The sequence below is a fragment of the Pseudomonadota bacterium genome (assembly GCA_039193195.1).
Classification (GTDB): domain Bacteria; phylum Pseudomonadota; class Gammaproteobacteria; order Steroidobacterales; family JBCBZW01; genus JBCBZW01.
In genome coordinates, this window is record JBCCWS010000001.1 from 230,420 (window position 1) to 287,514 (window position 57,095).

At 64.7% G+C, this 57,095-nt stretch carries 54 protein-coding genes and 1 other RNA gene (2 of these 55 running past the window's edge); 33 read left to right on the top strand and 22 right to left on the bottom strand.

Going from position 1 to position 57,095, the window contains the following annotated elements:
• From AAGA68_00960 to AAGA68_00990, 7 genes are all read right to left on the bottom strand, one after another.
• Positions 1-668: the start of an RNA polymerase factor sigma-54 gene (locus tag AAGA68_00960; GenBank protein ID MEM9383603.1), read on the bottom strand. It extends 823 nt beyond the left edge of the window; the window shows 668 of its 1,491 coding nt (coding positions 1-668); the start codon lies at positions 666-668; the stop codon falls past the left edge of the window.
• A 72-nt stretch (positions 669-740) separates the two neighbouring features.
• Positions 741-1,466 carry an LPS export ABC transporter ATP-binding protein gene (gene lptB / locus AAGA68_00965; GenBank protein MEM9383604.1) on the bottom strand — a complete coding sequence of 242 codons (726 nt, stop codon included), beginning with the start codon at positions 1,464-1,466 and terminating at the stop codon, positions 741-743.
• Positions 1,463-2,206, bottom strand: coding sequence for a lipopolysaccharide transport periplasmic protein LptA (lptA, locus tag AAGA68_00970; GenBank protein MEM9383605.1), 744 nt, complete (start codon positions 2,204-2,206; stop codon positions 1,463-1,465). Before lptA ends, lptB begins: the two co-directional genes overlap by 4 nt.
• Entirely contained in the window at positions 2,203-2,775 is a 573-nt protein-coding gene (lptC, locus tag AAGA68_00975) for an LPS export ABC transporter periplasmic protein LptC (GenBank protein ID MEM9383606.1), read from the bottom strand. Before lptC ends, lptA begins: the two co-directional genes overlap by 4 nt.
• 11 nt (positions 2,776-2,786) lie before the next feature.
• Positions 2,787-3,293, bottom strand: a complete 507-nt coding sequence (locus AAGA68_00980; GenBank protein ID MEM9383607.1) for an HAD-IIIA family hydrolase — start codon at positions 3,291-3,293, stop codon at positions 2,787-2,789.
• 4 nt (positions 3,294-3,297) lie between these two features.
• Positions 3,298-4,287, bottom strand: coding sequence for a KpsF/GutQ family sugar-phosphate isomerase (locus AAGA68_00985; protein ID MEM9383608.1), 990 nt, complete (start codon positions 4,285-4,287; stop codon positions 3,298-3,300).
• Positions 4,288-4,289: 2 nt separating this feature from the next.
• Complete coding sequence (locus AAGA68_00990; GenBank protein MEM9383609.1) at positions 4,290-5,267, bottom strand: calcium/sodium antiporter; 978 nt, start codon at positions 5,265-5,267, stop codon at positions 4,290-4,292.
• 136 nt (positions 5,268-5,403) lie between these two features.
• Here AAGA68_00990 and AAGA68_00995 point away from each other — a divergent pair, with 136 nt between their 5' ends.
• Both AAGA68_00995 and murA read left to right on the top strand, forming a co-directional pair.
• Positions 5,404-5,652: a BolA/IbaG family iron-sulfur metabolism protein gene (locus tag AAGA68_00995; GenBank protein MEM9383610.1), complete on the top strand. Its 249-nt coding sequence runs from the start codon at positions 5,404-5,406 to the stop codon at positions 5,650-5,652.
• 47 nt (positions 5,653-5,699) lie between these two features.
• Positions 5,700-6,968, top strand: coding sequence for a UDP-N-acetylglucosamine 1-carboxyvinyltransferase (gene murA / locus AAGA68_01000; protein MEM9383611.1), 1,269 nt, complete (start codon positions 5,700-5,702; stop codon positions 6,966-6,968).
• 27 nt (positions 6,969-6,995) lie between these two features.
• Here murA and AAGA68_01005 read toward each other — a convergent pair whose 3' ends face one another.
• Positions 6,996-8,102 (bottom strand): trypsin-like peptidase domain-containing protein, encoded by a 1,107-nt coding sequence (locus AAGA68_01005; GenBank protein ID MEM9383612.1) that lies wholly within the window; start codon positions 8,100-8,102, stop codon positions 6,996-6,998.
• Positions 8,103-8,589: 487 nt separating this feature from the next.
• Here AAGA68_01005 and petA point away from each other — a divergent pair, with 487 nt between their 5' ends.
• The 5 genes from petA (at position 8,590) to AAGA68_01030 (ending at position 12,309) form a co-directional block, all read left to right on the top strand.
• A complete protein-coding gene (gene petA / locus AAGA68_01010; protein MEM9383613.1) occupies positions 8,590-9,186 on the top strand; it encodes a ubiquinol-cytochrome c reductase iron-sulfur subunit in 597 nt (198 codons plus the stop codon).
• On the top strand, positions 9,183-10,451 hold the full coding sequence (locus tag AAGA68_01015; protein MEM9383614.1) for a cytochrome bc complex cytochrome b subunit: 1,269 nt from the start codon (positions 9,183-9,185) through the stop codon (positions 10,449-10,451). The genes petA and AAGA68_01015 overlap by 4 nt, the downstream gene beginning before the upstream one ends.
• Complete coding sequence (locus tag AAGA68_01020; GenBank protein MEM9383615.1) at positions 10,441-11,199, top strand: cytochrome c1; 759 nt, start codon at positions 10,441-10,443, stop codon at positions 11,197-11,199. Before AAGA68_01015 ends, AAGA68_01020 begins: the two co-directional genes overlap by 11 nt.
• A 70-nt stretch (positions 11,200-11,269) precedes the next feature.
• A complete protein-coding gene (locus tag AAGA68_01025; protein MEM9383616.1) occupies positions 11,270-11,875 on the top strand; it encodes a glutathione S-transferase N-terminal domain-containing protein in 606 nt (201 codons plus the stop codon).
• On the top strand, positions 11,872-12,309 hold the full coding sequence (locus tag AAGA68_01030) for a ClpXP protease specificity-enhancing factor (protein MEM9383617.1): 438 nt from the start codon (positions 11,872-11,874) through the stop codon (positions 12,307-12,309). The genes AAGA68_01025 and AAGA68_01030 overlap by 4 nt, the downstream gene beginning before the upstream one ends.
• A 6-nt stretch (positions 12,310-12,315) precedes the next feature.
• Here the strand turns inward: AAGA68_01030 and AAGA68_01035 are convergent, their stop codons facing one another.
• Both AAGA68_01035 and AAGA68_01040 read right to left on the bottom strand, forming a co-directional pair.
• Positions 12,316-12,702, bottom strand: a complete 387-nt coding sequence (locus AAGA68_01035) for a YraN family protein (GenBank protein MEM9383618.1) — start codon at positions 12,700-12,702, stop codon at positions 12,316-12,318.
• A 12-nt stretch (positions 12,703-12,714) separates the two neighbouring features.
• Positions 12,715-14,739: a penicillin-binding protein activator gene (locus AAGA68_01040; GenBank protein ID MEM9383619.1), complete on the bottom strand. Its 2,025-nt coding sequence runs from the start codon at positions 14,737-14,739 to the stop codon at positions 12,715-12,717.
• Between the two features lie 131 nt (positions 14,740-14,870).
• Here AAGA68_01040 and rsmI point away from each other — a divergent pair, with 131 nt between their 5' ends.
• The 22 genes from rsmI (at position 14,871) to AAGA68_01150 (ending at position 40,975) form a co-directional block, all read left to right on the top strand.
• Positions 14,871-15,749, top strand: coding sequence for a 16S rRNA (cytidine(1402)-2'-O)-methyltransferase (gene rsmI, locus AAGA68_01045; protein MEM9383620.1), 879 nt, complete (start codon positions 14,871-14,873; stop codon positions 15,747-15,749).
• A gap of 40 nt (positions 15,750-15,789) precedes the next feature.
• Positions 15,790-16,157, top strand: an RNA gene (gene rnpB / locus AAGA68_01050) — RNase P RNA component class A.
• A 419-nt stretch (positions 16,158-16,576) separates the two neighbouring features.
• Positions 16,577-17,029, top strand: a complete 453-nt coding sequence (gene mraZ / locus AAGA68_01055; GenBank protein ID MEM9383621.1) for a division/cell wall cluster transcriptional repressor MraZ — start codon at positions 16,577-16,579, stop codon at positions 17,027-17,029.
• Positions 17,030-17,034: 5 nt separating this feature from the next.
• Entirely contained in the window at positions 17,035-18,003 is a 969-nt protein-coding gene (gene rsmH / locus AAGA68_01060) for a 16S rRNA (cytosine(1402)-N(4))-methyltransferase RsmH (GenBank protein ID MEM9383622.1), read from the top strand.
• Entirely contained in the window at positions 17,960-18,337 is a 378-nt protein-coding gene (gene ftsL / locus AAGA68_01065) for a cell division protein FtsL (GenBank protein ID MEM9383623.1), read from the top strand. The genes rsmH and ftsL overlap by 44 nt, the downstream gene beginning before the upstream one ends.
• Positions 18,338-18,392: 55 nt before the next feature.
• The gene (locus tag AAGA68_01070; GenBank protein MEM9383624.1) at positions 18,393-20,078 is read left to right on the top strand and encodes a penicillin-binding transpeptidase domain-containing protein; all 1,686 of its coding nucleotides are present in this window, start codon (positions 18,393-18,395) and stop codon (positions 20,076-20,078) included.
• Positions 20,075-21,601 carry a UDP-N-acetylmuramoyl-L-alanyl-D-glutamate--2,6-diaminopimelate ligase gene (locus tag AAGA68_01075; GenBank protein ID MEM9383625.1) on the top strand — a complete coding sequence of 509 codons (1,527 nt, stop codon included), beginning with the start codon at positions 20,075-20,077 and terminating at the stop codon, positions 21,599-21,601. The genes AAGA68_01070 and AAGA68_01075 overlap by 4 nt, the downstream gene beginning before the upstream one ends.
• Positions 21,598-22,980 (top strand): UDP-N-acetylmuramoyl-tripeptide--D-alanyl-D-alanine ligase, encoded by a 1,383-nt coding sequence (gene murF / locus AAGA68_01080; protein ID MEM9383626.1) that lies wholly within the window; start codon positions 21,598-21,600, stop codon positions 22,978-22,980. Before AAGA68_01075 ends, murF begins: the two co-directional genes overlap by 4 nt.
• The gene (gene mraY, locus AAGA68_01085) at positions 22,981-24,066 is read left to right on the top strand and encodes a phospho-N-acetylmuramoyl-pentapeptide-transferase (protein ID MEM9383627.1); all 1,086 of its coding nucleotides are present in this window, start codon (positions 22,981-22,983) and stop codon (positions 24,064-24,066) included.
• Positions 24,066-25,460 (top strand): UDP-N-acetylmuramoyl-L-alanine--D-glutamate ligase, encoded by a 1,395-nt coding sequence (murD, locus tag AAGA68_01090; GenBank protein ID MEM9383628.1) that lies wholly within the window; start codon positions 24,066-24,068, stop codon positions 25,458-25,460. The genes mraY and murD overlap by 1 nt, the downstream gene beginning before the upstream one ends.
• A complete protein-coding gene (gene ftsW / locus AAGA68_01095; protein ID MEM9383629.1) occupies positions 25,457-26,629 on the top strand; it encodes a putative lipid II flippase FtsW in 1,173 nt (390 codons plus the stop codon). Before murD ends, ftsW begins: the two co-directional genes overlap by 4 nt.
• Entirely contained in the window at positions 26,626-27,756 is a 1,131-nt protein-coding gene (gene murG, locus AAGA68_01100) for an undecaprenyldiphospho-muramoylpentapeptide beta-N-acetylglucosaminyltransferase (GenBank protein ID MEM9383630.1), read from the top strand. The genes ftsW and murG overlap by 4 nt, the downstream gene beginning before the upstream one ends.
• Positions 27,753-29,165: a UDP-N-acetylmuramate--L-alanine ligase gene (gene murC, locus AAGA68_01105; protein MEM9383631.1), complete on the top strand. Its 1,413-nt coding sequence runs from the start codon at positions 27,753-27,755 to the stop codon at positions 29,163-29,165. Before murG ends, murC begins: the two co-directional genes overlap by 4 nt.
• Positions 29,165-30,097, top strand: coding sequence for a UDP-N-acetylmuramate dehydrogenase (gene murB, locus AAGA68_01110; GenBank protein ID MEM9383632.1), 933 nt, complete (start codon positions 29,165-29,167; stop codon positions 30,095-30,097). Before murC ends, murB begins: the two co-directional genes overlap by 1 nt.
• Positions 30,094-31,056, top strand: coding sequence for a D-alanine--D-alanine ligase (locus tag AAGA68_01115; protein MEM9383633.1), 963 nt, complete (start codon positions 30,094-30,096; stop codon positions 31,054-31,056). The genes murB and AAGA68_01115 overlap by 4 nt, the downstream gene beginning before the upstream one ends.
• 76 nt (positions 31,057-31,132) lie before the next feature.
• On the top strand, positions 31,133-31,897 hold the full coding sequence (locus AAGA68_01120; protein ID MEM9383634.1) for a cell division protein FtsQ/DivIB: 765 nt from the start codon (positions 31,133-31,135) through the stop codon (positions 31,895-31,897).
• Positions 31,881-33,119 (top strand): cell division protein FtsA, encoded by a 1,239-nt coding sequence (gene ftsA, locus AAGA68_01125; GenBank protein ID MEM9383635.1) that lies wholly within the window; start codon positions 31,881-31,883, stop codon positions 33,117-33,119. Before AAGA68_01120 ends, ftsA begins: the two co-directional genes overlap by 17 nt.
• Positions 33,120-33,186: 67 nt before the next feature.
• Positions 33,187-34,395, top strand: a complete 1,209-nt coding sequence (gene ftsZ, locus AAGA68_01130; GenBank protein ID MEM9383636.1) for a cell division protein FtsZ — start codon at positions 33,187-33,189, stop codon at positions 34,393-34,395.
• A 288-nt stretch (positions 34,396-34,683) separates the two neighbouring features.
• A complete protein-coding gene (gene lpxC / locus AAGA68_01135) occupies positions 34,684-35,592 on the top strand; it encodes a UDP-3-O-acyl-N-acetylglucosamine deacetylase (GenBank protein MEM9383637.1) in 909 nt (302 codons plus the stop codon).
• A 470-nt stretch (positions 35,593-36,062) separates the two neighbouring features.
• Positions 36,063-37,007, top strand: coding sequence for a M23 family metallopeptidase (locus tag AAGA68_01140; protein ID MEM9383638.1), 945 nt, complete (start codon positions 36,063-36,065; stop codon positions 37,005-37,007).
• 197 nt (positions 37,008-37,204) lie between these two features.
• A complete protein-coding gene (gene secA, locus AAGA68_01145) occupies positions 37,205-39,964 on the top strand; it encodes a preprotein translocase subunit SecA (GenBank protein ID MEM9383639.1) in 2,760 nt (919 codons plus the stop codon).
• Between the two features lie 6 nt (positions 39,965-39,970).
• Positions 39,971-40,975, top strand: coding sequence for a Nudix family hydrolase (locus tag AAGA68_01150; protein MEM9383640.1), 1,005 nt, complete (start codon positions 39,971-39,973; stop codon positions 40,973-40,975).
• Positions 40,976-40,984: 9 nt separating this feature from the next.
• Here the strand turns inward: AAGA68_01150 and yacG are convergent, their stop codons facing one another.
• The 11 genes from yacG to AAGA68_01205 all read right to left on the bottom strand — a co-directional run bounded on the left by yacG (position 40,985) and on the right by AAGA68_01205 (position 51,363).
• On the bottom strand, positions 40,985-41,191 hold the full coding sequence (gene yacG / locus AAGA68_01155) for a DNA gyrase inhibitor YacG (protein ID MEM9383641.1): 207 nt from the start codon (positions 41,189-41,191) through the stop codon (positions 40,985-40,987).
• 10 nt (positions 41,192-41,201) lie between these two features.
• Positions 41,202-42,005, bottom strand: a complete 804-nt coding sequence (gene zapD, locus AAGA68_01160) for a cell division protein ZapD (protein ID MEM9383642.1) — start codon at positions 42,003-42,005, stop codon at positions 41,202-41,204.
• 53 nt (positions 42,006-42,058) lie between these two features.
• On the bottom strand, positions 42,059-42,694 hold the full coding sequence (gene coaE, locus AAGA68_01165) for a dephospho-CoA kinase (GenBank protein MEM9383643.1): 636 nt from the start codon (positions 42,692-42,694) through the stop codon (positions 42,059-42,061).
• A gap of 20 nt (positions 42,695-42,714) precedes the next feature.
• Positions 42,715-43,602 carry an A24 family peptidase gene (locus AAGA68_01170; GenBank protein ID MEM9383644.1) on the bottom strand — a complete coding sequence of 296 codons (888 nt, stop codon included), beginning with the start codon at positions 43,600-43,602 and terminating at the stop codon, positions 42,715-42,717.
• Between the two features lie 40 nt (positions 43,603-43,642).
• Positions 43,643-44,863, bottom strand: a complete 1,221-nt coding sequence (locus AAGA68_01175; GenBank protein ID MEM9383645.1) for a type II secretion system F family protein — start codon at positions 44,861-44,863, stop codon at positions 43,643-43,645.
• A 53-nt stretch (positions 44,864-44,916) separates the two neighbouring features.
• Entirely contained in the window at positions 44,917-46,650 is a 1,734-nt protein-coding gene (gene pilB, locus AAGA68_01180) for a type IV-A pilus assembly ATPase PilB (protein ID MEM9383646.1), read from the bottom strand.
• A 175-nt stretch (positions 46,651-46,825) separates the two neighbouring features.
• Positions 46,826-47,086 carry a hypothetical protein gene (locus AAGA68_01185; GenBank protein MEM9383647.1) on the bottom strand — a complete coding sequence of 87 codons (261 nt, stop codon included), beginning with the start codon at positions 47,084-47,086 and terminating at the stop codon, positions 46,826-46,828.
• Entirely contained in the window at positions 47,087-47,209 is a 123-nt protein-coding gene (locus tag AAGA68_01190) for a hypothetical protein (GenBank protein ID MEM9383648.1), read from the bottom strand.
• 325 nt (positions 47,210-47,534) lie between these two features.
• A complete protein-coding gene (locus tag AAGA68_01195) occupies positions 47,535-48,011 on the bottom strand; it encodes a pilin (GenBank protein ID MEM9383649.1) in 477 nt (158 codons plus the stop codon).
• 333 nt (positions 48,012-48,344) lie between these two features.
• Positions 48,345-49,670, bottom strand: coding sequence for a sigma-54 dependent transcriptional regulator (locus AAGA68_01200; GenBank protein ID MEM9383650.1), 1,326 nt, complete (start codon positions 49,668-49,670; stop codon positions 48,345-48,347).
• Positions 49,657-51,363 carry a HAMP domain-containing sensor histidine kinase gene (locus AAGA68_01205; GenBank protein ID MEM9383651.1) on the bottom strand — a complete coding sequence of 569 codons (1,707 nt, stop codon included), beginning with the start codon at positions 51,361-51,363 and terminating at the stop codon, positions 49,657-49,659. Before AAGA68_01205 ends, AAGA68_01200 begins: the two co-directional genes overlap by 14 nt.
• 221 nt (positions 51,364-51,584) lie before the next feature.
• On the opposite strand from AAGA68_01205, the gene sucC reads away from it, so the two are divergent.
• Genes sucC through AAGA68_01220 form a run of 3 tightly spaced genes read left to right on the top strand, consistent with a single transcriptional unit; the run spans position 51,585 to position 55,296 of the window.
• A complete protein-coding gene (gene sucC / locus AAGA68_01210; protein MEM9383652.1) occupies positions 51,585-52,757 on the top strand; it encodes an ADP-forming succinate--CoA ligase subunit beta in 1,173 nt (390 codons plus the stop codon).
• Complete coding sequence (gene sucD / locus AAGA68_01215) at positions 52,754-53,629, top strand: succinate--CoA ligase subunit alpha (GenBank protein ID MEM9383653.1); 876 nt, start codon at positions 52,754-52,756, stop codon at positions 53,627-53,629. Before sucC ends, sucD begins: the two co-directional genes overlap by 4 nt.
• Complete coding sequence (locus tag AAGA68_01220; protein ID MEM9383654.1) at positions 53,629-55,296, top strand: NAD+ synthase; 1,668 nt, start codon at positions 53,629-53,631, stop codon at positions 55,294-55,296. Before sucD ends, AAGA68_01220 begins: the two co-directional genes overlap by 1 nt.
• On the opposite strand, the gene AAGA68_01225 is transcribed toward AAGA68_01220, so the two are convergent.
• Entirely contained in the window at positions 55,263-56,195 is a 933-nt protein-coding gene (locus tag AAGA68_01225) for an outer membrane protein assembly factor BamD (protein ID MEM9383655.1), read from the bottom strand. The two genes, AAGA68_01220 and AAGA68_01225, sit on opposite strands and share 34 nt — an antisense overlap.
• A gap of 116 nt (positions 56,196-56,311) precedes the next feature.
• On the opposite strand from AAGA68_01225, the gene rluD reads away from it, so the two are divergent.
• On the top strand, positions 56,312-57,095 hold the 5' portion of the coding sequence (rluD, locus tag AAGA68_01230) for a 23S rRNA pseudouridine(1911/1915/1917) synthase RluD (GenBank protein ID MEM9383656.1). The gene runs 185 nt beyond the window's last position; 784 of the gene's 969 nt are visible here — the first part of the coding sequence; its start codon is at positions 56,312-56,314; its stop codon lies beyond the right edge, outside the window.

The following is a 57,095-nucleotide window of genomic DNA, read 5'->3' on the forward strand; positions in this document are numbered from 1 at the left end:
ATGAGCTGAATGGTGAGGGACTCGGCTAAGTCGCGCGCACCGACCCCTGTCGGGTCCATGCGCTGTATGACGTGGAGGACCACCTCCAGCGCCTTCTCGTCGATCGGCGCTTCGCCCTCGGGCAGGTCGCGGTCGACGGCCTGAGCGATCACCTCCAGAGACTCACCGATGTAACCGTCATCGTCGATCGCATCGACGATCGCCTCGCCCAGCTTGCGCTCGCGGGGCGTGAGGTCTTCGAGATTGAGCTGCCAGAGCAGGTGTTCGGTGAGCGAGCCGCCCTCCGGGTCGGCGAACTCCATCGAGCGCCCATCGTCCTGCCAACTCTGCCCGCTGCCTTCCCCAGGAGTGCCCGTGAAGGCCGGCTCCATCCAGTTCTCATCGTCCGGCGCCTCGTTCACTACCACCGGTTCATCACCGGACGCGGCGCTCGTATCGGCCTCGCGTGGGGTCTCCTCGGCGCTGCTGTCACTGCCGTTCTCAGCGCTGCTCGTCGCCCCGGTGGCGTGCTCTTCCACCTGTTCCAGCATCAGGTTGCTCTCTAGCGCCTCCTGCAACTGTGACTGCAGTTCGGCCACCGGTAGCTGCAGGAGGCGAATGGCCTGCTGCAACTGCGGCGTCATGGTCAGCTGCTGACCAATGCGGAGAGAAATCGAGGGCTTCAGCATGCGGAAACGGGAGGGACCTGCGGTGGCGAGAACACGTGGCGATGGCGCGGCGCGCGCCCCGCGGATCTGGCCCTACAGCCGGAAGTCGTCGCCGAGGTAAACCTGACGCACTTCTCGGTTGTCGAGCACCGTCTCGGGCGTGCCGGATGCGATAACCGTGCCAGCATTGAGTATATAGGCCCGCTGACAGATGCCCAGTGTTTCCCTCACATTGTGATCAGTGATCAGAACGCCGATCTCACGATCGGTAAGTTGTTGAATTATGCGTTGAATATCCAGCACGGAGATTGGGTCGACGCCGGCGAAGGGCTCATCGAGGAGGACGAAGCGCGGATTCGCCGCCAGGGCGCGCGCGATCTCAACCCGGCGCCGTTCGCCACCGGAAAGGGAGACGCCGAGACCGGTGCGGATATGCGAGATGTGCAATTCCTCGAGCAAGCTCTCCAGAGTTTCGCGACGGGCCTCAAGACTCAACTCCGCCCGGAGCTCGAGGGCGGCCATGATGTTGTCCTCCACGCTCAGGCGACGGAAGACGGAGGCCTCCTGCGGCAGGTAGCCGAGGCCGAGCTGAGCGCGTCGGTGAATCGGCAGGCGCGTTACGTCCTGCTCGTCGATCACGATGCGCCCGGCGTCGCAGGCGACCAGTCCCACCATCATGTAGAAGGCAGTAGTTTTGCCGGCACCGTTTGGGCCAAGCAGGCCGACCACCTCGCCGCTGCTGACCTCCAGGCTAACCCCCTTCACCACCTGACGGGATCGATAGCGCTTGTGCAGGTCTGTTGCTACTAGGCTGCTCATGAGGTGCCAGCACCCTCCGCGCTGCAGTCTGGCGTGTCTGTCGCGCTGGAACCAGGGGTGATCAGGATTTTGACGCGACCGTCCTCGCCCCGCCCGCCATCGGCCAGCACTTGCTCTGCCTCGATGTCGTAGACGATCACCTCGCTGGTGATCTCGTTGCCGTCCTCGCACAGCCATGCGTCGCCGGTGAGGCGAACAGATTCGTTCCCTAAGTCGTAGTCGACGCGCTGCGCTCGGCCTCTGGCGAAGCGTCCAGCCACCTTGGCGCTCTCGCGGCGAAAGGTCACGGGGCCTCCGGTCAGTTCGGCGGTCTGTAGCTTGTTGTCGCGGAAGGTGAGAACGGCCTCTTTGGCCTCGATCAGGGCGCCGTCGCTAGTCAGTTGGACATCACCGGAGAAGGACCAATCGCTGCTCTCGAAGCTAAGGCCCGTGCCGACGGCGCGGCTAGCGCGCACGCTAAGCGTGTCCTGGGTGATGATGATGTCAGTGAAGATCAGCTCGTCGGTGCGTCGGTCGATGCGCGCATCGGCCGCATCCACCAGAATGGCGGGCTCTGCTTGCGTGTCTGATGCGCTCGTCTGCTCCTCTTTGAGGGGGCCTTGCTGCGCATCGATGGCGGATTCTTGCGCGTGTACCACGGCAACCCAGGACGCCGCTGTGAGCGCCATGATGGAGAAGAAATGAGCAGCGGCGAAGCGCGCACGGCGGTTGGCTCGCGGCCAGACTCGCGACGGGGTCAAGGCAGGTCTCCTGAATCGACGGCCGCCACAAAGCGGCCACGTACATCCGTTTCTAACTCGAACCACTGGGCGGCGAGATCGGCGGTCATCCCACGCGCGGTGATAACGCCTCGTGTGCTCACTACCCGCACGTCTGATCGGGTGATCGCCTGTCGCTCGTTCACCATCACCGTGAGACTGTCCGTGTAGAGGGCGAGCGGTGCACCGTCGCGGTCCGTGCCCTCGATACGCACCTCGCCGCTGAGCTCGAGGAACTTCCAGTCAGCGCTGATGTGACCGCGATTTGCACGCAATCGCCAGGGTACCTCCTGCACGTCCGCGTAGGTGACGTCGACCCCTTCGAGGGAGACACGCGATAGTGCAGGTTCCTGCTCCGCGCGCTGGGCGCTGATCTCGAAAAGGGCATCGCCATTATCGGCGAGGCCGCGCAGGGTGCCGTCTACCACATAGTAGCCAGCCTCCTTAGGTGCATTCGGCTGTGCCCGCTGATCGGGCTGGCGCAGGACGAAGTGACTGGCCAGCGCCAAGAGAGCGAGGGTGGCGATGATGAGGGTCTGTCGAATCGTCATAGCAGGTGAGCTCAGTCGACCGCGCGTGCCGAAAGCACCGCGTCGGCCACTTCGCGTACGGCGCCGCGTCCGCCGCCCTTCGCGGTCACCCAGTGGGCCGCTGCGCGGACCTCCTCCACCGCGTCGGCCACGGCGATCGCAAGGCCCGCGCGCGCGAACATATCGAGGTCAGGTAGGTCATCACCCACCGCCGCGCAGGCGGCTTCGGGCAAACCAAGGGCATTGGCTACGTCGGTAAAGACCGGCCCCTTGTCCCCGACGCCGAGGTGGATCGGCTCCACGCCGAGCGCGCCCATTCGTGAAGCGACTGCCGGCGAGGATCGCCCGGAGATGATCGCCACGCGTACACCGCCCTGGAGCAGGCGCTGCACGCCAAGGCCGTCCTTTGCATCGAAGCGTTTGGATTCGCGACCATCGTCACTTAGGTAGAGGCCGCCGTCGGTGAATACGCCATCGACATCGAACACCACCGCGGCGACGGTGCGCATCTGTGCGCGCAGTGGTTCTGGAATCTGCATAGGCTCAGACGACTCCCGCACGCATCAGATCGTGAATACTCACTACTCCGACCAGTTGACCCGCGCCATCGTTCACCAGCAGCGCGGTGATCCGGTGGCGTTGCATCAGCAACACCGCTTCGCTGGCGAGCATGTCCTCGATGACGTGCTTGGGGGCTGTGGTCATGACTTCATCGATCGCAGTGGCGTGGGGGTCCACGCGCTTGTCCAAGGCGCGGCGGAGGTCACCGTCGGTGAACACCCCTAGCAGCGCTTCCTGAGCGTCAAGCACCGTGGTCATGCCGAGGCCCTTCTCGGTCATGACCAGCAGGGCATCGCCTAGCGCCGTGCCCGTGCGCACGCGCGGGATCGCTTGCCCCGTGTGCATGATATCCCCTACGCGCAGCAGCAGCCGCCGCCCGAGCGTGCCCGCAGGATGGGTGCGAGCGAAGTCTTCGCTGGTAAATCCACGCGCTTCGAGCAGCGTAACCGCGAGGGCATCACCCATCGCGAGGGTAGCCGTGGTGCTTGCGGTCGGGGCGAGGTTGAGGGGGCACGCTTCCTCCGCCACGCTCACATCGAGCACAGCGTCGCTGTGCTTGGCGAGGGTGCTGGCGGGCTTGCCCGTCATCACGATCGTGGGCACGCCCATGCGTTTGAACAGGGGAAGCAGCCCCAGAATCTCGCCAGTCTCGCCGGAGTTGGACAACATGATGACAACGTCATCGGGCGTCACCATACCGAGGTCGCCGTGCTGCGCTTCGGCCGGGTGCACGAAGAAGGCCGGACTCCCCGTACTGGCTAAGGTGGCGGCGATCTTGCGCGCGATGTGGCCGGATTTGCCCATGCCGATCACGATCAGCCGTCCCTTACAGGCAAGGCAAAGGCGGCAGGCGCAAACGAATTGGGCGCCGACTCCCTGGATCAACGAACAGACCGCATCGGCCTCGATCTTCAGCACCTGGCGTGCCAGCTGAAGGATTTGCTCGTCCTGAGGTTCGTTCGAGGCGTTCATGGCTAGAGCGCTGAGCGGTAAACCATGTAGTGGTAGCTAGCGAACGCCGTTAGCAACATGGCGCCCTCGATTCGGTTGATACGCCCCGGGCCTCCGCGCAGATCGTAGGACATGGCAAACAACGCTAAGGTGAGTACTACCATCGACGGGAAATGGAAGGCGAGTATCGTGGGGTCGAGGTCGATCGGACCGATCGCGCTGGCGATACCGAGCACCGCTAGCAGGTTGAACATGTTGGAGCCCATGATGTTCCCAAGCACGAGGTCGTGCTCGCGCTTGCGGGCTCCGGCCACGCTGACGGCCAGCTCCGGCAGGCTAGTGCCGATCGCCACCACGGTGACGCCGATCACCGTGTCGCTGACGCCGATCGCTTCCGCGAGTCCGCTGCCGCCCCACACCAGTGCCTGGGCCCCGGTCAGCAGCACCAGCAGGCCGACAGCGGTCCAGGCCATGGAGGCGTTCAGGGAGAGGTCGCTGCGGATTTCGGCGTCGTAGTCGGCGAGCAGGTTGTCTTCAGGCGTGTGCGACAGGCCTAGGTGCACCATCCACCCGAGGAGAGCGGCGAGGCCGGTCAGCATGATCGCCCCGTCCAGTCGACTCAGCTCGCCGTTTAGCAGCAGGCCGAGGGTCGCCAGGGTGATTAGGAGCAGGATCGGGATTTCTTGGCGCACGGTCTGCGAAGATACCGCGAGCGGCGCTACCAGCGCCGTAGCGCCGAGCACGAGGGCGATGTTGGCGATGTTCGAGCCGATCGCGTTGCCGACGGCGAGGCCGGCATTGCCCTGCAGTGATGCCATGGCCCCAACCAGCACCTCGGGGGCAGACGTGCCGAAGCCCACGATCGTCAGCCCGATCAGCATGGTGGACACGCCCAGATTGCGAGCGAAGGCGGCGGCGCCGAGCACGAAGCGGTCCGCCCCCCAGATCAGGGTGACGAACCCTGTGATCACGGCCGCGAAGTAGATCAGGATGGCTTGCAAACGGTGCTCTCGTTGCGAATGAAGTGCGCGGCGCGCCCCTGCGCGGCGCCAGCCTGGCAAGCGCGCAATGCTAGCATTCCCACGGAGAAACGCGGAACGCCGCTTCCGGCACCGCTCCACCTGCCGAGGAAAGACCGTGCATAAGGATGAAATTAAAAGACTTATCGAGACTGGCATGGAGGCCGAAGAGGTGATCGTGCAGGGCGATGATGGCGCGCACTTTGAGGCCCTCGTGGTCGCCGATGCGTTCGCCGGAAAGCGCACCCTCCAGCGGCACAAGATCGTCTACGGCACCTTGGGCGAGCGCATGGGGAGGGAAATCCATGCCCTCTCCCTGAAGACCCTTACCCGTGAGGAGTTGGAGCAGCAGCAAGGGGATGCCTGAGGTGGCACGGATGAGGAAACGCGGCAGCACCAGGCGGAGCACTGGCGTTGGATAAGCTCAGCATCGCGGGAGGAGTGCGGCTCGACGGCGAGGTGCGCGTCTCCGGTTCGAAGAACGCAGCGCTGCCGATCTTGGCGGCGACCCTCTTGGTGGACTCCGCTGTGGTCCTCGGCAACGTGCCTCACCTACGCGACGTGACTACCACGGTGGCGGTGCTGTGCCGTCTAGGCTGCCAGGTCACGGTGGACGAGCGCATGTTGGTGGAGGTTGATGCGAGCGCCGTGGCCAGCGTCGAGGCGCCCTATGAGCTCGTGCGCACGATGCGAGCGTCCATTCTTGTCCTCGGCCCCTTGCTAGCCCGCTTCGGTCGAGCAGACGTGTCCTTGCCCGGCGGCTGTGCCATCGGCGCTCGGCCTGTGGATCTACACGTATCGGGCCTACGGCGCCTGGGCGCTGAGGTCACCGTGGAGGGGGGCTACATTCGTGCGCGGGCGCCGAAGGGGCTGCTGGGCAACACCATAGTCTTCGACACGGTCACCGTGACCGGCACCGAGAACCTAATGATGGCCGCCGTCTTCGCCAAGGGCGAAACCGTGCTAGAGAACGCCGCGCGCGAACCGGAAGTCACGGCCCTGGCGGAGTTTCTAAGTTCCTTAGGTGCCGAGATCGAGGGCGCCGGGTCGGCTCGTCTAGTGATCCGCGGGGTCGACCGTTTGCGCCAGCCCGCGGCTGGCGCCTTCGATGTGCCCGCCGACCGCATCGAGTGTGGCACCTACCTGCTCGCAGCGGCGATCACTGGCGGCCGCGCACGCATGCTCCGTTCACGACCGGAGGACCTCGATGCGGTGTTGGAAAAGCTGCGCGAGGCAGGCGCCGAGGTGGCGTGCGGTGAGGATTGGATCGACGTCGACATGGGCGGACGCCGGCCCCAACCGGTGAGCATCCGGACCTCGCCCTACCCCGGCTTCCCCACGGACATGCAGGCCCAGTTCATGGCGTTGAACTGTGTCGCCGATGGGGTCGCCACGGTGGAGGAGACGGTGTTTGAGAATCGCTTCATGCACGCCCTAGAGCTGCAGCGCATGGGTGCTCGAATCGATCTACGGGGCAACACCGCAGTGATCGAAGGCGTTGAGCAGCTCGCAGCGGCTCCGGTCATGGCTACCGATCTGCGCGCGTCGGCGAGCCTGGTGCTCGCCGGGTTGGTGGCGCAGGGGGAGACCGTGGTGGATCGCATCTACCACATCGATCGCGGCTATGAGTGCATCGAGGAGAAGCTCGGTCAGCTGGGGGCCCGTATTCGTCGCGTCAGTTGAGGCTGGCGCCTCACGGCGGCGAGCGCACTAGCTGCCTCGGGGGCGTTCCTTTACGCGGGCCTGCACTTCTAGCGCCACGCCCTGGCGCTCCACCTGGACGCGGACGAGACTGCCCGGCGTGAGCCGTGCCACGTGGCCGAGGGCTTCGCGCGGCGTGAGGACCGGGCGATCGTCCATTGCGAGCACCACGTCTCCCGCGCGCAAGCCGGCGCGCGAGGCGGGCCCATGAGGCATCACGCTCGATAGGTAGATGCCCTCCTGTCCCACGTCGAGCCCCAGCTCTTGCTCCTGCCCGGGTTGGATAGGCGAGACGTGGACGCCGAGCCAGCCGCGAATCACCCGCCCGTGCTCGAGCAGCTCGCGCATCACCCCGCGGGCGAGATCGATCGGGATGGCGAAGCCAATGCCTTCCGAATCGAACCCTGTGCCGGCGGTGAACATGGCGGTGTTGACGCCGACGAGATCGCCCGCCACGTTGACTAAGGCGCCGCCAGAGTTGCCGGGGTTGATCGGTGCGTCGGTCTGCACGAAGTTCTCGAACAGGCTGAGCCCCAGCTGGCTGCGCCCGGTCGCGCTCACGATGCCCTGAGTCACTGTCTGGCCGATGCCGAAGGGATTTCCGATGGCCAGCACCACATCGCCAGTTCGCAGCCTTGAGGAGCGGCCGAGGCTGATCACCGGCACTGGACGTAGGTCGATCCGCAGCAGCGCGAGATCCGTGTCAGGGTCAGTGCCAAGCACCGTGGCGATAGTCACTCGACCGTCGGTAAGTGCCACTTTCACGGACGCGTTGCCGCGCACCAGGTGCTCGTTAGTAAGCACGTGGCCCTCGTCACTCACGATCACGCCCGACCCTAGGCTGCTCGAACTAGGCGTGACCGCTACGTCGAAGGCGGTCGTCGACTCCGGATCACCAATGCCCGTGTACACGTTGACCACCGCAGGGGCGGAACGCTCGACCGCGTCCGCGTAGGAGGCGGGTGCCGGGGCGGCGTAGATTTGGGAGCCGGTGGGTGCTAGCAAATCCGGTCGCATGGCGACGATGACAAAAGCTGCCGCTAGCCCAGCCACCACCGACTGGGGGATGAAGGCGAGCATGCTGGCCCAACGTCGACGGCGATCGGGGTCGGTCATGGGATCCAAGTCTACTGCAGCCCGGTCCGGTTGATCCTGTCATCGAAGTCTCAAGTTTCGACGCCATAGAAATCCGCCACTTGGTTGACTCCAAACGGCCCTATTCGCCGAAATCGGCACCGCAGCGCGAGCGATTCCATCAGCGCTGGTAATCGCGACTCTGGGTCCTCCTGATGGTAGGCACCTCGATAAGCGTGAGCCAGCTCCGGAATCGCCGTCTGGGCCGCACCCAACGGTGTGAGCAGTGTGTATAATCCCGCCGCTCAGCACCGGGACAGGCGGTCCCAACCACGGACTTTCTTTGGCTCGCGTCGATGCGAGCTCAGAAGGCAAGGCGCTGCGTCGATCGTGAACGAGGGCCCGGCGTTCTTCGGCTCGCGATCTTGTAGTCCGGGATGGTCGACACCGCCACCGCGGTACCCACCCGACGGCCAACATGATCACTTGTTCCTAGCGTCTAGCGGGACAGTGCGGGAGTGAATCAATCATGAGTAACGGAGGCCTGAACCTCGATCGTCGCCAGTTTTTGACTCTGGCAACGACCGTGGCAGGAGGTGCGGGCGCGGCCGCAGTCGCAGTGCCCTTCATCGCCTCATTCAATCCTAGTACCCGTGCCCAGGGTCTGGGTGCACCGGTGGAGGTCGATATCGCTCGTCTCGAAGAAGGCGAGATGCTGACGATCGAGTGGCGGGGCAAGCCCGTGTACGTGGTCAAGCGCCCCGCGGCGCTGCTCGAGTCCTTGGACCAGGTCGAGTCACGCTTGAAGGATCCGGAGTCGATCAAGCCTCAGCAGCCCGAGTACGCCGCCAACAAGTACCGCTCCATCAAGCCGGAGATACTGGTGCTCGTCGGCGTGTGCACGCACCTCGGCTGCGCCCCCCTGTTCCGCCCTGAGGTAGCACCCGCAGACCTTGGCTCCGACTGGCCGGGCGGCTTCTTCTGCCCCTGCCACGGCTCGAAGTTCGATCTCTCCGGACGCGTTTACGCCGGTGTGCCAGCTCAGGACAACCTGGCCGTGCCGCCGTACCGCTTTGAGAGCGACTCGGTTCTGACGATCGGTGAAGACCAGGAGGCCGCCGCATGAGCGCTCAACAGCCCACCGCCTCTGGCTCGAACGGTAGCGGTCCCCTCGGCGCTGCCATCGGCTGGATCGATGCCCGTATCCCCATCACGAGTGTGTGGCGCAACCACCTGTCCGAGTACTACGCGCCGAAGAATTTCAACTTCTGGTACTACTTCGGATCGCTCGCCCTAGTAGTGCTTGTCATCCAGCTGGTCAGCGGTATCTTCCTGACCATGAACTACAAGCCCGATGCCGCTTCCGCTTTCGCATCGGTCGAGTACATCATGCGCGACGTGCCGGGCGGCTGGTTTATCCGCTACCTGCATAGCACCGGCGCCTCGGCGTTCTTCATTGTCGTGTACTTGCACATGTTCCGCGGCATGATCTACGGCTCCTACCGCAAGCCGCGCGAACTGATCTGGCTGCTCGGCATGCTGATCTACCTCGCCCTCATGGCCGAGGCCTTCATGGGCTATCTCCTGCCCTGGGGTCAGATGTCCTACTGGGGTGCGCAGGTGATCGTCTCGCTGTTCGGCGCCATCCCGTTCATCGGTGAGGCGCTCGCGGAATGGTTGCGAGGGGACTACTACATCTCCGATGCCACCTTGAACCGTTTCTTCTCACTGCACGTCATCGCCATTCCCCTGGCGCTCGTGGGCTTGGTGTACCTGCACATCATCGCTCTGCACGAGGTGGGGTCGAACAACCCCGATGGCGTTGACATCAAGAAGCACAAGGATGAGAGCGGCAAGCCCCTCGATGGCATCCCCTTCCACCCTTACTACACGGTAAAGGATCTGGTGGGGCTTACCGTGTTCGCCGCGATCTTTGCTGCCGTGGTGTTCTTCGCACCGGAGGCGAACGGCCTGTTCCTCGAGCATGCCAACTTCGAACCTGCAAACCCGCTGAAGACGCCGGAACACATCGCGCCGGTGTGGTATTTCACCCCCTTCTACTCGATCCTGCGGGCCGTGCCAGATAAGTTCCTGGGCGTGGTGGCGATGGGGGCGGCTGTGTTCATGCTGTTTCTGCTGCCCTGGCTCGATCGTAGCCCGGTGCGCTCCATCCGCTACAAGGGCACGCTCGGCAAGGCCGCTATCGCCGCATTCGTGGTCGCATTCATCGGCCTGGGGTATCTCGGCCTGAAGCCGCCGACCCCCACGTACACGCTGCTAGCGCGTCTGTTCTCGGTGATCTACTTCGGTTTCTTCATCCTGATGCCGTGGTTCTCCGCGCGCGATGAGACGAAGCCGGTACCGGAGCGGGTGACCTATCATGCGCACTGACGTGTTCCGCCCTACGGTCGCTTCGCTCGCCTTCGCCGCGCTGCTCATCGGCGGCGGCGCTGCCGCGTCCGAGGGCCCGGCCATCAGCCTGAAGTCTCATGTGGACCTGGGCGATGTGCCCTCCCTGCAGCGCGGCGCGAAGTACTTCGCCAACTACTGCCTCGGCTGCCACTCGCTGGAATACGCTCGCTACCAGACCATCGCCGATGATCTGAAGATGAGCCAAGAGCAGCTGCAGGACATCATGTTCACCACTGATAAGCCCTTCGACGAGGTCAAGGTGAGCATGCCGGCGGACCAGTCCAAGGACTGGTTTGGTGTTGCGCCGCCGAATCTGAGCCTGATCGCGCGTTCCAAGGGTTCGGATTATATTTACGGCTATCTCATGACGTTCTACATTGACGAGTCTCGGCCGTGGGGGGTGAACAACCTGCTGCTGCCTGGGTCGGCGATGCCGCACGTGCTGTGGGAGCTTCAGGGATTCCAGCGCGCCCACTTCCGTGAGGAAACGGACGCCAAGGGGAACGTACGGGAGGTGTTCGATCACTTCGAGCAGATCACCGAGGGCTCGATGACGCCCAAGGAGTATGCGGAAGCCTCGAACGACATCACTAACTTCCTCACCTACGTGGCGGAGCCCGCCCGCCTAAAGCGTGGCGGAATCGGTATCGGCGTCATGGCCTTTTTGGCCTTCTTCTTCGTGCTTGCCCTGGCACTGAAGAAGGAGTATTGGAAAGACATCACGTAAAGGCGATCAGGAAGGTCGCCTCACTCAAGCGCGTCGGGGCAGCTCCCCGACGCGCCGGGAACTTCAGCTTATGATGACACTCTTCTCGCGGCCCACGGACCCGCAAAGCCATCGCGCGCGATTGGTACTGCAGGAGAAGAATATCAACGTCGAAATCGTCGACGTGGTGGGCCCGGATCTGCCGGAAGATCTGATCGATCTAAACCCGTACAACAGCGTACCGACCTTGGTAGATCGCGATCTCGTCCTCTACGACGCACGAGTGATTGTCGACTACCTGGACGAGCGCTTTCCGCATCCACCGCTGATGCCGGTAGATCCCGTTGCCCGAGCGCAGTTTCGTCTGGCCCTGTTTCGTATCGAGCGCGACTGGTACAGCCTGGTCGATGAGATCGAGAACGCGAGCGACAAGAAGGGCAGCACCGCTGCCCGCAAGATGCTGCGCGAGAGTTTAGTCTCGAGCGCGGAGGTCTTCGGCGCACGGCCGTTTTTCCTTAGCGAGGAATTCTCCCTCGTCGACTGTAGCATCGCTCCCATTCTCTGGCGCTTGAGCCACTACGAGGTGGAGCTGCCGGATGACGCTGCCGAGATTATCGAGAAGTACGCGGAGCGTGTTTTCGCCCGCCCGTCCTTCCGTCGCTCCCTGTCTGAGCACGAGCAGGAAATGCGGATGTGACTGGGTCGTCGGAAGGAGCTCTAACCTCCCGACGCCCCTACCTCTTGCGTGCCATGCGCGAGTGGATGCTCGATAACGGCCTCACGCCTCACATCGTGGTCGATGCTCGGCTCGCAGGCGTGCAGGTGCCCGACGGCTTCGTTCGTGACGGTCGCATCATCCTCAACGTCTCGGATAGCGCCACCGAAGGCCTGTACCTGGGGAACGACCGGGTGGAGTTCTCGGCTCGATTCTCGGGGACGCCCCGTCAGGTCTCCATCCCGGTAGCCGCCGTGCTCGGAATCTATGCTCGTGAGACCGAGCAGGGCATGGTTTTCAGCGCAGAACCCGACCTTGCCAACGAGTCCGGTCCCCTGCCTGAGGATGACCCCCCGGACGGCACCGATCCGGGCCGAGGTGAACGTCGCGGCAGCCATCTGAAGGTCGTGAAGTAGTCGCCTTCACCACGCGTCGGCGCGAAACGCGTCTCGCACCCAACGCGCCTGGGGCTCGTCCAGTGCCCCCGACAGGCCGATCACATCGAACCGTGCATTCTCGAAATGGAGCTGCGGGTGTTTGGCGAGATAGTGCCGGGCGGTGGTCACGACCTTGCGACGCTTGGTCGCATTCACTGTTTCTTCGGGCGCGGTGATCAGCGATCTTGCCCGGTACCGCACTTCCACGAACACCAATGTGTCCTGCCCCTCGCGCATGATCAGATCGATCTCGCCGCCGCGCCAGCGGTAGTTTCGGTCTATGGGCTGCAACCCGTGGGTGATGAGGTAGCGTTCCGCCCACGCTTCGCTCAGCGCCCCCACCTCGGGGGAGGTGCTCGAGCCTTTGCTCATCGGGCCGAGTGGCTAGCGGCGCTCGGAGAGCGCCGAGAGGGGTGTATATCCTAGCCCTGCGGGTGCGACCACCTCGACCAGCTCATCATCGCGTAACTGCAAGATGGCCAGCTCACGGGCGATGCGCCCTTGCGGATCTGCGCGCAGGTTGCCGGTCAAGCCTTCCAGCAAGACCTCGTTGCCGACCACCCCACTCCAAATGGCCGGGATCAGACCGAACGCATCCACGCCGAAAGCGTAGAGACGAGCACGGCTCACCCCGTCCGGCGCGTAGCGCTCTAGCGCATCCCAGCGCGGATCATTCGCGTGCCTGGCCGTGGCCAGCCAGGGGATGTCGGCAAAGTACACCTCATTGAGTTCTTGGTTCGCCTCGGGGTCAGGATCTAGTGCCGCGGAGGTCATGTACAAGGGCAGGTCGGCAGCGTAGTGAAAGCGGAGCTGGGGGCGAATGAGCTTTGCTTTGGCAGCGGAGGCTGCGACGAAGAGCGCGTCGACATCGTCGCGCCGCCGAGGCTCGAACTCCACTCGCTCACCGAGGATTCTCCTTAGGTCGTCGTACCTACGTTCGCTGCTGTCGAGCCGCAGGGCGCGGCGAATGGGGGCGGAGAAATCCACCGCCGAATTTGCGTAGTAGCCGTAGTCGACAAGGGCCGGTGCGCCAGGGACGAAGCCGCTCGCGGTAACCGTATCCTGCGCGGCGTCCGGCAACCGATCGGGCGCCGCTGGCTCCGGTGCCGCCACCGCCAGGGCGTTGACCGTCAGGGCATCGCGTACGCTAGCCAGCAGGCGCTCGCCCCAGTTGCTGTTGGGGATTAATGCGATGAGATTCAGGTGGCCCTCGCGCGTCGCGCGCAGCGCCGCCTGGCGCGCTTCATCTTCGGGCGCTAGGGCGTAGCGGTAGAAGTCGCTCCCCGGCAGCATTGTGAGCTCGCCTGGGTCGTTGAGGGTGATCGTCGGGACGCGGCGTTGGACTTGGCTGAGGGCGAGAACCTCGTCCTTGCGCAGGGGGCCTACCACTAACTCAGCGCCCTCTGCGAGCGCGCGCGAGTAAGCTTCCACTGCGCCAGCGGCAGCCGTGTCGTACACGGATACCTGGATTGCTCGAGACTCATGGCCTCCCTCCAGTACGGCACCGATGAAACCGTCTCGAATCGCTTGCGCTGGGCGGGCGAGGTTGCCGGACAGGGGCAGGAGCAGGGCGACCCGTTCTGGGAACTGGGTGGCCGAGCGGTACTGCGCGAGCAGCGACGGTACTACCTGCGCATTGGCAGGATGCCCCGGGTACCGCGCGCGCCACTCGATGATGTCTCCACGCAGGCGGCCGGGGCTCGTGTCAAGCCTCTGCGCCAGGCGAGCGAGGCCTAGCCAGCCGTCGACTACAGGGTCACCGCTATCAGAGCTAGGGAGGGTGAACTCGCCCTCCACTAAGGAGCGCCACAGGAGGCGGTGGTTGTCGAGGACTTGCGTGTCCGAACTCAACCAGAGTTCGCGTTCGGCAAGCGCCCTGACCGCCGCTCGCGGGTCGCCGACCACGAAGTGGGCGCGCCCTGTTTGCTCGAGAATGAGCGGCGTCAGCACCTCGGGATAGGGTCGTGCGATCCCGCTCAGCCATTGGAGCGCGATCGACGGTTGGCGTTGCGTGAGTGCCCGGGAGGCACCGATTAGTCGCGTCGCCGGATCGCCGACGTCGCTGAGGGGGCTCTGACGTTGGTCGGCGAGGCCGGCGGCACGCGCGGTGTTGCCGGCGAAGATCCACTCCCTTGCAGCATCTAGTAGAAGCGCATCGCGCAACTCCCCGCTAGTACCGGTGATCGCCGCTTCTAGTGTCTGCGCCGCCGCCGCGTGCTGCCCGTTGGCAGCTAAGGTAAGGGCTTGCTCGCGCGCCTGCGCGATGTTGGTGCCACCGCCAGTGCTCTGGCAGCCAGCCAACAGGGTCGAGGCGATGATGGCCGCCACCGCGGCGATGACTCGCCAGGGGCTCACGGCGACGGTCGCCGGCGTCGGGCCAAGTGCGCCGAGGAGACGTGTGTTGCTCATGGCTGCGAGGGTGACGGCTGGGGGCGGCGCATGCAACCGACGTTCCGCCACAACGGCGCTAGATACGCGACTTGCGCAGAGTCTCCACAACGCCCTTGGCAAGACCACTGCGCGCCTGCGACAGTAAGTGGATGACCGATCTCGGGGCCGAGCAGAGAAGCGGTCGCGGTGTGCTCCACGTCATCGCGACGCCGATCGGAAATCTGGATGACACGGCGCCTCGCGCCCGCGAGCTCCTGGCGGCCGCAGACTTCGTGGCCGCTGAAGACACGCGTCACAGCGGACGCCTGCTGCGACGTTTCGGCATCACCACGCCCCTGCTATCCCTGCACGAGCACAACGAGGCCGAGCGGGCGCCGCAGCTGATCGCCCGCCTGCGCGAGGGCGAGCGCGGTGCGCTGGTGAGCGACGCGGGTACGCCGCTGATCGCTGACCCTGGCTATCGTCTCTTGCGCTTGGCGCGTGAGGCCGGCATCGCCGTCTCGCCCGTTCCCGGGCCCTGCGCGGCGATCGCCGCCCTCAGCGTCGCCGGGTTGCCCAGCGACAGATTCGCCTTCGAGGGCTTCTTGCCGCCGAAGCAGGTCGCTCGTCGGCGTCGCCTAGAGGCGCTGGCCGAGGAACCGCGGTCGATGATCTTCTACGAGTCACCGCGACGGGTGGCAGCCACCCTGGAAGATATGGGCGCTGTGATGGGGACGCACCGGGAGGCGACCTGCGCCCGTGAGCTCACCAAGCTGCACGAGACGGTGGCCCACGGCACCTTGGCGCAGTTGCACGCCCACGCCGTGGAAGACGAGCGCTGGCGCATGGGGGAGTTCGTGCTCGTGGTGGGCGGGGCGCCCCCTGAGGCAGGCGATGAACAAGCCGGACACGAGGCACGGCGGGTGCTCAGTTTGCTGCTAGAGGATGGCATCTCGCCCAAACAGTCTGCAGCGTTAGCCGCCAAGATCACCCGAGGCTCGCGCAACCGCCTCTACCGACTCGCTTTGGAGCTCCACCGGGGCGGGTGAGCGCGGCGCAGCGCCGCCCGTTGGGCCATAATCGCCCGCGGGAGTCGGCCAGGCAGTCGCTGTTCGCTATGGCGAATGGAGGAAAGTCCGGGCTCCACAGGGCAGGGTGCCAGGTAACGCCTGGGGGGCGCGAGCCCACGGAAAGTGCCACAGAAAAGATACCGCCGCCTCCCGCGAGGGTTGGCGGTAAGGGTGAAATGGTGCGGTAAGAGCGCACCGCGCGGGTGGTAACACGCGTGGCAGGGTAAACCCCACCCGGAGCAAGACCATGTAGGGGAGCGTGCCGAGCAATCGGCGGCGTGCGGCCCGCACGTGACTCCCGGGTAGGTCGCTCGAGGTTGGCGGTGACGCCAGCCCAAGATGAATGGCTGTCCCCGACAGAACCCGGCTTATCGGCCGACTCCCCCTCCTAGTGTGACGTTCCGCAAGGAACGTGGCCTTTACGCGCGTCTCGGTTCGCCAGCGGTGTTGTGCCTCCTTCCACAGAGCCCGCCACTGAACGCCGTCGCGCCTACCCCGAGGACCAAGGCGCCGTGCGCCGAAGGCCACGTGACTTCCGGAACGCCCCACCAGCCGCTCGTCGCTTTGCGCAACGGTCGTCGCCATTCGTCGGACGGTCTCTGCTCATGTGGTTTAGAAGCTACCGCGTGCAACTGACTGATTTAGTGTTGCGTTGCCTCCCGAATTAGTCTCCGATAGTAACGATAAGTCCCTGTCCTGACAGGGATAATTCTCCTCATTTCTTGACACCCCGCAGGGTGGGCCACATAGTGCGCGCGTGGAGATTTGTGGGCTGAAGTGGGCTGAATGCCCCAGCGTGAGGCACATTGTTCAGGGGATCCAACCGACTGACCCTCGATGCGAAGGGGCGGATCGCGGTGCCGTCGAAGTACCGCGAGCGCCTGCATGAGCAGTGCGAGGGGCAGCTGGTGCTCACCGTGGACCGCGACAATTGCCTCCTGATGTACCCGATGCCCACCTGGGAGGTGATCGAGCAGCGCCTCGCATCGCTGCCGAGCCTGGACCGCCAGGCGCGGCGCCTGCAGCGCCTGATGATCGGTCATGCGACCGAGATGGAATTGGATGGTCACGGTCGGATTCGCCTGCCGGCGGAGCTGCGCGAGTTCGCGGGTCTCGATCGGGCGGTGATGCTGATCGGGCAGGGCAACAAGTTCGAGCTGTGGGACGCCGATCGGTGGGTCGACCGGCGCGAGAGCTGGCTGGATGAGGAGCGCGAGCAGGCGGCGATGCCTGCCGAGCTCAGCACGCTGTCTTTCTGACGGAGATGGCCGACGCCTACGGCGCTCATCAACCGGTGCTCCTCGAGCCGGCGTGTGCCGCGTTGCTGAGCGCCGAGGCCGGCGTCGACGGGGTGTACGTGGATGGGACCTTCGGGCGAGGTGGGCACGCTGGCGCACTGCTGGCCCGCCTGTCGTCGAAGGGAAAGTTGATTGCTATCGATCGCGACGAGCAAGCGATCGCGGCAGGCAGGGAGCGCTACGGGAACGATGAGCGGTTGACGCTGGTGCACGCTAGCTTCAGCCAGATGACGCAAGTGGTGAACGATGTGGGCTACGCACAGGTGGACGGAGTGCTGATGGATTTGGGGGTGTCCTCGCCGCAGCTCGACCAGGCCGCCCGTGGGTTCAGCTTCATGCACGACGGTCCCCTGGATATGCGCATGGACACCAGCGCCGGTGCCACGGCGGCGCAGTGGCTCGCCGAGGTAACCGAGCAAGGGTTGGCGCGAGTGCTGCGCGACTACGGCGAGGAGCCGCAGGCGCGACGTCTGGCTCGCGTGCTTTGCGAGGCGCGCGAACGGGCCCCGATCGAGACCACCGCTCAGCTCGCCGCGCTGATCTCGACCACGCTCGGGCGCAGGGATCCGAAGCGCCATCCGGCGACGCGCGCCTTTCAGGCCCTGCGCATACAGGTCAACGGGGAGCTCGATGAGCTGCGCTGCGCCCTCGCTCAATGCGAGGCCTTGTTGGCCGACGGTGCAGTGATGGCTGTCATCAGCTTTCATTCCCTCGAGGATCGCATGGTCAAGCAGTTTATTCGTGATCGTTCTCGGGTGGATCCAAAGCTAGCGCGCCTGCCGGTCGTGCCCGAGCACGCGCAGCCGCGCCTAACGCGCTTGGGGGCTGCGGTCCGCGCCGACGGGGCCGAAGTGACGGCGAACCCGCGCTCGCGCAGCGCGGTGCTGCGGTGTGCGCGACGCCTGCCTCGACGCCGGGGTCAACACCGTGGGTGAGCAGGGCAAGGGAAAGGACGTTGCGGTGTCCACCTTGGTCACGGCTGGCTCCGGCCGGCGCTGGTGGCGTGTCGCGATGGCGCTCGCCTGGATGGCTGTGCTCGCCTCTGCGTTCTCTATGGTTTGGGCGCGCCACGAGGCGCGCCAGCAGTTCCAGGAGCTGCAGGCACTGAAACGTGATCGTGACGAGCTGAACATCGAATGGAACCAGCTGCGCCTGGAGCTCGGTGCCCTTGCGGCCCACTGGCGCGTAGAGCGTCTGGCGCGCGAGCAGCTGTCGATGCGCGAGCCCGAGGCCGGCGAGATGCGCTGGGTGGACGACGATGAAGACTAGCAAGAAGCAGGAGAGATTGCGCCGCGAGCGAGCGAATCTTCGAGTTCGTTGGCTTATGGGTTTATTCGTTGCGGCGCTGGTCGGACTGCTTGGTCGCGCCGTGCAGCTGCAGCTGTTGGATCGAGACTTTCTGGTTAACCAGGGTGAGGTTCGCCACGTTCGCACGGAGACGCTCTCGGCCCATCGTGGCGCTGTCACCGACCGCAACGGAGAGCTGCTCGCGATGAGCACTCCGGTGGACTCGATTTGGGTAGACCCCTCCACGCTCAAGGGTCACCCCGAGGCCATCGTCGAGGTTGCGGCGAAGCTCCAGTCCAGCCCCGACTGGCTCCTGCGCCAAGTCTCGCGCAACGCCCAGCGCCAGTTCCTGTGGGTTCGACGCCACCAGTCTCCATCCGAGGCGGCCGCGGTGTTGGGGATCGGTGCCCCTGGGGTGCATTCGCGGCGCGAGTATCGACGCTTCTACCCGGCGGGCGAGGTCACTAGCCACGTACTCGGGTTTACCAACCTCGACGACGAGGGCCTGGAGGGTCTCGAGCTTGCCTTCGATCACTGGTTGGCAGGCACGCCGGGTAAGAAGCGCGTGTTGCGCGACAGCCATGGGCGAAGCGTCGAGGATGTGGAGAGCGTTCGGCCGGCACAGCCCGGACGCACCTTGGTGACGAGCCTAGATCTGCGCCTGCAGTACGTTGCCTATCGCGCGCTCAAGGCGGCGGTGCAAGAGCACCGGGCAGCCTCAGGCTCCGTGGTCATCCTCGACGTGGCCAGTGGCGAAGTGCTCGCGATGGTCAATCAGCCTAGCTACAACCCGAACGCGCGCAAGAAGTCCCCGGGCGCCTCCTTCCGCAATCGGGCGGTCACGGATATTTTCGAGCCGGGCTCGGTCTACAAGACCATGATCATGGCGGCTGCCCTGGAGGGTGGCCGATGGGGTCCGGACTCGATCGTCGATACATCGCCGGGACAGCTCGAGGTAGGCGGCAAGGTGATCAAGGACAGTCGTAACCTCGGCCCGATCTCCGCTACGACCGTGCTGGTGCGCTCGAGCAACGTGGGTATCGTGCGCATCGCTCAATCGTTGGAAAAGCACGAGCTTTGGCGCGTGTTGAACAGGCTGGGTTTCGGAGAGCTGACTATGAGTGGCTTTCCGGGGGAGTCCGCGGGCCTGTTGCGAGACCACCGCAACTGGCGCGATCTGGAGCAAGCCACCCTAAGCTACGGCTACGGTCTGTCCGTGACGCCTTTGCAGCTGGCGCGCGCTTACGCCGTGATCGGCAACCAGGGTGTGATGACACCCATCAGCCTGCTGCGCCAGGATGCGCCGCCAGAGGGGCGCCAGGTGTTGTCGCCTGCCACGGCGAAGGCGCTGCTCAGCATGCTGGAGGAGGTGGTTCAGCCTACGGGAACCGGTCGCCGGGCGACAGTCCCTGGCTACCGCATTGCCGGCAAGACCGGCACGGCGCGCAAGACGGCTAGCGGCGGCTACGCCACCGATCGCTACGTCTCCGTGTTCGCCGGCATCGCCCCCGTCTCTGCCCCGCAGCTGGCGGTGGTGGTAATGGTGGACGACCCTCGTGCCGGTCGCTACTACGGTGGTGAGGTGGCAGCGCCGGTATTCTCCGAGATCGTGTCGGATGCGATGCGACTGCTAGCCGTGCCCCTCGACGATCCCACGATGGTGGCGCGAGCGGCTCCCCTGGCGGACGCGCCAGGCGAGCAGCGCGTGGAGGTGGTGCCGTGAACGGTTCCTGCGCCGCGACCGCCGCACAACCGCGAGTGAGTGATCTGCTGGCCCTCGCGGTTGATCCGCAGGCGAATGTTCATGTTAGTGCAGTCGCCCTCGACAGTCGTGAAGTGCGCGAGGGTGCGTTGTTTCTCGCGTGTCGCGGGGTGTCTGGCGTGCATGGCCTCGACTACCTCGAACAGGCGCTTGCGAACGGTGCAGCGGCAGTGGCCTTTGAGCCCGATGGGGCCTCGCTGCCGGCGTCGAGCGCCGTGCCGGCGATCTGTGTTCCAGGGCTGCGCTCGCGGCTGGGGCAGATCGCCGACCGCTTCTACGCGCAGCCCTCGGCGGCGATACGCGTGGTCGGCGTGACCGGCACCAACGGTAAGTCGACGGTCGCATGGTGGCTCGCCAACGCCGCTGAGTACCTCGCCATGCCGACCGCCTTCCTCGGCACCTTAGGGGCGGGGCGGCCGCCGCAGCTCGAGGCGGGTGCGCTAACCACGCCGGACGTCTTGGCAGTGCATCAGTTCCTGGCCGCAGCTCGAGAGGAGTCGGCAGATCTCGACGGCGTTGCCATGGAAGTGTCCTCGCACGCGTTGGACCAGGGGCGGGTGGACGGCGTGCGCTTCGACGGCGCGATCTTTACCAACCTGTCGCGCGATCATCTGGACTACCACCCGGACATGCAGGCTTACGCTGCAGCCAAGGAGCGTCTGTTCGTCGAGCATCGGCCGCGTTTGGCGGTGGTCAATGTGGATGATGAGGTGGGTCGCCGCTTCGCCGCCCGCGCCGACGCTCTTGCCGAGGTGCTTTGGACCGTTGGTACCCAGGCGCCACCTGAAGAATCGCCGCCCGCGCGCCATCTGCAAATCGCCGCTGTAGAGCAGAGCTCGCAAAGCCTGCGGATATGTTTAGGTGGTCACTTAGCGGGTGCGGAGCTGACCCTATCGGCGATCGGGCGCTTCAATGCCTACAACGCGCTACAAGTGCTAGCAGTGCTGTTAGATCGGGGTGTCGATTTCGACGCGGCGGCGGCGGCCCTGGCGCGGTGCCCGCCGCCGCCGGGCCGCATGCAGCAGGTGGGCGGTGGCGCTCGTGAGCCCCTGGTTGTGGTCGACTACGCGCACACGCCCGACTCCTTGCGCGAGTCTCTGGCCACCTTACGCGAGGCGACAAGAGGGCAGCTGATCTGTGTCTTCGGTTGCGGTGGTGATCGCGATCGCGGCAAGCGGCCGCTGATGGCGCAGGCAGCCGAGGGCGGTGCAGATCGCGTGTTCGTCACCGATGACAATCCGCGCACGGAAGACCCGGCTCAGATCGTCGACGACATTCTGGCTGGGTTGCAGCGCCCGAGCGAGGTGATCGTGGCGCACGATCGGCGCGCAGCGATTCGCCAAGCCGTCGCTGTAGCGGTGGCTGGCGACGTCGTCCTCGTGGCCGGAAAGGGGCACGAGGATTACCAGATCCGTGGCACCAAGCGCAGTCGTTTCAGCGATGCGGACGAGGCCCTCGCTGCGCTGGGGGAGGGACGCCGGTGATCAACGGCGCGCTTAGCGAGTTTGCCGCCGCCATGGCGGCGGAAGTCTACGGTGGTGACACGCGCTTTCAGGGCTTGTCGACCGATACGAGAAAAGTGCAGGCCGGACAGCTTTTCGTCGCCCTACGCGGTCCGCGCTTCGATGGGCACCAATTCGTTGGTGCCGCGGTGGCCGGTGGCGCTGCGGCGGTGGTCGTGGAGCAGCCGATCACCGACCTTGGCGTGCCCCAGCTGATCGTGAGCGACGCCTATCAGGCGCTCGGCACCTTCACCCGCTTTTGGCGCCAGAAGCTGGGGACGCCCCTGGTGGCGGTCACTGGCAGTAATGGCAAGACCACGGTCAAGAACATGCTGGCGGCTATCCTTCGCCTGGACTACGACGTGATGGCAACGGACGGCAATTTCAACAACGAGGTCGGCGTGCCGTTGACCTTGGCTCGCCTCTCGTCCGAGCACCAGCAGGCGGTGGTCGAGGTCGGCTGCAGTCGCCGCGGCGACATCGCCTATCTGGCCAGTTTGGTGCGCCCGGACGTGGCGATCGTGACCAATGCGGCGGCGGCGCACCTGGAGGGTCTTGGAGATGTCGCCGGCGTCGCGCGCGAGAAGGGCGCATTGTATGAAGGGCTCTCAGAGCGTGGCTGGGCCGTGCTCAATGTGGACGATGAACAGAGCGAGTACTGGCGGCGAGTGATTCGCGAACGCCGCGTGGTCAGCTTCGGTTTCAGCGACCAGGCGGATGTGCGGGTGGTGGACTATCGTGAGTTAGAGCAAGGCGCTGGCTGCGCCTTCCAGCTGGCGAGTGCCCACGGGCAGATCGAGATCGAACTGCCGCTTGGAGGGCGCCACAACGCGATGAATGCGGCCGCCGCCGCCGCTGCGGCCCTGATATGTGGGTCGACCGCTGAGGCGCTTGGCCCGGGCCTCGCGGCGGTGGTGCCCGAGGCGGGGCGCCAGCAGCTGCGCGCCTTCGCCAACGATGTTTGCGTGATCGATGATTCCTACAATGCCAACCCCGCGTCCCTCGCCGCAGCAATCGACTACGCGGCCACCCTGCCTGGGCGTACGTGGTTGGCAGTCGGCGGCATGGGCGAGCTCGGAGAAGGGGCTGCGCAAGCTCACCATGAGGCAGGCGAGCACGCAGTGGCGGCAGGCGTTGAGCGGATCTTTGCGGTGGGGGAACTGACCCAGCCGTTGGTCGAAGGCGCTCGGGCCGCAGGGCTCGACAGCGCGGATCACTTTGTGCAGCACGTGCAGGCTCTCGCTGCGATCATCGAGCAACTCGAGTCCGGCGTTACCTTGCTCGTGAAGGGTTCGCGCAGCGCGGCCATGGAGCGCGTAGCGAGGGGGGTGATGGCCCATCTACAGCGAGGGGTTGAGTAAGTGCTGCTGTTGCTCACCGAACAACTTCGAGAGCTGTACTCAGGCTTCAACGTCTTCAGCTACCTCACCCTGCGGGCGATCCTGGCGGCGATCACTGCGCTCGCCGTTTCCCTGTTGGTTGGGCCCGCGATGATCCGTCGCTTATCTTTCCACCAGATTGGCCAGCCGATTCGAGAGAGTGGCCCCAGCACGCATTTCGACAAGGCGGGCACGCCTACGATGGGGGGCACTTTGATCCTCGTCGCAACGTTGCTCACCACCTTGCTGTGGGCCGATCCGCGCAACCGCTTCGTCTGGGTGGTCGTGGGTGTCACGGTGGCCTTCGGGGTGATCGGATTCGTCGATGACTATCGCAAGCTGGTACTGCGAGATAGCGCCGGTCTGGCGGCCCGTTGGAAGTACCTGTGGCAGTCTGTGTTCGCGCTGGTGGCGGCGTTTGCGCTGTTCTTCACAGCGCAGGAGCCGGCCGTCGAGCACGCCCTGCTAATCCCCTATCTCAAGGATATCTATCTGCCCTTGGGCGGGCTGTACATCGTGCTGGCGTACTTCGTCATCGTCGGTACCAGCAATGCGGTAAACCTCACCGACGGCCTCGACGGCTTGGCCATCATGCCGGCCGTGATGGTGGCCGGTGCCCTTGGCGTATTCGCCTATGTCACCGGGAACTTTAACTTCTCTGAGTACCTCGGCATACCCTTCGTTCGCGGCGTCGGCGAGCTCTTCGTGTTCTGCGCAGCCTTGAGCGGCGCGGGCCTTGGGTTCCTGTGGTTCAACACATACCCCGCGCAGGTTTTCATGGGGGACGTCGGCGCGTTGGCGATCGGGGCCGCGCTCGGTGCGGTGGCCGTCATGGTTCGCCAAGAGCTCATCTTGGTGATTATGGGCGGGGTTTTCGTGATGGAGGCGGTCTCCGTGATCCTCCAGGTGAGCTCCTTCCGACTTACGGGCAAGAGAATCTTCCGGATGGCGCCCATCCATCATCACTTCGAGCTGAAGGGTTGGGCAGAGCCGAAGGTTATCGTTCGCTTTTGGATCATCAACGTCGTGCTGGTGTTGGTGGGTCTGGCGAGCTTGAAGATTCGCTGATGATGGGAGTGGCAGAGGAGCGCATGGTGCAGCCGCCTGGTACACAAGCTGATCGCACCCACGTCCTGGTGCTAGGCCTAGGCGTGACCGGCGTGTCTTGCGTGCGCCATCTGCTTGAGGCGGGTCAGCAGGTAACGGCGATGGACAGTCGTCGGGAGCCGCCTGGGCGGGCGCAGGTGCAGGCCCTTGAACGGGAGAGCGCGCCCGGCGAGCTGACCGTCGTTCTTGGAGCCTTTGATCAACGTTACCTGCAGGATGTCGATCAGCTGGTGGTCTCGCCAGGAATTGCCCTCGCGGAGTCCATCGTGCAGGGCGCGATCGCCAGGGGCATAGAGGTGGTCGGTGACATCGAGCTGTTCGCACGAGCGGCGGGCAGGCGCGAGCTGGTGGCGATCACCGGCACTAACGGCAAGAGCACCACCACGATGCTAGTGGACGAAATGCTTCGCGGCAGCGGTCGCAGCAGCGTGGCAGCTGGCAACATCGGCCTGCCGGCGCTGGAGGTGTTAAAGGCACCGGAAGGCCGAACAGTCGTGCTGGAACTGTCCAGCTTTCAGCTCGAGCGAACGCGTTCCCTAACGCCACGAGTCGCTGCGTTGCTGAATGTGAGTGAGGATCACCTTGACCAGCACCTGAGCTTCACGGACTACGCGGCTGCGAAGGCGCGCGTGTTCCGTGGGGCTGATGTGGCGGTAGTCAACGCCGATACGGGCCAGCTCGGCGGCGTGTTGCCTCCCTCCGACTTGACCCGCCTGACCTTTAGTGTCGATGTGCCGACGGCCGACTTCGGCGTTATCGAGTGCGCCGGTCGCCGGTGGCTTGCGCGTGGTGGTACGCCCCTGCTGCAGGTCGATGACATGCGCCTGGTGGGGCGCCACAACCTGGCCAACGCCCTAGCAGCCCTGGCGTGTGTTGAGGCGTTGCTTGGAGAACTACCGGCCGGTGCCCTAGAAGCGCTCGCCGGCTACGCGGGACTGCCCCATCGTATGCAGCACGTGCGCGATCGCGCCGGCGTGCGTTGGATTGACGACTCAAAGGCGACCAACCCTGGTGCCACGATCGCTGCCGTAGCGGGGCTGGATGCGCCGCTGGTGCTGATCGCGGGTGGCCTGGGCAAGGGGGCGGACTTCGCGCCTTTGGCGATCGCCTTGCGAGCGCGCGCGCGGGCAGTCGTGGTGATCGGCCAAGATGCCCCTCGCCTGAGCGCAGCGCTGGCGGAAGATGTAGATGTACACGAGGCGCAGGGCCTAGCGGACGCGGTGCGCAAGGCAGATTCGCTCGCCGAGGTCGGCGATGTCGTACTGCTGTCGCCGGCGTGTGCCAGCCAGGACATGTTTCGCAACTACCAGCATCGCGGTGAGGTGTTTACCCGCTGTGTGGAGGCCCTCGAATGAGCCGCGTCATCACTCAGCAACATCATCAGTCACAGCTGATGGTGCTCGATCCGACCCTGCTCGCCGCCACCGCGGCCTTGCTGTTGATCGGGCTTACCATCGTGGCGAGCGCCTCCGTAGCACTCTCAGAGGAGCAGCGCGGGTGGCCCGCCTACTTCCTGATGCGCCAGTCTGCTTACGTGGTGATGGGCTTGGCACTGGCAGCCGTCGCATTTCGCGTGCCTACACAGCTGTGGCAACGCTTCGGCTTTCTGCTGGCGCTGGCGGCGCTCGGTTTACTCGTGGCGGTGTTGCTCGAAGGCGTCGGCACATCGGTAAACGGCAGCTCACGCTGGATCGACTTTGGGCCCGCACGCATGCAAGTGTCCGAGCCTGCCCGGCTGGCTTTGTTGATGTATCTCGCCGGCTATGCGGTGCGCCATCGAGACGCGCTAGAGGCCAACATGGCGGCCTTCATTCGACCTCTGCTCGTCGTGTGTCTGGCCTGCGCGTTGCTCTTGATGGAGCCAGACTTCGGGGCGGCCAGCGTGCTGTTGGCGAGCAGCCTCGGGCTGCTGTTCGTGAGCGGCGTCTGCCTGCGCAACTTCTCCGTGGTGGCCGTGGTGGCCACCGGCGTGCTGGCTGCGCTCGCTGTCTCCTCGCCCTATCGTCTGCGCCGCATCATCTCTTACCTCAATCCATGGGATGATCCCTACGACTCCGACTTTCAGCTAATACAATCGCTGATCGCCGTGGGTCGCGGGGAGTGGTTCGGCGTGGGCCTTGGTAACGGCGTGCAGAAGCTGTTCTACCTGCCCGAGGCCCACACGGACTTCGTCTTCGCCGTACTTGCCGAGGAGTTAGGTTTGGCGGGGGTGGCAGTCACCTTGACCCTGTACGGCGCACTGATCGTTCGAGGGTTGGAAATCGGACGCCGCGCTGCGCAGAAGAACCTCGACTACCAGGCCATGTTGGCGAGCGGGATCACCATCTGGCTTGGGCTGCAGTGCGTGATCAACGTGGGCGTAACCCTCGGCGTCTTGCCGACTAAGGGGCTGACCTTGCCGCTGCTCAGCTACGGCGGCAGTAGCTTGCTCATGACGATGATTGCTCTGGGCATCCTGCAGCGCGTGCACCACGAGACTAGCCTTACCAAGGTGTCGTCGAAGAAGGGCGGTGGCCGCTCATGACCGACCTCACCCACCGTGATGGCGGCAGCACGAGCGGACGTCGCGTGATGATCATGGCCGGCGGCACGGGTGGACACGTCTACCCGGCCCTCGCTGTCGCCAAGTGGTTGCGCGAGCGCCGCCACGAGGTGGTGTGGTTGGGGACGCGGGCGGGGATCGAGGCTCGCGTGGTGCCCGCTGCCGGGTTCCCTGTGGAGTGGGTCAACGTCAGCGGACTGCGCGGCAAGTCACTGACCACCTGGCTAACCGCCCCCGTGCGATTGGTGCGCGCCTTGATAGAGGCGTGGTCCGCCGTTCGCCGACAGCGTCCGCACGTGATGCTCGGCATGGGAGGGTTCGTGACCGGGCCCGGGGGCATGGCAGCGTGGCTATCCCGCGTGCCCCTGCTGGTGCACGAGCAGAACGCCATCGCCGGCTTGAGCAATCGCCTGCTGGCCCATTTGGCATCGAAGGCCTTCGAGGCCTTCCCGGGGAGCTTTAAACCCGCCCACGCCGCGCAACTTCTGGGCAATCCGGTGCGAGAGGATATCGAAGCGCTAGCGCCACCCGCAGCGCGTTTCGCCGGGCGCACCTTGCCGCGGCGCCTGCTTGTGCTCGGCGGCAGCCTGGGCGCTCGCACGCTCAATCTGATGGTTCCGGCTGCGCTCGGCCTGCTGGCGCCGGAGCAACGCCCCGATGTGCGCCATCAGAGCGGGCCGCGCGGTCTGGAGCAAACGCAAGCGGCTTATGCGGCGCACGGCGTCGAAGGCGAAGTGACACCCTTCATCGAAGACATGGCGCAGGCTTACGCCTGGGCAGATCTGGTCCTGTGCCGCGCCGGCGCCCTGACTATCGCTGAGGTCACGGCAACTGGCCTTGCCGCGATCCTAGTGCCGTACCCCTTCGCCGTCGACGATCACCAGGCGCACAATGGGCGCGCCATGGTCGATGCGGGCGCTGCCCTCATGGTGCGCGACGATGCGGTTGATGGGCCTTCTCTGGCCCAGCTCCTAGGGGAGTTGTTGGCAGACTCCTCGCGCTTGGAGCAGATGGCTGAACGCTCACGCGCGCTGGCTTACCGCGGCGCGACGCGGGCGCTGGCGATGGCTTGCCTCGATGCCGCCGAGTCGGGCGGGGTGGCCGCATGAACGCTGATCGCATGCGCCGCATCGAGCGCATTCACTTTGTGGGCCTCGGCGGTGCCGGTATGAGTGGGATTGCCGAAGTGCTGCTCAACCTCGGGTATCAGGTGCAGGGCAGCGACCTGCGCGAGAGTGCCAATACGCAGCGCTTGCGCGCCTTGGGGGCTACCGTACAGATCGGTGAGCACCAGGCCCAGCACGTGCGTGATGCGGACGTGGTAGTGGTGTCGAGCGCCGTGAGCACCGAGAACGTTGAGGTGATGGCGGCGCAGGCGGCGCGTGTGCCCGTGGTGCCGCGGGCCGAGATGCTCGCCGAGCTCATGCGTTTCCGTCACGGCATCGCCGTCGCGGGTACTCACGGCAAGACCACGACCACGAGCTTGATCGCCAGCGTGCTCGCCGAGGGAGAGCTCGACCCCACCTTTGTCATCGGTGGTCGTCTGAACAGCTCCGGGACCCACGCGCGCCTCGGCGGCGGTCGCTATCTGGTGGCGGAAGCGGACGAGAGCGACGGGTCGTTCCTCATGTTGCAGCCGATGGTCAGCGTCATTACCAACATCGATAATGACCACCTCGATACCTACGGTGGCGACATGTCGCGCGTACACCGCGCCTTTCGCGACTTCGCTCACAACTTACCCTTCTACGGCCTCGTAGTGGCTTGCGCCGATGACCCCGGTGTGCGCGCGTTGCTTGGCGATCTAAATCGACCCATGCTCACCTATGGGATCCATAAGGAAGCTGATCTGCGCGCCAGCGACGTACAGGCCGACGGCATGATGAGCCGCTTTCGAGCGCACAGCGGCGCAGGCGATGCGTCCTTCGAAGTCGCCCTCCCGGGACTGCACAACGTGCGCAACGCCCTGGCAGCAATCGCCGTGGGACGCGAGTTGGGTTGTAACGACGAGGCGATTCGCCGTGCCCTAGGCAGCTTCGCGGGCATCGGTCGGCGTTTCCAGCGGCGCGGCGAGGTGCGCACGCAGGCTGGGCGGGTGGAATTGGTCGACGACTATGGACATCACCCCACGGAGGTGGAGGCGACCCTGCAGGCGGCGCGCTCGGTATTCCCTGGACGCCGCCTCGTGGCTTGTTTCCAGCCCCATCGCTACACGCGCACGCGCGATCTAATGGATGACTTTGCGCGAGTACTGTCATCCACCGACGTGCTGCTGGTTCTTGAGGTCTACGCCGCAGGCGAGACACCGATCGCCGGCGCCGACGGTCGTGCCATCGCGCGTGCCGTGCGTCAGCGCGGTCGCGTGGAGCCGGTGTTCGTCGAACGCGTGAAGGACCTTGCAACGACCTTGTTGGGTGTCGTGAAAGACGGTGACGTGGTCATGACCCTCGGCGCGGGCACGGTGGGCGCCGTGGCTGAGGATCTGGCCCAACGACTTGCCAGTGGGGAGGACGCATGATGGCGCCCCGAAGCACGCCTCCCGCGGAATCGCTGCCCGCCTGGGCAAAGGGGATCCGTGGCGAGCTGCTACCGCATGAGCCGATGGCGCGCCACACGAGCTGGCGCGTGGGGGGGCCGGCAGACTGGCTCTTCCAACCGCGTGATCTGCCGGACTTGGCCGCCCTTTTGGGGCAGCTGCCGAGCACACTTCCAGTGACCTGGGTAGGGTTCGGCAGCAACTTGCTGGTGCGCGATGGTGGTGTGCGTGGCGTGGTGATTTCGCCGCGCCCGGCGCTCACCACCTTTGAGGAGCAAACCGATGGCAGCTTACGCGTAGGCGCCGGCATCGCGTGCTCGCGAATCGCGCGCCACGCAGCGCGAGCGCGCCTAGCGCCGGCCGCCTTCTTCGCCGGCATTCCCGGCACCCTCGGTGGTGCCCTCGCTATGAATGCGGGCGCCTGGGGCGGTGAGACCTGGGAGGTGGTCACCGCCGTGGAGACCGTGGACCGCCAAGGGGTGCTGCGTCGGCGTGCGGCGTCGGAGTACGAGATCGCTTATCGGCATGTCACCCTCCACGCTCACGACATGGGTCTGGAGTGGTTTACGGCCGCTCACCTTACCTTCCCCGACACTAGCGAGAGTGAAGACATTCGATCGCTGCTCGCGCGGCGTAAGGAAACGCAGCCCCTGGGCCAACCGAGCTGTGGCTCCGTTTTTCGCAACCCGCCCGAGGATCATGCAGCGCGACTTATCGAGGCTTGCGATCTGAAGGGTCGGCGACTTGGGGGCGCAGAGGTTTCGACCAAGCACGCTAATTTTATCGTCAACACGGGCGATGCCCTTGCGGCGGACATCGAAGCGCTCATCGAGGAGGTGCGTCGCACCGTGGCCGAGCGAACGGGGGTCTCCCTGATCGCCGAGGTGCGCATAGTTGGGGAGGCCGCCGCATGAGCCGCCGACGGGCAGTGGAGAGCAGCGATCACTTCGGCAAGGTGGCGGTGCTGCTCGGAGGCGAGTCCTCCGAGCGCGAGATCTCCCTGATCACCGGCAAGGCGGTGCACGAGGCCCTGTTGACCCGCGGTGTCGATGCCAAGGCGCTCGATGTGCCCAGTCGCGAGCTCGTCGGTCGGCTTCGAGAGGGCGGCTTCGACCGCGTATGGAACGCCCTGCATGGGGGCGTTGGCGAGAACGGTGCTCTACAGGGTTTGCTCGACTGCGCCGGCATCCCCTACACGGGCAGCGGCGTTCTCGCGTCCGCCGTGGGCATGGACAAGGTGCGATCGAAGCAGTTGTTCGAAGCGGTGGGTATTGCCACGCCGATGAGTGTCGTGCTGCGCGGCGAAGCGGACCTAGCGCCTGCCCTCGAGCGGTTAGGGTTGCCGCTAGCGGTGAAGCCCAATGCCGAGGGTTCGAGTGTCGGCGTGGCCAAGGTGTCTCAGGAGGGCGATTTGCTCATGGCCTTTCGTGCTGCTCAGCGCTTTGATGAGGTGGTGCTCGCCGAGCAGTGGATCGAGGCCGGAGGCGAGTTCACCGCCGGCGTGCTGCAGGGAGCGGTGCTGCCGATCATTCGTATAGAGGCAGCGTCGGGCTTCTACGACTACCAAGCGAAGTACTTTAGCGACGATACGCGCTACCTACTCCCGAGCGGGTTGGCGCCAGCGCAGGAGCAGGTCTGTGCCGATGTTGCGCTACGCGCGTTCCAGGCGCTCGGATGCGCCGGCTGGGGTCGGGTTGACCTGCTGCTCGACGAGCAAGGCCAGCCGCGGGTGTTAGAGGTGAACACCGTCCCCGGCATGACCCATCACAGTCTTGTGCCGATGGCTGCAGCGCATGCGGGAATCGACTTCCCAGAGCTGGTGTGGCGCGTCCTGGAGACCAGCATGGAGCGCGAGGGTAGAGGAGATGGCTAGGGCACCTGTGAAAGCCCAGCGACGCACCCGGCGGCGAACGCGCGAAAGGGCACCGGGCAGGCGTGAGTCGCCACTGATGGGGTGGCTGTCACAGCTGCAGCCCCTGGCGTTTTTGCGCGGCGCCTTCCTAACGGCAGTGTTTGTTGCGCTCGGTATTGCGGCCTATCGTCTGCTCGATGTGCCCGTGACCCAGGTCACGATGGAAGGCGTGTTTCGGCGGGTTTCCTACGGCCAAATCGAAGCGGTGTTGCGCGATGAGCTGCCGGCTGGCTTCTTGAGTGCCGACCTTGGCGCGCTTCGCGAGCGCATCGAGACCGTGGATTGGGTCGACGTGGCGCGGGTCAGGCGCCTGTGGCCGGAAGGCATTTTGGTGACGGTGACCGAGCATGTCGCGGTCGCACGCTGGGGGGAGGACGGTCTGCTCAACGCGCGGGGTGAGGTGTTTATCGACGAAGCACGGCATCTGCCGGTGGAGCTGCCGCTTCTGAGCGGCCCACCGGGGAGCGAGGGCGAGGTGTCCCAGCATCACCTCGATTACAGCCGCCAACTCGATGCGCTGGGCCTTCAGGTACTGGCGTTGTCGGTGGATGCTCGGGGGGCGTGGACCGTTCGCGTTCGCGGGGCCAGCGGCACGCCCGTTGAGGTTCGTCTAGGCAACAGCGATCCCGACACGCGCCTGCGCCGCTTCGTCGAGTCCGCCAGCGGCCTCGTGCGACGTCGTGGCGAACAGATCGAATACATAGACATGCGCTACGGCAACGGATTTGCCGTTGGCTGGCACGCATCCAACGTAGCGGAGAGCGATGGTGGCCAGAGAGGTAACAATGGGACGGAAAGCTGATCAGAACACCATCGTCGGCCTGGATATAGGCACCTCTAAGGTGGTGGCGATCGTCGCCGAGTGCCTGCCGGACGGCGCTGGTATCGAGGTGATCGGTATCGGCTCGCATCCCTCACGGGGCTTGAAGAAGGGCGTGGTGGTGAACATCGAGTCGACGGTGCAGTCGATTCAGCGAGCCATCGAGGAGGCGGAGCTCATGGCGGGCTGCGAGATCACCTCGGTGTACGCCGGCATCGCGGGTAGCCACGTGCGCAGCCTCAACTCCCACGGCATCGTGGCGATCCGTGACAAGGAGGTGACGGCGAGCGATGTGGATCGGGTGATCGACGCTGCTCGTGCCGTCGCCATTCCTGCCGACCAGCGCATCCTGCACATCCTGCCGCAGGAGTTCGTGATCGATCAGCAGGAGGGAATCCGCGAGCCAATAGGCATGTCTGGCGTGCGCCTTGAGTCGAAGGTTCACATCGTGAGCGGTGCCGAGAGCGCGGCGCAGAACATCATCAAGTGCGTGCAGCGTTGCGGCCTGGCCGTGGACGACATCGTGCTCGAGCAGTTGGCGTCAAGCTACTCGGTGCTGACGGAGGACGAGAAGGACCTCGGCGTTTGCATGATCGACATCGGTGGTGGCACCACTGACATCGCCGTGTTCGCCGGCGGCGCCATCCAGCACACGGCGGTGATACCAATCGCCGGCGACCAGGTCACCAACGACATCGCCGTGTCCATGCGCACGCCCACGCACTCGGCTGAAGAGATCAAGATTCGTTACGCCTGCGCCCTCTCCCAGCTTGCCAACCCGGACGAGACCATCGAGGTGCCGAGCGTAGGCGAGCGCCCACCGCGTCGCCTGGCCCGGCAGACGCTGGCGGAGATCGTAGAGCCGCGCTACGAGGAGCTCTACCTGTTGATTCGCGATGAGCTGCGACGCAGCGGCTTCGAAGAGTTGATCGCCGCGGGCATCGTCGTTACCGGCGGCACTTCGAAGATGGAGGGAGCGGTGGAGTTGGCCGAAGAGGTGTTTCACATGCCAGTGCGTTTGGGTGTGCCGCAAAACGTGGAAGGACTTGCCGACGTGGTACGCAATCCCATCCACGCCACCGGCGTGGGGCTACTGCTATACGGCTATGAAAATCGTTTACGTGCGGTGGAGCGGCCGCCCATGAGCGGTGGACTTGGGGAAATCTGGGAGCGCATGAAAGCGTGGTTTCAGGGCAACCTTTAAATTCGAGCGGTCCGCCTGACGGGGCAGGGCGCAATCGCTCAGGTAGAGAAGACCAGGAGGTCTAGCGATGTTCGAGTTAGTAGATGGCGTCAACCACGGCGCGGTAATAAAGGTGATCGGCGTGGGCGGCTGCGGCGGCAACGCGGTCGATCACATGGTGGAGCGGGGCATCGAAGGTGTCGACTTCATCTCCATCAACACGGATGCGCAGGCGCTCAAGGGCAACAGCGCACGGACCACGATTCAGGTGGGCTCCAGCATCACCAAAGGCCTAGGCGCTGGAGCCAACCCCGATGCCGGTAAGGAGGCCGCCTTGGAGGATCGCGACCGCCTGCAGGATGTGATTGAAGGCAGCGACATGCTGTTCATTACCGCAGGCATGGGCGGTGGTACAGGCACCGGAGCAGCGCCTGTGGTAGCGCAGGTGGCGCGAGAGCTCGGCGTGCTCACCGTCGCCGTGGTCACCAAGCCCTTCGGCCTGGAGGGCTCGAAGCGCACGCGTGTTGCTGAACAGGGTATTCTCGAGCTGGGCAAATATTGCGACTCGCTGATCACTGTACCCAACGAGAAGCTGCTCGCGGTGCTCGGTGCTCAAACTAGCCTAAAGGATGCATTCGCCGCGGCGAACCAGGTGCTGCAGGGCGCTGTGCAGGGTATCGCCGAGCTGATCACCCGTCCGGGGGTGATCAACGTCGACTTCGCAGACGTGCGTACGGTCATGCACGAGACTGGCCAGGCGATGATGGGCACGGGGGAGGCCACCGGCGAGCATCGCGCCCGGGAGGCGGCTGAAACGGCAATCTCTAGCCCGCTACTCGAGGATGTGGATCTGGCGGGGGCCAACGGCATTCTGGTGAACATCACCGCCAGCGATTCCCTCGCCCTCGGTGAATTCCAGGAAGTGGGCGATGCAGTGAAGGACATCGCTGCGGACGAGGCCACGGTGGTGGTCGGTACTGCCTTCGACCCTGACCTCGAGGACAAGATCCGTGTCACGGTGGTGGCCACGGGTATCGGCCGTAGCCAGGCCCCCGAACTGGTCAAGCAGCCGAAGCTGACCACCGTGCATCGCCGTGTGAGCGGTGAGATCGACTACGGGCGGTACGATCAGCCTACGGCGCATCGTGGTCGCGATCGTGGTCGCGACGAAGAGGATGCCTCCCCAGCGCCCTCTGGGGCTGTTGCGTCACCGCGACGAGGGGCCGGCGGCGGTGCCAGTGGTGAACTCCCGGACACGCTAAACGTGCCGGCGTTTCTGCGGCGACAGGCCGACTAATCGTGGCTTGGCGCCGCCCTGCAGCGGTGTTGCGAGGGGACCATTCAGTCCCCGTTAAGGTGCTGAATGAGAGGCTATTTGACGTTGAATCAATAGCTTGTGACGCCGCCTTGGCGTGTGCTAGGCTCCGCGACGTCTTTCAGGCCGGCTAAGGCGCCTACCGCTGCGCCTCGCGGACGTCGAGCTCCCGCCCACGAGCGGTGGAGCATTCCGCGCGCTGGCGGGTCTAGTCCCAAGGGCCTGACCCGACCGCCCCGACCTGCCCTAACGACGAAGGCTGGGAGTCCCATGCTCAGGCAACGTACGCTCAACAACTCGATCCGCGCGACAGGCGTGGGCTTGCACTGCGGCAAGCAGGTGCTGATGACTTTGCGTCCCGCGCCGCAAAACACGGGCATTCTATTCCGACGCGTCGACCTCGAGCCTGTAGTCGAGATTCCGGCGCGCGCCGAGTACGTCACCCGCACAGACCTCAACACGACGCTTACCCTGGGCGAGGCCAGCGTTCACACTGTGGAGCACTTGCTCTCCGCCTTCGCCGGCCTCGGCATTGATAACGCTTATGTCGACCTTACCGAGGAAGAGGTCCCCATCATGGACGGCAGTGCAGGTCCATTCGTGTTCCTGCTCCAGTCCGCAGGCATCGTCGAGCAAGCCACGGTGAAGCGTTTCATGCGCATCCTGCGCACGGTACGCGTCGAGGACGGTGACCGCTGGGCCCAGTTCGAGCCCTACGATGGCTTTCGGGTCGACTTTGAAATCGGCTTTGAGCACCCATCCTTCAAGCGCCGCTCGCAAAAGGCCTCCATCGACTTCTCAACGAGTTCTTACCTGCGTGAAATCAGTCGGGCGCGCACCTTCGGTTTCATGCGCGACATCGAGATGCTGCGCAAGCGCAACCTCACCTTGGGTGGGACGATGGACAATGCCATCGTGCTCGACGAGCACCGGGTGTTGAACGAGGACGGGTTGCGCTACGAAGACGAGTTCGTAAAACACAAGATCTTGGACGCTATCGGCGACCTTTACCTCCTTGGGCGCAGCCCCATCGGCGCCTTCCGCGGGCACAAATCCGGCCACTATTTGAACAGTTGCCTGACGCAGGCGCTGCTAGCGCAGCCGGATGCCTGGGAAGAGGTGAGCTTCGAAGATGAGGCAGCCGCTCCGCCCGCCTTCGCGCGGGCGGCGGCAGTTTAAGGCAAAGGAAGCTAGCTAGGGAGGCGCGTCAGGGGGCGTCGCGCCGGGCCTGACACGTATCTGGAGACGCTTGACGGTTTTTCCGCACGCGCTGCTCAATTGAGGCGTCAATGCCGGGGCCGCGAGGCGTAGGTGAGACGCCCAGGCTGAAGATTGCAGTACCAGTGTCAACGTTTCCTCGCTATAACTTACGGCCTGCACGGCGCTTGCCACGGGTGCACCAAGACACTCGCGGACGGTGTGCAGCAGCTGCCCTTGCTGCTGAGCCTTCGCCTTGAGCGCGGCCAGAGCCGATGACTGGGGAGCGGCAGCAAACACGTCGCCGAGGGCTCGCGGAGCCTTTGGCGAAGGGGAATGGGGGCGTAGGTCGCCGAGGAAACGCGGCTTACGGGGTGCGCTCACGGACGCTCCGCTGCGCGTGCGCTAGAGGTCAGGGTAGATCGCATGACACACATAAAAGGCGAGCCTAGATGAACCTGCTTGTCCTTGCCAATCGCAACAATGGCGTGCGCAGTCTGCGCGTGAGCGCGACCCAGGTATACGGCGCCATCGCCATTTTTGCCGTTGCCGTAGGCCTTACTGGCTTTATCACGGGAGCTGGCGTCGGCTGGGGCATGAAGCTACGCGCAGAGCGCCAGGTGGATATCCTCGAAGCGCAGGTCGCTTACCAAACGGTCGCTCTGGATGCCCTGGAGCAGTCCCTCGAAAACAACATGGAAGCCCTCGTGGCGCGTGTGGGCTCCCTCTCGGCACACGTCACCCGGTTGGATGCTCTCGGGCAGCGGCTCACCACCATGGCCGAACTTGAGGACGGTGAGTTCAACTTCGCGTCGGCGCCCGCGATGGGCGGGCCGGAGACTGTTGACGGCGACTACTTGGCGAGCGTGGTGACGAGCGACGAGGTGTTCTCCGAGGTGCTTACCTTGGAACGCCAGCTCGACGATCGGCGTCGTCAGCTCCAGGCCCTTGAGAGCATGCTGCTCACACGCACGGTTGCACAGCGGGTCGAGCCCGCCGGTTGGCCCGTCGAGGGCGGTTGGATCAGCTCGCCCTACGGACGGCGCACAGACCCGATCAACAACACGCGGGCCTGGCACGCCGGTCTGGACTTCGCGGGGACCGAAGGCATGCCGATCAAGGCCGTCGCCGACGGTGTGGTCACCTGGTCCGCGCGGCGCTACGGTTACGGCTACCTCGTCGAACTCACCCACGGCAACGGCCTGGTCACGCGCTACGCGCACAACAGTGACAACCTAGTGGCCGTCGGCGATCGAGTGAGTAAGGGCCAGGTGATCGCGAAGATGGGCTCTACGGGACGCGCCACTGGCCCCAATCTGCACTTTGAGGTCCTGCGCAACGGCCGCACCGTCAATCCCATCTCCTACGTGCGAGCCGGCGGCTCCCGCCAGCCTTGAAATAGAGGCCTCGCGCCCCCAGACCCGCTGTGGCCGGAACTGGCGGGCGGCGGTGTCCTTCTGACTGCGCTACACTCGCCAGCCGATCACGGCGCCCGCGCACCGGCACGCCGCCGTTGAACACTCCGATTTGAACACGCACGCGATGCCTGCGGCGAAAGTCCGTGGTCGCCCCGCGTCAACTGTAAGTCTCTGGAATCATGGCAAATATTCTTACCAGCGTCTTCGGTAGCGCCAACCAGCGTCTGCTCAAGCGCTACGGCAAAGTGGTCAAGAAGACCAACGCGCTCGAGTCTGAATTCGAGCAGCTGAGCGACGAGCGCTTGCGCGGAAAGACGGAAGAGTTCCGCGAGCGCCTCGCGGGCGATGCGGAGCTCGATTCGCTGATTCCGGAGGCCTTCGCGGCCGTGCGTGAAGCCGCTCGGCGCACGCTGGGATTGCGCCACTACGATGTGCAGCTGATCGGCGGGATGACCTTGCATGAAGGCAAGATTGCAGAGATGCGCACCGGTGAGGGTAAGACCCTGGTGGCCACTCTCGCGGCCTATTTGAACGCCCTGCCAGGAAAGGGCGTGCACGTGGTCACGGTCAACGAGTACCTGGCGGGTCGCGATGCCGAATGGATGGGCCCGATCTATCGCTTCCTCGGCCTTGAAGTCTCCGCCATCCGCTCGGGTCAGGACCCGATAGGCAAGCGCGAGGCCTATGCAGCGGACATCACCTACGGCACCAACAACGAGTTTGGTTTCGATTACCTTCGCGACAACCTCGCCTTCCGCACCGAGGACAAGGTTCAGCGTGACCTAGCGTTCTCAATCGTTGACGAGGTGGACTCTATCCTCATCGACGAAGCCCGTACGCCGCTGATCATCTCCGGCCCGGCCGACGGCGGCACGGAGCTCTACGCACGGGTCAACGGTTTAGTGCCCCGCCTCAAACGTCAGGCAGATGAGGAGGGAGAGGGCGATTTCTGGGTCGATGAGAAGGCCAAGCAGGTGCATCTGTCCGAGGATGGCCTGGTCAAGGTGGAGGAGCTGCTGGTTCAAGCCAAGCTCCTCGACGGTGGCGAGAGCCTGTACGCACCGGCCAACATCGGCTTGCTGCATCACCTCACGGCTGGCCTGCGCGCGCACGCGATCTACCATCGCGACGTGGACTACATAGTCAAAGACGGTCAGGTAGTGATCGTTGACGAGTTCACCGGTCGCACGATGCCGGGTCGCCGCTGGGGAGATGGTCTGCATCAGGCGATCGAAGCCAAGGAGGGTTTGCGGGTCAATCAGGAAAACCAGACCCTGGCCTCCATCACCTTCCAAAACTACTTCCGCATGTACGACAAGCTCGCGGGGATGACCGGTACGGCCGATACGGAAGCCTTCGAGTTCCAGCAGATCTACGGCCTCGAGGTGGCGGTGATCCCCACCCACAGAGACATGGTGCGCAAGGACCATCCAGATCTCGTGTTTCTCAACGAGGAGGACAAGTTCACCTCGATCGTGGAGGAGATCAAGGATTGCTACGAGCGCGGGCAGCCCGTCCTCGTTGGGACCACCTCAATCGACAACTCCGAGCGCCTTGCTGCGGTCCTGCGCAAGGAGAAGATCAAGCATGAAGTGCTCAACGCCAAGCAACACGAGCGTGAGGCAGCGATCGTTGCCCAGGCCGGACAACCGGGCGCCATCACTATCGCCACCAACATGGCCGGTCGCGGCACCGACATTGTGCTTGGCGGCAACCTAGACTCGGAGCTCAGCGATATCGCCGAGGAGAGCTCGCAAGCGCGCGAGGACACGAGGAAGGACTGGGAAGGGCGCCACCAGAAAGTGCTCGAGGCGGGTGGTCTGCACATCATCGGGACCGAGCGGCACGAGTCGCGTCGCATCGACAACCAGCTGCGCGGCCGTTCGGGTCGCCAGGGCGACCCCGGGTCGAGCCGCTTCTTCCTTTCCATGGAAGACAGCCTGATGAGAATCTTCGGCAATCCCGAGCGCACGCAGGGGCTGCTGAAGGGCGTCGGCATGAAGCCGGGCGAGGCGATCGAGTCCAAGATGCTCAGCGGGCAAATTGAGCGGGCTCAGCGCAAGGTCGAGGCGCATAACTTCGATATGCGCAAGGCGCTTCTTGAGTATGACGATGTCGCCAATGAGCAGCGTAAGGTGGTGTACAGCCAGCGCGGCGAGTTGATGAGCGCTGAGGAGATCGAAGACGCGGTCCACGGTATTCGCGAGGAGGTCGTCAATCGGGAGATCGACAACTTCATCCCGCCGGGTAGCGTGGAGGAGCAGTGGGATATCAGCGGTCTTGCGCACATGGTCGAGAGTGACTTTGGCGCTAAGCTCGACCTCCAGCAATGGCTCGATACGGACGATGACCTCAACGAGGACGGCCTGCGCGCGAAGATCCTGCAGGCCCTCGATGAGCGCTACGCCGAGAAGGTGGAGCGCTACGGTGCAGAGATCGTGCGTCGGGTAGAGGCAACGGTCATGCTAGGCATTCTCGACCAGTACTGGAAAGAACATCTGGCCGCGATGGACTACCTGCGCCAGGGGATCGGACTGCGCAGCTACGCGCAGAAGAACCCGAAGCAGGAGTATAAGCGCGAGGCCTTTGAGATGTTCTCAGACATGCTCGAGCGGGTGAAGACCGAGGTTACCAAGCGCCTGTGCATGTTCGAGCTGCGCACCGAGGCAGACCCGCAAACGCTGGAGCGTCAGCGCGAAGCGGCGGCCAAGGCTCAGCTCGCGCAGGCTCGCGCTGCCCAAGAGGCAGCACCGGGCACCGGCACGGCGGCCCCAGGCCAGGCGCCCTCGCCAGCGCGCCGCGTCGGGGGCGGTGGAGGTGCACCCGCCGCGGCGGCTGCACCGGTCATGCGCGCTGAGCGCAAGGTTGGGCGCAACGAGCCCTGCCCTTGTGGTTCGGGTAAAAAGTACAAGCAATGCCATGGCAAGCTCACCTAACGGTCGGTGAGCGAGGCGCGAAGCACCATCACGGTGGTCGCCGCCGTCTTGCGTGACGGTCGCGGAAGGGTGCTGTTGGCCGAGCGCCCGGCCGGCAAGGAGATGGCGGGTAAGTGGGAGCTGCCCGGCGGCAAAGTGAAGCCAGGCGAATCGCTTCACGAGGCGCTCGCTCGCGAGCTAGAGGAAGAGCTCGGGGTACGAACCTTATCGAGTCGACCGCTCCTACAGCTGGCTCACGACTATCCCGAACGCCGTGTGATACTGCACGCTCGCGAGGCGCGCTATGGGGGTGAACCGCGCTCGCAAGAAGGTCAAGCGCTGCGTTGGGTAGACCTGACCGACGCGGCTGCGTTTGCAAGGCTGAATCTTCTGGAAGCGGATGGCCCGATCGTTACCGCCATGCGCCTACCGGCCCGTTATCTGATTACTCCGCCTCGGCTGCCCCTGGGCGATGTGGAGGCCTTCCTCACGCGTGCCGCCGAGGCAGGTATTCGCCTCGTCCAGCTGCGCCAACCCGACACTGATCCGGCTTACCTTGGCGCGCTGTGCGCTGCCTTCGACCGCGTTGTAGGGGAGCGCTCGGCGCAGGGGAAGGTCAGTCCCACTTGGCTGCTGGGCGGAGATCCAGCGCAAACGCAAAAGTTAGCTGATAGGTCTGCAACCGTCGCCGGTCTACACCTGCCGGCGCGTTTTTTGGCGCAACTGCCTCACCTGCGAGAGTCTGCGGATCGGCGAGGGTGGCAGCTGATGTGTTCTTGTCACGATCCCGGCGAGCTCGCTGCCGCCAGCTCAGGAGGGGCGGACGCGGCGGTGCTTGGGCCGGTCTTGCCAACGCCCAGCCATCCGGGTGCGAAAGCGCTCGGTTGGGCGGGGTTTGCGCAGTGGGTGACGGATCTTCCGCTGCCTGTATTCGCAATCGGCGGTATGGACGATGGGCTTCTCACTGCCGCCTGGGAGGCGGGTGCCCAAGGTGTGGCGGGCATTCGCGGCGTGGCGCGGGCGAGCACCTAAGCGCTTCGCTTAGTCGCCGTGGGGGCTTCGGGGAGGAGTCAGCGGCATTCCGTCCTCATCGAGAGCTGGATCGCCCGCAATACGGTGGCTCTCCTCGAACCACTCTCCGAGGTCGATGAGCTTGCAACGTCGACTGCAAAATGGGCGATGGGGAGAGGCTTCGCTCCACTCCACTTGAGTCTCGCAGGTTGGGCAGGTAACCAGGGCGTGCGCCATCGCCGTGGACTCAGCAACAGGCGAGCAGGAAGTCGACGTCGTCCGTCACCATCTCCGCTCGGTGGGTCATGCCTCGCCACTCGCGAAAGCGCACGGTGAATCGGTGCTGGCTGCCGCTGATTTCGGGGTAGCGAAGGCTGTCTAGGGGCAGGCCCACGCGCACTAGCTGAACCGTCGTCCCCTTCTCCAGGGGTTGCTCGTATAGGCCGCCGCTCGCCGTGCGCGGGCTAGCGTCCGCGCCTTCGCGCGTCAGCCACACTACTTCCTTGATTGCCTCTTCCAACGGTCCTAGGTGGGTGAGCCAGTAGTCGAGGTCACCGCTGCGCTCGGGGTAGGGACGGGAAGACCAGTGCTTGAAGTCCGGTAGATCGAACTCGCAGGTGCCGCCAGGGATGGCGCTGCGCATGTTGATCGCGCTTAGAAACTCATTGGCACGTAGTTCGCTGAGGAAGCGATCCCCGGCTTCTCCGAGGACCGTGGCGCAGCGCTGCACTCGCTCCAATAGCGTGCGCAGGCGCGCGTCGTCGACGCCGGGGAAGGCGCGGAAGCTCTCGAGCTTCTGAGCCTGCCGATCGAGTTCCTTGAGCACGTCACTGCGGCTGTCGCCCCGGTTGAGGATGGCGAGTGTCTCGAGCAACGCCCCGATCGCGCTCCGGCTATGCCACGCATCCTCGCCCCGTGCGAAGAAGCGGGTCTGACGGAACAAGTAGTCGAGGCGCAGAAATGTACGCATGCGCTCAGTGAGCGGCAGCTCGTAGGTCACGCTCTCACTGGCCTCATCGAGGCCGGAAAGATGCGTAGCAGCGTGTGACATGCGCTATTTGTACTCCACGTCGTGCGGCACGGCAATAAAGCTTGCCGCGCGACTCACCGACCGCGCGCTCTAGCGAGCACCGTGTACTGCGCGTGGAGGCGAGCGACCTCCGCCTCGAGATCGCGAAGGTCACCGTCATTTACCAGTACATCGTCGGCGATGACCAAGCGGGACGCTCGGGTTGCCTGTGCCGCCAAAACGCGACGCGCCGCTTCCTCCGTCGCGCCGTCGCGGCGCATCAGTCGCTCGAGCTGCGTGTCGGGATCGCAGTCGATGACCAGCACGCGGTCGACGCGGTCCACCGCGCCCCCTTCCGCCAGGAGTGGAATTACTACCACGCAGTAGGAGGTTTGCACTCCTTCGATCTGCCCGCGTGCCGCTTTCCAGATCCGCGGGTGCAGGATTTCCTCCAGGCGTCGGCGAGCCGTAGCGTCGGCGAACACGATCCCGCGCAGGCGAGCCCGATCGAGGGCGCCGTCGGGTCGCAGGACGCGCTCGCCGAATGCCTGCACGACCTCGCGCAGGCCCGCCGTGTCCGGCTCGACCACCTCTCGGGCGAGCACATCCGTGTCGATCACAGGCACGCCCAAGCGGGCGAAGTGATCGCTGACCGCAGTTTTTCCGCTGGCGATACCGCCAGTGATACCGATCTTCAGCGCCCGGGTGGGATTGTCGTCTGGCGGCGTCATCCTTGCGCCCTTGAGTTCTGTTAGCGCAGGTAGAAGGCGGTGAGCTGCTCGCCGTAGAGCATTGCGAGCCAGCCGGCGGCGGCGAGGAAGGGGCCAAAGGGCATCGGCTTGTCCCGCGACAGCTTGCCGCTCGCGATCAGGGCGACGCCCACGATCGCACCGACCACGGCCGACAGCAGCACGATTAGCGGCAGGGCCAACCAGCCGAGCCATGCACCCAAGGCAGCCAGTAACTTGAAGTCACCGAACCCCATGCCTTCCTTGCCCGTGAGTAGCTTGAACCCCATGTAAACCGACCACAGGCTGAGGTAGCCTGCGATCGCGCCTGTAATCGCAGATGCCGGACTCAGGGCAAGCGCTTCGCGGCTCACCTGACCCCCTCCCCACAGGCTCACGAGCAGCGCTGCCCAGAGCAGTGGTTGAGTGATGCTGTCGGGAAGGTAGGTCGTGTCGAAGTCGATTAGCGCTAGGGCGAGCAGGGCCCAGGTAATCCCCAGTGCCAGGAGCATCTCCGCGGAGGCGCCGAAGCGAAGCGCGACGAGTGCGCTAAGGGCAGCGCTCGCCAGCTCCACCAGGGGGTAACGCACGGAGATCGGCGTCTTGCAGGCGGAGCAACGGCCGCGCAGGAGTAGCCAGGAGATGACCGGGATGTTCTCGACGGCGGTGATTTGATGTCCGCAGGCTGGGCAGGCTGAACGGGGGACGAGCAGATTGTAGGGCGCCGAGGGCTCGGCGCTCGGGGCCTGGCCCGTGAGCTCCGCGCATTGCTGGCGCCAGTCGGTCTCCATCATGCGCGGCAGGCGATGGATCACCACGTTCAGGAAGCTGCCGACCAACAGACCGAGCAGCGTGACGGTGCTGACGAGAAGAGCCGAGTAAGCGGCGAGCAGCTCGATAAGGGCGCTCACCGCTGAAGGTGATTCAACGATCGGCCAACGACTTCTCCCATTAGCTCACCACCGAGGCCATCTTGAAGATCGGCAGATACATGGCTACGACCAGGCCGCCCACTAGCACGCCCAATATCGCCATGATGAGAGGCTCCAGCAGGCTCGAGAGGCTGTCTACGGCGTTGTCCACGTCCTCTTCGTAGAAGTCCGCTACCTTGGCGTCCATCTGGTCGATGGAGCCGGACTCCTCGCCGATGGAGATCATCTGAACCACCATATTGGGGAACAGCTCTGTCGACTCCATGGAGCGATACAGGCGTTGGCCCGTGGCGACCTCGTCGCGCATGCGCAGAATGGCGCTCTCGTAGACGTGGTTGCCCGAGGCCCCGGCCACGGACTCCAAGGCTTCGACCAGGGGAACGCCGGCGCTGAACATGGTCGAGAGCGTGCGCGCGAAGCGCGCGATGGATGCCTTACGCAGGATGGAGCCGAAGATCGGCATGCGCAGGGAAAGCACATCGAGGAAGACGCGCAGACGCTTGGAGCGTTTCTTAGCGAAGAGGAATCCCCACACGGCGGCGCCGCCGCCGAAGAGCATGCCTAGCCCGCCGGGGCCGCGCACGAACTCCGACGCGGTGATGACCATCTTGGTGAAGGTGGGCAGGTCGGCGCCAAAGCCCTTGAACATGTTCTCGAACTGGGGAATCACGAAGATCAGCAGGATCGCCGTGACCACCAGGGCGACGACCAACACCGCCATCGGGTAGAACAGGGCCTTCTGAATCTTCTTTTTGATCGCCTCGGTCTTCTCCTTATAGGTGGCGATCTTGTCGAGCAGCGTCTCCAGGGCACCGGCCTGCTCGCCCGCTTCGACGAGGTTCACGAATAGGTCGTCGAAGTAGAGCGGGTGCTTGGCCAGCGACTCGGCGAGGCTCGTGCCGCCTTCCACGCTTGCCTTGATCGAGAGCACCAGCTTTTGCATCGCCGGTTTCTCGTGGCCGTTGCCGATGATCTCGAAGGCCTGCACCAGCGGAACGCCGGAGGTCATCATGGTGGCTAGCTGGCGTGAGAACAGCGCGATGTCCGTGGTGGTAATCGTGCCCTCGGACATGGGCTTGCGCTGCTTTCGAATTCTCGACGGCAGCACGCCTTGGCGGCGCAGCTCCGAGCGGACAGCGGTCTCGCTGGCGGCGATGGTCTTGCCCTTGACGCGGTTGCCGCGGCGATCCTTGCCCTCCCACAGGAAGGGGATCTGCTTGACGGTAGCGGTCTCAGCCATGTGTACGTTGCTCTCGCGATTGAGTGTGCTTGAGGGCTCAGCGGCCCAAACGATCAGTCGACGGTGACGCGGTTGATTTCTTCGAGACTCGTGATGCCGGCCATCGCCTTGTTCAGGCCGGCGCGGCGCAGGTCGTCCACGCCCTCGGCGCTGGCCTGATCGGCGATCTGCATAGCGTTGCCGCCTTCCATAATTATTCGCCCAATAGTCTCACTAACTGGCATCACCTGGTAGATACCCACGCGTCCCTTGTAGCCGTCGGTGCACTTCTTGCAGCCGACGGGTTTGTAGAGGGTGAAGTTGGGCGAATCCAAATCAGCCTCCGTGAAGCCCTCCTTGAGAAGGGCCTCGCGGGGGATATCGAGCTGTGTCTTGCAGTGCTCGCAGAGGCGCCGAGCCAGGCGCTGGGCGATGATCAGCGTCACCGAGCTCGCGATGGCGTAGGGCTTGACGCCCATGTCGACCATACGAGTGAGGGTCTTCGGCGCGTCGTTCGTGTGCAGCGTGGAGAGCACCAAGTGGCCTGTTTGCGCGGCCTTGATCGCGATCTCCGCCGTTTCCAGGTCACGAATCTCACCCACCATGATGATGTCGGGATCCTGACGCAAGAAGGCCTTGAGCGCCGAGGCGAAGGTCAGGCCGACCTTCGGGTTGACGTTTACCTGGTTAATGCCAGGGAGGTTGATTTCCGCCGGATCCTCCGCCGTGGAGATGTTGCGATCCTCGGTGTTGAGGATGTTCAGACCCGTGTAGAGCGAGACAGTCTTACCGCTACCCGTTGGGCCGGTGACCAGGATCATGCCGTAGGGCTTGGAGAGCGCGTCTTCGTACAGCTCGCGCTGGTGGTCCTCGTAGCCGAGCATCTCGATGCCGAGCTTTGCGCTCGAGGGATCGAGGATACGCAGCACGATCTTCTCGCCGAACAGCGTCGGGCAGGTGTTGACGCGGAAGTCGATCGCGCGCGTCTTGGACAGGCGCATCTTGATGCGGCCGTCCTGCGGCACCCGACGCTCGGCGATGTCCAGGCGAGACATCACCTTGAGGCGGGCCGACACTTTACCGGCGAGCTGGACCGGAGGCGTCGCCACCTGCTTCAGCACGCCGTCCTGACGAGTGCGCACACGGAAGATCTTCTCGTAGGGCTCGAAGTGGACGTCCGACGCGCCCTTTTGGATGGCATCGAGCAAAATTTTGTTAACGAAGCGCACGATAGGCGCGTCTTCGACGTCATCGCGCGTGACGTCGTCCTTTTGCTCCTCATCAACGCTGTCGACCTCGAGGTTATCGAGATCTAGATCGTCATCGCCCGAGGGTAGGATGCTGCTAGAGTCCGCGGCCTCGAGCGCGCGGGAGAGATGCTCCTGAAGCTTGTCGTCCTCCACCACCACGGCTTCGACGCTGCAGGCAGCGGCGAACTTGATTTCGTCAATGGCCGTGAGGTTGGTGGGATCGGAGATGCCCACGAACAGGCGCTTGGCGCCGCGCTTGAGCAGCGGCAGCACCCGGTGCTTGGTCAGCAGATTCTCCGGAACCTGCTGAACAGTCTGGATATCTACCTCCATGGCGTCCAGATCGAGCAGGGGCACGCCGAACTCGCTGGAGGCGGCAATAGCCAGATCACGAGGGTCGGCGAGCTGGTGCTCCACCAGGTAGCCGACAAGCGTCTTGCCCTTGTCCTTGGCCGTCTGCACGGCTTCCGCAAGGGTCGCCTCCTCGACGATCCCTTCCTGCAGGAGACGCCGCGGAAGGCCGCCCAGACCGGCGGTGTTTGCACTGGAGACTGCCAAGCTCTCGCTCCTGAAGACCTGAAGGGTCACGGGCCGTAACGCCCACAACACGCGCCGAGCAGTTTAACGCAGCGCGCGGGGGCATCCTGTGACCTTTATCGGCAACTCGCGCTACTTAGTAAGGGAGAGCGACCTATGTCAAGTGACGCCGCTCGTTAGTTGGGCCACAAGCGGCTCAGCGGCAGTGGGCGGGAAGCAGGGCCGAGGGCAGATCGCTGCTGGAACAGCTGTAGGCGAGATCGCTGCCCAGAGGCTCGCCGGTGAACGCGAGGTCGCCTTCGGCCTTCGCGCCAAGTCCCACGGTGAAGACCACAATGGCCTCGGAGCCTGTCCACGTCAGCGTCGTATCGGCGCCGAGGTACTGGCTCTTCGCCGCGGAGAGGTTGATGCCAGCATCCGCGGGTCTTCGGGGATTTCGCCGTTGATGTGGAACCATTCACGGCAGCAGGTCGACGTCGCGGCGCGCGAGCTGCACCACGTCCGCCAACTTGGCGCGGGTCACGAAGTTCGCGCACTGCGTGTTGGCCAGGCTGGCCAGCAAGGCGATGACAGCGACCACTGACCATCAGCTCGATGGGCGTAAAGCCGCGAACACGGCCGATTGAGGGTGCAAGCGCCTGAGTCGCCACGGGATCCATCCCTAACCGATTCTTGTTTTTCCTGTGCTCACCGCCGGGGCGGTGGTTGGCCTCGCGCCACTTGGATCCTCATCGTCGCGGATCGTGTCTGGGCCACTTTTCGCCGCCGAGTCTACTCAGTTTCGTCGGATGGGCCAGCGTCTTTCCAGCTTCAGAGAGCAAAATGCCCCTTCGGCGAGGGGCATTTTGCAGGTGCGTTCCCGGGCCACGGGTGGCCCGGGAACCGCGCCAGAGGTTGCAGGAGGCTTAGGAGCCGCCGGCCACAGTCTGGCAGCTACGGGGCAGGTACTTGTTGGCAATCTCCGGCGACCCAGCTGCGCAGCTCCAGGTGAAGGCCTGGCCAGCGGCGAGCACTTCCGGTGGGGGCGGGGTGAACTCGATCACGCCGCCGCGGACGTCGGCGCCCACGTTGCTGTTGGCCATGGTCACGGTGATCACGCCGTCGCCGTCGCCTACCGTCAGCGTGTCGACATACTGGCCGGCCGGTGACGTGAGGTTGAGCGTCAGCGCCTCGACGTCGGCGGCGGTCGGGTAGGCCCCGGTGGTCTGACGGAACTCTGCGATCGCGGTCTTGGCACCGGTCACGATGGTGAATGCCTCACCCACCTGGGCGCGCTGGGTGTAATCCTGGTAAGCCGGGATAGCGATGGCGGCGAGAATGCCGATGATCGCAACCACGATCATCAGTTCGATGAGGGTAAAACCCTTTTGGACGTTCTGCATGGATGTCTCCAATTTGTGTGTGCAGCACAAAGTGCGTTGTTAGCGCTCAAGCGGCATCGCCGCCCGATGAACCAGTAGCAATAGGCATGCCAGAAATCCCGGAGCCCATACTAACTGCATGTTTCGTATGGAAGTTGGGGTGGATCTGGCTGCCGGGATGCGCCCGTGAGCGCCGCCTCAGGTGGCTTGAGCTGACGCTCTACGTCGTCGACCGACAAAAATCGTCAGCTAAAGCTTGGTCCATATGGTAACGGAACTTGATTCGGTCAAATAACAGGACGCTTCCCGACGACAGCTAGCGCCGCACAGTACCGTGTGCCGTCGCTTTCGGCGTTAACTGTTGTCACCGAGGCCAAGCGTCTTCATGCGGTAGCTCAATTGGCGCAGGGTCAGGCCGAGCGCTTGTGCGGCGCGGGTCTTGTTGCCGCCCGTGCGCTGCAGTGCCTCCTGAATCGTGCTGATGGCGACCTCACGTAGGCGCGCTTCGAGATCCCCTCCGCCAGGCGTCTCCACCCGCAGCTGTAAGTCGTCGGCATCGATCTCGTTGCCCGAAGACAAGGTGAGCGCCCGCTCCAGAATGTTCTCCAGCTCACGCACGTTGCCGGGGAAGGGGTAGTTCAGCAGGGCGGTGCGCGCATCCACGGTCATGTCGGGCGAACGTATGGCGCTCTCGCGCGCCAAGCGCGTCAGCACGTGCTCGGTAAGCAGCAGCACGTCTTCGCCGCGGTCGCGAAGGGGCGGTACGCGCAGCTCGATCACGTTGATGCGGTAGTACAGATCCTCGCGGAACTTGCCGTCGGCGACCAAACCCGACAGTTCCCGATTCGTCGCACTAATGATGCGCACGTCAACGGGTTCCTCGCGCGAGTCGCCGATAGCGCGCACGGCCTTGCTCGCAATGACGCGCAGGAGCTTCACCTGCATATGCAGGGGGAGGTCCGCAATCTCATCGAGGAACAGGGTGCCGCCCTGGGCCGTCTGAAACAGGCCGAGCTTGTCGCTCGTCGCGCTCGTGAAGCTGCCCTTCTTGTGGCCGAAGAACTCGCTTTCCATCAGTTCGCTCGGGATGGCGCCGCAGTTGACCGGGATGAAGGGCTGCTCGGCGCGTGGGCCGCTCTCGTGGATGAGGCGAGCCACCAATTCCTTGCCGACGCCCGCCTCGCCGTAGATGTGCACGGGGGCCTGCACCTTCGCCACCCGCGCGATCATGCGCTGCAGGTCTAGCATGGGCTCCGACTTGCCTAGGAGTTTCGTTGTAGGACGCTGTTGATCGCTGCTCGGTGAGACGCGCAGGGCAGTGTTCACCAGGCGTCTCAGCTCATCCAGCTCCACTGGCTTAGAGACGAAGTCGAAGGCGCCCAGCTTCAGCGCGTTGACCGCCGACTCCACATCGCCGTGGGCGGTAATCACCGCAACGGGCAGATCTTCATGGTGCATGGCGATGCGCTCAACTAGTTCCAACCCGCTACCGTCTGGAAGGCGCAGGTCGGTCAGGCAGAGTTCGAAGTCCGTTTGCTTGAGGGCCCGCGCCGCACCGGCGAGATCGCCTGCTACGCGGGTTTCCACATCGAGACGCTCGAGGGTGAGGGCGATGAGCTCGCATATGTCGGGCTCATCGTCGACCACCAAGGCGCGGGGTCTGCGACTAGTGGCGCCCATAGGGCCCTTCCTGCAGCCAGCGATCTGGATCGGCGAAGGTCACTCGGAACACCGCGCCAGGCCCTCCACGGGGCGTGTAGGCGAGTGCGCCGCCGCTGCCCTCGCATAGCTGGCGAGCGATGAAAAGGCCAAGGCCGGTGCCCCCGTGGTGGCTCGTGAAGAACGGTTCGAACATACGTTCTACCGCATTCTGCTCGACGCCAGGTCCGTAGTCGATGACTTCCAGGTACGGGCGGCGGCTGCTCGAGACCCGTCCCGTGCGCAGGTGGATGCCCACCCCATCGGCATTGGGCGCGCCGTACTTCAGGGCGTTGTCGCAGAGGTTCCACGTCACCTGATGGAGGTGGGTGGGGTCCATGCGAACATCGATCGACCCGTCGTTGTGCAAGGTGCATACGGCACCCTCGTGCAGCTGATGGGAGGCCGCGTACTCGGCGGCGAAGCCATCGACCCAGTCGGTCAGTGCAAAGCGCTGTACCTCTGCCAACTCATGGCGCGGGCGCGACAGCTGCAGCACGTTGTCGACGATGGAACTGATGCGCTTCGCGTTCTGATGGATGATATCCGTGAGGCGTTGGTCGCCCGTGGCCAACGATGGCGATTCCCCCAGCAGCTGGGCTGCATGGCTCATGGCGCCTACAGGGTTGCGGATCTCGTGAGCGATGCTGGCACTCAGCCGTCCGAGGGCTGCGAGCTTGGATTGTTGCGCACGCTCAGCGATCAAGCTTTGGTCTTCGAGAAAGATGAGTAAGGCGGAGGGCCGGTCGCGGCCGAGTTCGGCGATCTGTGGCAGCAGCATGGCGCCGCCGTCTGGGCTGGCCAGCATTGACGGCTGCGATCGCAACCGAGCTGGGTCTTCACGCCATGCATCAACCACAGTTTGCAGGCGTGGGGAGAAGTCCGCCAAGCGGCGGCCGACAGCCGGTCCTTCCACATCGAGCGACTGCATCGCGGCGCCATTGATCAGGCGGATCTGGTCCAGCGAGTCGACCACCACCAGGCTCTCGCGCAAGTGCTGGATGACGTAGTCGTTCAGCTCCGCCATGTTGGCCAGGTCGACGCCGCGCCGGCGGGCGAGGTCCTCACTCTCACGCAGGCGCGTCGCCAACGGTTGTGCGGCCAGGGCCACCACGAACAGGGTCGCGCCTAGCAAACCTGTGGACATGGAGTTGGCCGCGCCGGCCGGCCCGCTCAAGGTGGCGATACCGTACTCGGTTAGTAGGGCGATGGCGGCCACGGCTGGCAGTACCCCTACCTGGCGTCGTTGCATCAGCAGGGAGGCGCCGCCGATCGGGACTACCAGGAGGTTGCCCAGCCCCGATGCGATCCCGCCGCTGGCGTACACCAGCGTAGCGATCGCCAGGATGTCGCCCAGCACCTGCAGGTAGACTTGGGCAGAAGGCGCAGGCTCGCGCCGTGCGATCAGGTAGACCGAACCTACGGCGAGGATCAGGTAGAGCAGAATGGTGACCAGGAAGAGCAGCGGGGCGGCGCTGCCGACTGCTCGTGGCCCGGTCGGCAGATAGAACAGTGCCAGGAGCAGCACTACCACGAGCAGGCGAAAACCGTTCAACAGCGAGAGGACCCGCCATTGAAAGTCCGTGGGACCGTGCGGCACCTCGGCGGCGTCGAAGCCGACAGGGGTCGCGGCCTCGGAGGCGACGGCGCTGGGCTGGACGTGGTCTTGATTCAAGCGTGCTCCGAGCAGCGAGGGTGGCAGGAGCCCATCAGTAAACCGCCCATGCTGGTCGAGTGCACGAGCAGGCGTTGCGCACCACGTCACGGTAACGCGGGCGAGCGCCCAGAGGTGAGGCGAGTCCACTCACTGCGTAGATCCGAAGGGTAATCGTTACGCGGCGAATGATATGATGCCGGGCTCCATCACAGCTCACAACGCGGGCGAGTCGCACTTTCATGAATCTTCACGAGTATCAGTCGAAACAACTGTTCGCCGACGCCGGGATTCCGGTGCCGCAGGGCAAGGCGGTGACCAACGCAGACGACGCGATTGTCGCGGCGCGCGAGATCGGCACCGACGTGGTGGTGGTCAAGGCACAGGTGCATGCCGGCGGTCGCGGCAAGGGCGGTGGCGTCAAGGTGGTGCGGTCGCCGGAAGAGGCGGGCGAAGCAGCGACGGGCATGCTCGGCACCCAGCTGGTCACGCCGCAGACGACCGCCCAGGGCTTGCCCGTCGGGGCCGTACTGGTCGAGGCCGGCTCGGCGATCGCTAAGGAGTTCTACCTGGGACTGCTGTTGGATCGGGGCGCGCGACGGCTGACGTTCCTGGCGTCGGCGGCGGGCGGCATGGACATCGAGCACGTGGCGGCGACCACGCCGGAGAAGATCGTGCGGGCCGTGGTGAACCCGGCGGCAGGCCTGCAGCCCTTTCAGATTCGGCGTCTCGCGTTTGGTCTTGGCCTGACCGAGAAGGACCAGATGAAGTCATTTTCCAAGATCGTCACCGCGCTGTACGACCTGTATCTGCGCCATGACGCCAGCCTGGTGGAGATCAACCCCTTGATCGTCACCGAGGGCGGCGACCTCCTCGCGCTCGATGCGAAGATCAACATCGAGGACAACGCCCTGTTCCGCCAGCCGGCCATCGCGCTGCTGCGAGACGAGTCGCAGGAAGACGAGATGGAGCGCGTGGCCCACGACCACGATCTTAACTACGTTTCCCTGGACGGTGACATCGCCTGCATGGTGAATGGTGCCGGACTCGCTATGGCCACCATGGACATCATTCAGCTGCACGGCGGGTCGCCGGCCAACTTCCTCGATGTCGGTGGCAACGCGACCAGCGAGCGCGTCTCTCATGCGTTCCGCCTGATCCTCTCAAACGAGCGGGTAACGGCAATCCTGATCAATATTTTCGGCGGCATCGTACGCTGTGACCTGATCGCAGAGGGCATCATCGATGCGGTGCAAACGGTGGGTGTGCCAGTGCCTGTCGTGGTGCGCCTGGAGGGTACCAACGCGGCCAAGGGGCGGGAGCTGTTAGCCGCGAGTGGCCTCGCCATCATTCCCGCTGAGGATCTGACCGACGCCGCTTCCAAGGTGGTTGCTGCCGCAGGAGAAAAGGCATGAGCATCTTGTTGACCGCGCAGAGCCGCGTCATCTGCCAGGGCTTCACTGGCAAGCAAGGCACCTTCCACTCAGAGCAGTGCATCGCCTATGGCACGCAATTGGTAGGCGGCGTTACCCCGGGGCGCGCTGGGCAGACGCACCTCGACCGTCCGGTCTTCGACACCTGCCACGATGCGGTCGCCGCCACCGGCGCCGACGTGAGCATGATCTACGTACCGGGGGCCTTCGCCGCGGATGCGATCCTCGAGGCGGCGGATGCCGGCATCGGCCTGATTGTCTGCATCACCGAGGGCATCCCGGTGAACGACATGGTGCGCGTGCGCGCTGCCCTCGCCGATTTCCCCAACACCCGCTTGGTCGGTCCGAACTGTCCGGGGGTCATCACGCCAGGGCAAGCCAAGGTGGGCATCATGCCGGGCATGATTCACACGCCCGGGCGTATCGGCGTTGTGTCTCGCTCTGGGACGCTCACCTACGAGGCAGTTCACCAGACCACCTTGCAAGGCTTGGGCCAATCCTCCTGCGTGGGCATCGGCGGTGATCCCGTGCGCGGGATGGACTTCATCGACACGATCGCCCTGTTCTCCGATGACGAGCAGACCGACGGCATTATCATGGTGGGTGAGATCGGAGGCACCGATGAGGAGGCCGCGGCCGCCTACATCAAAGACCACGTTAGCAAGCCCGTCGTCGCTTACATCGCGGGCGTCACGGCACCGCCGGGTAAGCGTATGGGCCACGCAGGAGCGATCGTCTCCGGTGGTCAGGGCACGGCCGAAGCGAAGTTTGAAGCCCTCGAGACGGCGGGCGTCACGACCGTGCGCTCGCCGGCGGAGCTCGGCAGCGCCATTAAGGCGCGCCTGGGCGGTTGATGGCGCCGCGTGGAGGAGGCGAACGCCGTCTCCGGGTGGCGATCGCGCAGCTGAACCCGATGGTCGGCGATATCGCCGGCAACGAGCGTCAGATCCTCGAGCAGATGTCGGCGGCCACGGCCGCCGGCGCCGATCTAATCGCCTTCCCTGAGCTCTGCCTATGCGGCTACCCGCCGGAAGACCTGCTCTTTCATGGCGGGTTTCGTCACCGTGTGGAGACCGCGCTCGAACGCTTGCGCCGCGCCGCCGGCGAGGTCGTCTCCCTGGTGGGGTATCCCGAGTTCGATGCAGGTGTGATCTACAACGCCGTCGCGGTGCTCCATCGCGGTCGGCAGGTGACTACCTATCGCAAGCGCATCCGCCCGAATTACGGCGTGTTCGATGAGAAGCGCTATTTTCGTCGCGGGGATAAGCCCTGTGTGGTGGACGTGGCGGGTACCCCTGTTGGCGTCACCATTTGCGAAGACCTGTGGGGCGAGGGGCCGGTGGAGGAGACCGCCACCGCTGGCGCGCAGCTAGTGATTAACGTCAACGCCTCGCCCTTCGACTTTCAGAAGCAGGCGGAGCGCGAGCGCATCGTGCGCGAGCGGATCGCCAAGACCCGTGTGCCCGTGGTGTACGCGCACATGGTGGGTGGCCAAGACGAGCTGATCTTCGACGGGCGCTCCTTCGTTATGGACGCTCAGGGCAAGATGGCAATGCGTGCTCCCGCAATGGAGACAGGACTCTACCTCGCGGATTTCCTTGGCGATGACAGCGGGCTGACTCCCGAGCAAGGTGAGGTGGCGCCAGAGCCGGGTGTGAACGCACTCATTTATGACGCGTTGGTGCTCGGCGTGCGTGACTACCTTGGCAAGCACCGCTTTCCCGGGGCCCTGGTGGGGCTTTCCGGTGGAATCGATTCAGGGCTAACGCTGGCGATTGCCGTAGAAGCCTTGGGCGCTAAACAGGTTCGTGCGGTCATGATGCCTTCGCGCTTCACCTCGCAGATGTCGCTGCAGGACGCTCAGCAGCAGGCGGCCAACCTCGGCGTCGAGTACGACGTAATCTCCATTGAGCCGATGTTCGAGACGGTCCTGTCGAGTCTGCAGGATGCCTTTGCGGGCAAGCCCTTCGACACGACGGAGGAGAATATTCAATCGCGTTGTCGCGGTGTGATTCTGATGGCGCTGTCGAACAAGACAGGGCGCTTGCTGCTCACTACTGGCAACAAGAGTGAGATGGCGGTGGGCTACGCCACCCTCTACGGCGACATGGCCGGCGGCTTTGCGCCGATCAAGGACTGCACAAAGACGCGGGTCTACGAACTGGCGCGTTACTGCAATATGCGCGGCTGGGAGATGATCCCCGAGCGTGTAATCGAACGGCCACCGACCGCAGAGTTGCGGGCAGAGCAGTTGGATAGTGACTCCCTACCGCCCTACGATGTGCTGGATCCGATTCTCGATGCGTTGATTATCGAAGATCTTGCCGTGAGCGACATCGTGGCTCGGGGCTACGACCGCAGCACGGTGATTCGTGTGCTCAGCATGGTGCGGCGTAACGAGTACAAGCGGCGCCAGGCCCCTCCCGGCGTGCGCGTGAGTCCGCGCGCCTTCGGCCGTGATTGGCGCTATCCGATCACCTCGGGTTACTACCTAGAAGACGGTCCCGCGGCCGAAGACTGAGCGGCCGCCGTGGCGGCGCCGGCGTCCCCTGAGCCCTCGCTCGCTGTGGCGGCCTCGAGCGATGGTTCCGGCCCGTCTCCGCGGCGGAATAGGCGGAACAGGCCCCGGCGCTCGGGCTGCAACGCTTGCTGCCCGTAGGTTTGTGCCAGCACCCGCTCCGTGTCCTCGGAGAGATTGTCGAGGCCAAGCCGATCGTAGGCGCGAGTCAGCAGCGCCAAGGCATCCTGGGTAGCAGGCGCATCTGGGTAGTTTTCGAGCACGAAGCGTGCGCGGTTGGCCGCGCCCACGTAGGCGCCGCGCTTCATATAAAACTCGCCAACGTAGACTTCGTACGCCGAAAGGCGATTACGCAGGTACACCATGCGCTCGCGAGCATCTTCGGCGTACGCACTGTTCGGGAAGCGTTGCAGGAGCAGCTGGAAGTAGGAGAAGGAGCGGTAGGCGTCGTTCGGCGGCCGCTCAGCGATGGACACGCTGAGCAACCGCTCCACGAAGTTCACGTCGTCCTCGAAAAAGACCAGGCCGCGGAGGTAGTAGGCGTAGTCAACGTTCGGGTCGCGGGGGTTTTCGATGATGAAGGTCTCCGCCGCGTCGATCGCCTGCTCCGGGCTTCTCGCCCGATAGTACACATAAATCAGATCGAGCTTGGCCTGGCGCGCCTGCGGTGAGAAGGGGTGGCGCACGGTGAGCTGCTCGTAAATCTGCACGGCCGCCTGGAAGGCGCCGAGGCTGAGGGCGCGTTGGGCTTCATCGTAGAGAAACTGCGGATCCGCGAGTTTGGCGAGGTCGTTTTGCTTGTTGCCACCACAGCCGATCGCGCCGATCGCGAGTGTCAGCGCGAGCAGTGCGATACCGAGTTGTCGGCGCCAGCCGCCGGAGGAGTCAAACGCTTCCATCATCGCCCTTGTTGTAAGTCCACGCGCTGATCGGGGCAGGCGCGCATGATACCGCAGAGCCGGTGCTTCGGGGCTACACTGGAGCGCCAGTCCGCTGCAAACACCGGTGTCCACGCCGCATGACGGCCAAGATCTCACGTCAGGCCCGGGTGCCCGAGTCCCTGGCCGGCAAGCGCTTTGACCAGGCGCTGGCCCTGTTGTTTCCTGACCATTCGCGCTCGCGCTTGCGCGAGTGGATCGATAGCGGAGAGGCTCGCCTCGAGGGCGTGCCCGCGAAGCCGCGACAGAAAGTGCTGGGGGGCGAGCAGGTCACCCTCGAGGCACGGGCCCCGGTCCGCGCGCAGGATCTGCCTCAAGACATCCCCCTGGAGGTGGTGTTTGAGGATGAAGCGGTGCTAGTGATCGACAAGCCCGCGGGGTTGGTGGTGCATCCGGGCGCAGGCAATGCGACGCACACGTTGGTGAACGCACTGCTCCATCGCGACCCGGCGCTCGAGGTGTTGCCGCGCGCGGGTCTCGTGCATCGCCTAGACAAGCTCACGAGCGGTCTGTTGATGGTGGCACGCACCTTAGAGGCGCACACGGTCCTGGTCGCCGCCCTAGAGGCACGCGACATCACCCGCCAGTACCGGGCGGTGGCATTGGGGGAGATGACCGGCGGGGGCACGGTCGATGCTGCGATTGGCAGGCACCCCGCCCGGCGCACGCGGATGGCGGTGCGCCCTCCCGATGATGGCGCGGCCCGCCCGGCTGTGACCCACTATCGGGTGGCGGAACGCCTGGCCGGATTCACGGTGGTGGATTTGCGGCTTGAGACGGGCCGAACGCACCAGATTCGGGTACATATGGCGCACTTGGGATATCCCCTGGTCGGAGACCCGGAGTACGGTGGTCGGCTGCGTC

Excerpts from the sequence above, each read along its gene's own strand:
- lptB (MEM9383604.1), bottom strand. The coding sequence starts at position 1,466 with ATGAGCAGCCTAGTAGCAACAGACCTGCACAAGCGCTATCGATCCCGT.
- lptC (MEM9383606.1), bottom strand. The coding sequence starts at position 2,775 with ATGACGATTCGACAGACCCTCATCATCGCCACCCTCGCTCTCTTGGCG.
- AAGA68_00980 (MEM9383607.1), bottom strand. The coding sequence starts at position 3,293 with ATGCAGATTCCAGAACCACTGCGCGCACAGATGCGCACCGTCGCCGCG.
- AAGA68_00985 (MEM9383608.1), bottom strand. The coding sequence starts at position 4,287 with ATGAACGCCTCGAACGAACCTCAGGACGAGCAAATCCTTCAGCTGGCA.
- AAGA68_01005 (MEM9383612.1), bottom strand. The coding sequence starts at position 8,102 with ATGACCGACCCCGATCGCCGTCGACGTTGGGCCAGCATGCTCGCCTTC.
- petA (MEM9383613.1), top strand. The coding sequence starts at position 8,590 with ATGAGTAACGGAGGCCTGAACCTCGATCGTCGCCAGTTTTTGACTCTG.
- AAGA68_01015 (MEM9383614.1), top strand. The coding sequence starts at position 9,183 with ATGAGCGCTCAACAGCCCACCGCCTCTGGCTCGAACGGTAGCGGTCCC.
- AAGA68_01020 (MEM9383615.1), top strand. The coding sequence starts at position 10,441 with ATGCGCACTGACGTGTTCCGCCCTACGGTCGCTTCGCTCGCCTTCGCC.
- AAGA68_01025 (MEM9383616.1), top strand. The coding sequence starts at position 11,270 with ATGATGACACTCTTCTCGCGGCCCACGGACCCGCAAAGCCATCGCGCG.
- AAGA68_01035 (MEM9383618.1), bottom strand. The coding sequence starts at position 12,702 with ATGAGCAAAGGCTCGAGCACCTCCCCCGAGGTGGGGGCGCTGAGCGAA.
- AAGA68_01040 (MEM9383619.1), bottom strand. The coding sequence starts at position 14,739 with ATGAGCAACACACGTCTCCTCGGCGCACTTGGCCCGACGCCGGCGACC.
- rsmI (MEM9383620.1), top strand. The coding sequence starts at position 14,871 with ATGACCGATCTCGGGGCCGAGCAGAGAAGCGGTCGCGGTGTGCTCCAC.
- rsmH (MEM9383622.1), top strand. The coding sequence starts at position 17,035 with ATGGCCGACGCCTACGGCGCTCATCAACCGGTGCTCCTCGAGCCGGCG.
- AAGA68_01070 (MEM9383624.1), top strand. The coding sequence starts at position 18,393 with ATGGGTTTATTCGTTGCGGCGCTGGTCGGACTGCTTGGTCGCGCCGTG.
- murD (MEM9383628.1), top strand. The coding sequence starts at position 24,066 with ATGATGGGAGTGGCAGAGGAGCGCATGGTGCAGCCGCCTGGTACACAA.
- ftsW (MEM9383629.1), top strand. The coding sequence starts at position 25,457 with ATGAGCCGCGTCATCACTCAGCAACATCATCAGTCACAGCTGATGGTG.
- murG (MEM9383630.1), top strand. The coding sequence starts at position 26,626 with ATGACCGACCTCACCCACCGTGATGGCGGCAGCACGAGCGGACGTCGC.
- murC (MEM9383631.1), top strand. The coding sequence starts at position 27,753 with ATGAACGCTGATCGCATGCGCCGCATCGAGCGCATTCACTTTGTGGGC.
- murB (MEM9383632.1), top strand. The coding sequence starts at position 29,165 with ATGGCGCCCCGAAGCACGCCTCCCGCGGAATCGCTGCCCGCCTGGGCA.
- AAGA68_01115 (MEM9383633.1), top strand. The coding sequence starts at position 30,094 with ATGAGCCGCCGACGGGCAGTGGAGAGCAGCGATCACTTCGGCAAGGTG.
- AAGA68_01120 (MEM9383634.1), top strand. The coding sequence starts at position 31,133 with ATGGGGTGGCTGTCACAGCTGCAGCCCCTGGCGTTTTTGCGCGGCGCC.
- ftsA (MEM9383635.1), top strand. The coding sequence starts at position 31,881 with ATGGGACGGAAAGCTGATCAGAACACCATCGTCGGCCTGGATATAGGC.
- ftsZ (MEM9383636.1), top strand. The coding sequence starts at position 33,187 with ATGTTCGAGTTAGTAGATGGCGTCAACCACGGCGCGGTAATAAAGGTG.
- lpxC (MEM9383637.1), top strand. The coding sequence starts at position 34,684 with ATGCTCAGGCAACGTACGCTCAACAACTCGATCCGCGCGACAGGCGTG.
- AAGA68_01140 (MEM9383638.1), top strand. The coding sequence starts at position 36,063 with ATGAACCTGCTTGTCCTTGCCAATCGCAACAATGGCGTGCGCAGTCTG.
- yacG (MEM9383641.1), bottom strand. The coding sequence starts at position 41,191 with ATGGCGCACGCCCTGGTTACCTGCCCAACCTGCGAGACTCAAGTGGAG.
- zapD (MEM9383642.1), bottom strand. The coding sequence starts at position 42,005 with ATGTCACACGCTGCTACGCATCTTTCCGGCCTCGATGAGGCCAGTGAG.
- coaE (MEM9383643.1), bottom strand. The coding sequence starts at position 42,694 with ATGACGCCGCCAGACGACAATCCCACCCGGGCGCTGAAGATCGGTATC.
- AAGA68_01175 (MEM9383645.1), bottom strand. The coding sequence starts at position 44,863 with ATGGCTGAGACCGCTACCGTCAAGCAGATCCCCTTCCTGTGGGAGGGC.
- AAGA68_01185 (MEM9383647.1), bottom strand. The coding sequence starts at position 47,086 with ATGGTTCCACATCAACGGCGAAATCCCCGAAGACCCGCGGATGCTGGC.
- AAGA68_01195 (MEM9383649.1), bottom strand. The coding sequence starts at position 48,011 with ATGCAGAACGTCCAAAAGGGTTTTACCCTCATCGAACTGATGATCGTG.
- AAGA68_01200 (MEM9383650.1), bottom strand. The coding sequence starts at position 49,670 with ATGGGCGCCACTAGTCGCAGACCCCGCGCCTTGGTGGTCGACGATGAG.
- sucC (MEM9383652.1), top strand. The coding sequence starts at position 51,585 with ATGAATCTTCACGAGTATCAGTCGAAACAACTGTTCGCCGACGCCGGG.
- sucD (MEM9383653.1), top strand. The coding sequence starts at position 52,754 with ATGAGCATCTTGTTGACCGCGCAGAGCCGCGTCATCTGCCAGGGCTTC.
- AAGA68_01220 (MEM9383654.1), top strand. The coding sequence starts at position 53,629 with ATGGCGCCGCGTGGAGGAGGCGAACGCCGTCTCCGGGTGGCGATCGCG.
- AAGA68_01225 (MEM9383655.1), bottom strand. The coding sequence starts at position 56,195 with ATGATGGAAGCGTTTGACTCCTCCGGCGGCTGGCGCCGACAACTCGGT.